We start from the raw sequence: 55,683 nt of genomic DNA on the forward strand, positions 1-55,683 counted from the left end.
GTCGCCGGGAGCGCCGGTCGAACTGCCCTGGGCCGGGAGCGAGGCCGAGTTGCCGTTCCAGCTGTCTTTCGAGGACGGCGGGCGCATGAGCGGGATCGCCCGGCGCGGCGCCAGCGGCGCGCTCGTCCTGCCTGGCGTGGACCGGCCCGGCTATCACACCTTGCAGCTGGGCCAGGCCGCCTGCACGCTGGCCGTCGCGCCGGACCGGTGCTTCGCGATCGATGACGCCTTGCATGGCGCGCCGGCCCGTCTCTGGTCCCTGGGGGTCCAGCTCTACGGCCTGCGCCGCGATGCCGCGGCATCCATCGCCGCGGGCAGCTCGGGATTCGGCGATTTCACCGCCTTGCGGCTGCTGGCCGAACAGGCGGCCGCGCGGGGCGCGTCCGCCATCGCCGTCAGTCCGGTGCACGCGATGTTCAGCGCCGATCCGGGACGCTACAGCCCCTATGCCCCTTCCAGCCGATTGTTCCTGAACGTCCTGTACGCCGATCCGGCCGCGTTGTTCGGGCCGCAGGCCCTGGCTGCCGTCTCGGCGCGGGGGCTGGGGGACGAGCTGTCGCGGCTGGCGGGGCTGTCGCTGGTCGACTGGCCTGCGGCCGGGCGGGCCAAGCTGGCCGTGCTGCGGGCCTTGTTCGACGATTTTCCGCGCAATGCGCCACCGCGCATGCACGAGGACTTCCAGGCATTCGAGCGGGAAGGCGGCGAACCGCTGCGTTCGCATGCGCGCTTCGAGGCCATCCACGCCTGGCGCGTGGAGCAGACCCGGGACCGGTCGGGCTGGCGCCAATGGCCGGCGGCGTTCCGCTCGCCCGCCAGCCCGGAGGTGGCGCGTTTTGCCGCGCAGCACGAGCACGAGGTGCGATTCCACGTCTTCCTGCAATGGCTCGCCGCGCGCGGGTTGGCCGAGGTGCAGGCCGCGGCGCGCCGGGCCGGCATGCCTGTCGGGCTGATCTCGGACCTGGCGGTCGGCACGGATCCCTCGGGCAGCCATGCCTGGGCGCGGCAGGAGGAGGTGCTGGCCCGGTTGTCGCCAGGGGCGCCGCCGGATCTCTTCAATCCGCGCGGCCAGGCGTGGGGGCTGACGGCGTTTTCCCCGCGCGCGCTGGCCGCCAACGGCTACCGCGCCTTCATCGAGCTGCTGCGGGCCAGCCTGGCGCACGCGGGCGGCGTGCGCATCGACCATGCGCTGGGCCTGTCGCGCATGTGGCTCGTGCCGGAAGGCGCATCGCCGGACGAGGGGGCCTATGTGCGCTATCCCTTCCAGGACATGATGCGCCTGATCGCGCTGGAGTCGTGGCGGCATCGCGCCATCGTGATCGGCGAGAACCTGGGCACGGTGCCCGAGGGCTTCAACGAGCAGATCGCGCGCGCCGGCATGCTGGGCATGGACGTTCTGTGGTTCAACCGGGAAGGGACCTGGCCCGGCGCGCCGTTCAGGGCGCCGGGCGGCTGGTCGCGGCAGGCGCTGGCCACCACGACGACGCACGATCTGCCGACGGTGGCGGGATGGTGGCAGGGTACCGACATCCGTTGGCGAGCCGAACTGGGCCTGTTGGCCGAGGGCCGCGGCATCGAGGCCGAGCAGGCGGAGCGGGGCCAGGACCGGGCCCGCCTGTGGGAAGACCTGGGCCGCGCCGGCACGGTGGGCGCCGGCGATCCGCTCCCGCCGGAGGCGCCGGTGACGGCGGTGCTCGATTTCGTGGCGCAAACGCCGGCCCCGCTGCTGGTCGTGCCGCTGGAGGACATGCTGGGCCTTCAGGAACAACCCAATCTGCCGGGCACCGTCGATACGCATCCGAACTGGCGGCGCCGCATGCCGCTACCGGTGGAATCGTTGTTCGAGGAGCCCGGCGCCGCCGGGCGCGCCGCCTTGCTGGCCAGGACGAGGGGGAGGGCATGAATGGATCCGTTTTCCCGGCGCGGGCCGCCGGGCAGGGCATCGTCGCCTGCGGCGTGCCGCGCGCCACGGCGCGCCTGCAGTTCCACGCGGGTTTTCCCTTCGAGGCAGCCGCCGCACAGGTCGGGTATTTCCGCGACCTCGGCATCAGCCATCTGTATGCCTCGCCCATCACGCGCGCCCGCCCGGGGTCCATGCACGGCTACGACACCGTGGACTACGGCTGCGTGAGCCCCGAACTGGGAGGGGAGGAGGGGCTGCGCAGGCTGGTGGCGCGGCTGCGCGAGCACGGCATGGGCCTGATCGTGGATATCGTGCCCAATCACATGGGCGTGGGAAAAGAGAATGCCTGGTGGTGGAGCGTGCTCAAGCTGGGGCGCGCCAGCCCCTATGCCGAGTTCTTCGACATCGACTGGGAACCGGCCGACCTGGCGCTGTGTGGCAAGGTGCTGGCCCCTTTCCTGGGCGAGCAGTACGGCCAGGTCCTGGCCGCCGGCCAGTTGTCGGTACGGCTGGACGAGGAGACGGGCGAGCCTGTCATCGCCTATTTCGACGCACGCTTTCCGATCGCCCCCGATTGCGCGGCCGAGATCGCGGCCCAGCCTCCGGAGGCCTATGACGCCACGCGGCCAGAGGGCCGGGCGCGCCTGCACGCGCTCTTGGAACGGCAACACTACCGGCTGGCGTGGTGGCGCACGGCGGCCGAGGAAATCAACTGGCGGCGCTTCTTCGAGGTCAGCGACCTGATCGGCGTGCGCGTGGAAAGGGAGGACACGCGCGAGGCCATCCATGCGTTGCCGTTTCGCCTGTACGCCGAGGGACTGATCGATGGCGTGCGCGTGGACCACATCGACGGACTGGCCGATCCCGAGGCCTATTGCCGCTACCTGCGCGAGAACCTCGCCGCGCTCGACGGCGGGCGGCCCGCCGGATGTCCGCGCGACGTGCCGTATATCGTGGTCGAGAAGATACTGGCGTCCGACGAACCCCTGCCGGCGAGCTGGCGCGTGCAGGGGACCACCGGCTACGACTTCATGAACGACGTGGGCGCGCTGCTGCACCACCCCGAAGGAGAGGCGCGCCTGACGGCGCAATGGGAGGCCGTGTCGGGCGAGGCGCGCGGCTTTCGCGCGCTGGTGCTGGACGTGCGGCGCCGGCTGGTCGCGCAGAGCTTCGCGGGCGAGTGCGACGCGCTGGTCCGCATACTGCACCGCATCGCGCGCACCGACCTCGCTACCCGGGATTGGGGGGCGCCCGCCATCCGCCGGGTGCTGACCGAACTGCTGGTGCATTTCCCCGTCTACCGCAGCTACGTCGGGGGCGAGACGCCCCTGGCGGCCGATGAGGTGGCCATGGGAATCGCCTGCAAGGGCGCGCGGCAGGTCCTGCGGCGTGCCGATCACGGGTTGCTGGAACTGCTGGCGCAATGGCTGGGACAGGCGCCGGACGCGCCGGCCACGCCTGCGCTGCGGGCCTGGCGCCGGGAAGCCCTGCGCAGGTTCCAGCAACTGACGGCGCCGCTGGCGGCCAAGTCGGTGGAGGATACCGGGTTCTACCGCTACGGACGGCTGCTGTCGCGCAACGAGGTCGGCTCCGATCCCGGCGTGTTCTCGCTGGATGCCGAAGGTTTCCACCGCAAGGTGCTGGCGCGCGCGGCCCGTTTCCCCGATGCCATGCTGGCCACCGCCACCCATGACCACAAGCGCGGCGAGGACGCCCGGGCGCGCCTGGCCGTGCTGAGCGAGTTCGGGGACGAGTGGCTGCGGCTGGTGGGCGCATGGATGCGCCGCCACGAGGCGCTCAAGGCGCGCGAGGGGCCGCGTCCGGCGCCGGCGGACGAATACATGCTGTATCAGACCCTGTTCGGCGCCTGGCCCCTGGATCTGGCCATCGCCGACGAGGCCGGCATCGCGGCGCTGGCGGAGCGGGTAGGGGAGTGGCAGACCAAGTCCCTGCGCGAGGCCAAGCTGCGCTCCAGCTGGGTGACGCCCGCCGACGAATACGAGCAGGCCTGCGACGCCTTCCTGCGCGCCGTGCTCGATCCCCGCCGCAACGGCCGCAGCCTGCTGGAACTGTCGGCCTTCGTGGCGCGCGCCGGCGCGGCGGGCGCCCTGAACGGCCTGGCCCAGACCTTGTTGCGGCTGTCCACGCCGGGCGTGCCCGATCTCTACCAGGGTACCGAGTTCTGGGATTTCAGCCTGGTCGATCCGGACAACCGCCGGCCGGTGGACTACGGCCGGCGCCGCGCCGCGTTGGCGTCCGATGCCGATTGCGCCTCGCTGGTGGCGAACTGGCGCGACGGGCACATCAAGTTCGAGCTGATCCGGCGCGCCCTGGCCTTGCGGCAGCGCGATCCGGACCTGTTCCGCCGCGGCGACTATCTGCCGCTTGCGGCGCATGGCGACGCCCGGGATGCGGTGCTGGCCTTCGCCCGCCGCCACGAGGACCGGTTCGCCGTGGCGATCGTGCCGCTGCACGCTTCGGCGCTGGTGCTGGCCTCCGGCCCGTCGCCGGTTCCGCACGTGCCCCCCGGGGCCTGGGGCGACACGTCCATCGACCTGTCGGGCCTCGTCAGGGACGGCGCCCTGCGCAACGTCCTGGACGGCCGCTCCTGCGCCGTGGCCGGCGGGACGGTGCGCGTGGCCGACGCCCTGGCCGCCTTTCCGGTCGCCCTGATGCACGCCTGATCCCGCGTTGGCTCCCGACCACCCGCCGGGCCGGTGGAACCTCTACACTTGCGCTGCTCCATGTGGGCAAAAATCAAAACAAAGCGAGGGAGTGTATCTATGGCGGGTTCATACTTTCCGGCCTGGCGCGAACAGCCGGGCAGCCTGGAGGGGGGGCGCGTCATCGCGCCCGACGAGCGTCTGCCGTGGCCGCAGATGCTGGCCATGGGGGTGCAGCACGTGGTCGCGATGTTCGGCTCGACGGTGCTCGCGCCGCTCCTGATGGGCTTCGATCCCAATCTGGCGATCTTCATGTCGGGCATCGGCACGCTGCTGTTCTTCCTGGTGGTCGGCGGCAGGGTGCCCAGCTACCTGGGGTCCAGCTTCGCCTTCATCGGGCTGGTGATCGCGGTCACGGGATACGGCGGGTCGGGGCTGAACGGCAACATCGCCGTGGCATTGGGCGGCATCATCGCCTGCGGCGTCGTCTACGCGCTGATCGGGCTGGTGGTGATGGCTTCCGGCGCGGGCTGGATCGAGCGTTTCATGCCTCCCGTGGTCACGGGCGCGGTGGTGGCCGTCATCGGCCTGAACCTGGCGCCCATCGCGGTCAAGGGCGTCACCGCCAATTCCTTCGACGCCTGGATGGCGCTGGCGACCGTGCTGTGCGTGGGCGTCGTCGCGGTCTTCACGCGCGGCATGCTGCAGCGCCTGCTGATCCTGGCCGGACTGCTGCTCGCCTATGTGCTCTACGCGTTGCTGACCAACGGCATGGGACTGGGCAAGCCCATCGATTTCGCGCCGGTCGCGCAGGCCGCGTGGTTCGGGCTGCCCCGCTTCACCGCCCCGGTGTTCAAGCTGGATGCGATGATCCTGATCGCGCCGGTGGCGGTGATCCTGGTGGCCGAGAACCTGGGGCACCTGAAGGCGGTGAGCGCCATGACCGGCTACAACATGGACCGCTACGTGGGCCGCGCCTTCGTCGGCGACGGCGTCGCCACCATGCTGTCGGGCAGCGTGGGCGGCACGGGCCTGACCACCTATGCCGAGAACATCGGCGTCATGGCCGTCACCCGCATCTATTCGACGCTGGTGTTCGTGATCGCCGCGCTGATCGCCGTCCTGCTCGGATTCTCGCCCAAGTTCGGCGCGGTCATCCTGACTATCCCGGGGCCGGTGCTGGGCGGCGTCTCCATCGTGGTGTTCGGGCTGATCGCCGTGGCCGGCGCGCGGATCTGGGTCGAGAACCGGGTCGATTTCTCCGACAACCGCAACCTCATCGTGGCCGCGGTCACGCTGGTACTGGGCACGGGCGATTTCACCCTGCATTTCGGCGGCTTCGCGCTGGGCGGAATCGGTACCGCCACCTTCGGCGCCATCCTGCTCAACGCCTTGCTGGCAGGGGCCGGCAAGCGCTGAACGCAAGCGCGGCCGGCATGCGCAAGGCATGACGGCCGCGCCGGCGTCCTGCCGGGCTCGACCTCAGGAGGCCGGCAGCCTGGCCTCCCAGCGGCCTCCCTGCTGGTAGAACTCGTAGCGGTGGGTACCCTCGCGGCGGTTGCCCTTGACGTCTGCGCTGGTCGTGACGTCGCAAGTCACGCTCTGGGAGCCCGAGGCGCTGCAGTTGTTCAGCGCCTTGACCTCCAGCGAGCGGGTCATGCTGGTCGCCGACGGGCTATCGAAGCCCTGCTGGTTGTTCATGGACTGGATTTCCCTTTGCATGGCGTTCTGCAGGGCCTGGGTGGCCTGGTCCCGCGTCGGCGCCTGCTGGGCGTATGCCACGGCGCAGCAGCCGGCAAGGCCGATGGCCAGGGCGAAGTGTTTCATCCCGGTACGGCCCAGGGAAGAAAAGCCGCCCCCATGGGGGGGCCGCGCCGCGTAGTCGGTATGCTTCATCGCGTGCTCCTCGTAGATCGAAAACACCACGCTTTTCAATCTAGACGGCTTCGCGGCCACGCTGTGTAAGGTTTTACGTGGAATCTTGTCCGTTGGTAATCGGCGCCACCTCTACCATGCGGCCACGGAGCCGTCGCTGCGCGGGTCCGCGCCGCCCTCGAGCGTACCGTCGGCCTGGCGCAGGATCGCACCGGCGTGGCCCATGGTCTCGTCATAGGGGCGCAGCATCTCGACCTCGTGTCCGCGTGCCCGCAGCGCGTCGGCCGTGGCCTGGTCGAAGCGCGACTCCAGTTTCAGGGTGTCCGAAGATTGCCCCCACGTACGGCCGAGCAGCCAGCGGGGTGCGTCCACCGCCGCCTGGGGATTCATGCCGAAGTGCACGATGCGGGTGAAGACGGCGCTTTGCGACTGGGGCTGGCCGTCGCCGCCCATGTTGCCGTAGACCAGCGTGCGCCCGTCGGCCAGGTGGGCCATGGCGGGATTCAGGGTGTGGAAGGGCTTGCGGCGGGGCATCAGCGGATTGCGCGATCGCGGGTCGAGCGAGAAGCTGCATCCCCGGTTCTGCCAGTTGACCCCCGACCCGGGCAGCACGACGCCGCTGCCGAACTCGTGATAGATGCTCTGGATGAAGCTCACCGCGACGCCCTGGGCGTCCACCGCGCCCATCCATATCGTATCGGCCGGCCCCTTGCCCTGGCCCCACGGGGCGGCCCGGTCCGCGGAGATCCTGGCGGCCATGGCGTCCAATTCCCGCGGGGCCAGCAGGGACTGGGGGTCGACATCCATGTGCGCCGGGTCGGTGATGTGGGCGTCGCGCACGCCGAAGGCCAGCTTGGTCGCCTCGACGCAAAGATGGACGTAGTCCGCGCCGGCGGGATCCAGTTCGCGGGGCAGGCGGCGGTCCAGCTGGCCCAGGATAAGCAGCGACACCAGGCCCTGGGTGGGAGGAGGGACGTTGTAGACCTTGCCGCGGCTGTGTTCCAGCACCAGCGCCGTCTTCCAGACCGGCTGGTGGGCGGCCAGGTCGGCCGCCACGAGCGGGCTGCCGGCGTCGGCAAGATCGCGAGCCATGGCTTGGGCCAGTTCGCCCCGGTAGAAGTCGTCCAGGCCGGCGCGCGCCAGATGTTCCAGGGTATCGGCCAGCCGCGGCTGGCGGAACAGGGCGCCGGCCGCGGGAGGCGCCCCGCCGGGAAGAAAGGTGTCGGCGAATCCCGGAACGCCCGAGAGTTCCTCGCGCTTGGCCTGGGTGCAGGCGGCCTGGCTGGCGGTGACCGGCATGCCGCGGCGGGCGTAGTCGACGGCGTCCGCCAGCAGGCGGGACAGCGGCAGGCGGCCGCCAAGTTCGCGCCGGGACCATTCGTGGGCGGCATTCCAGCCCGATACCGTGCCGGCCACCGTGTTGGCGGCCAGGCCGCCCCGGAACGGGATCGCGTCCAGGCCGCGCTCCCGGTACGAGGCGATGTCGGCGGCGGCCGCCGCCGCGCCGCAGGCTTCCAGCGCCACGGGCGGCTGGTCCGGGCGGCTGATCAGCCAGAAGCCATCCCCGCCGATGCTGTTCATGTGGGGATAGACGACCGCTATGGTGGCCGCCGCCGCGATCATCGCCTCGACGGCATTGCCGCCTTCGCGCATGACGGCCAGCGCGCTTTGCGAGGCCAGTGCGTGCGGAGCGACGGCCATGGCGCGGCTGCCGCGTATGGGGTTGGGGCTGAACGAGAGCGGCATCGACGCATTCCGTGGGCTGTGGAAAGCGTGATTGTGGCCCAGACCGCGGGCGCGTGGGGTATTTCCCCCGGCTCGGCGGGGGAAAGGCCGGCCGGGGTATGCTTGGCTACGGCAGCCACGAAAAGAACGCAGCCTTGTAAGGGAATTCCAGGAGCATCCGGCCCCACACCTATAATGTGCCGCCCTGCCGCGTAGGCGCGTGGGCGGCAATTGGGATATAAACACGCCCATGCCGGCCGCGGCCATGCGAGGCCGTACGAATTCAAGGACATCCGTGAGTGATCTGCTAGACCGCCGCCTGGCGTTGCTGGACCAGCCCGCGCATCGCGCCGTGCTGGCCCGCAGGCTTCATGGCATCGAACGAGAAAGCCTGCGCGTCGACCCCCGGGGTCACCTGGCGATGACCCCGCACCCGGCCGCGCTGGGCGCTGCGCTGACGCACCCGAGCATCACCACGGACTATTCGGAAGCCCTGATCGAACTGATCACCGGCACCCACGTCGGCCACGAGTCGCTGCTGGCCGAGCTGCGCGACATCCATCGCTTCGTCCATGGCGAACTGGGCGGCGAGCTGTTGTGGAACCAGTCCATGCCGTGCGGCCTGCCGCCCGAGAAGGACATTCCCATCGCGTGGTTCGGGACTTCCAACATCGGCATGCTCAAGCACGTGTACCGGCGCGGCCTGGCCTATCGCTACGGCAAGGCCATGCAGTGCATCGCCGGCATCCATTACAACTTCTCGTTCTCGGAAGATCTCTGGCCGCTGCTGGCCGACGCCGGCGAGCCCGCCGGGATCTCGGACAAGGATCGCCAGTCGGCCCGCTACGTCGGGTTGATACGCAACTTCAACCGCTACAGCTGGCTGCTGATGTACCTGTTCGGCGCCTCGCCGGCGCTGTCGGTCGATTTCCTGCAGGGCCGCCCGCACCAGCTCGAGCGGCTGGACGACCAGACGCTGTACCTGCCTCATGCCACCAGCCTGCGCATGAGCGACCTGGGCTACCAGAACAAGGCCCAGGCCGGCCTGAAGCCCTGCTACAACGATCTGTCGACCTACGTCGCGCGCCTGTACGAAGCGGTCAGCACGCCCTGGCCCGAGTACGAGAAGATAGGCACGGTGCGCGATGGGGAGTGGGTGCAGCTCAACACCAACATCCTGCAGATCGAGAACGAATACTATTCGAGCATCCGGCCCAAGCGCGTCGCCCGAAGCGGCGAGCGGCCCTTGCGCGCGCTGGCCGAACGCGGCGTGCAGTACGTGGAAGTGCGCTGCATGGATATCGATCCCTTCCTGCCCGTGGGCATGGACGAGACCACCAGCCGCTTCCTGGATGCCTTCCTGCTGTATTGCACGCTGCAGGAAAGCCCGCTGTTCGGCGACGGCGGACATTGCCGGCTCAGCGCCAACAACTTCCTGACCGTGGTCAAGCGGGGCCGCCAGCCCGGCCTGGTCCTGAACCGCGAGGGCAGCGAGATCGGCCTGCGCGCGTGGGCCGAAGAATTGCTGGATCGCATCGCCGCCTGTGCCGACCTGCTCGACCGGGTCCACGGCGAGACCGGTTACGCGGCCTCGGTGGCCGCGCAGCGCGCCAAGGTCGAAGCGCCCGAGCTGACGCCGTCGGCCCGCGTGCTCGAAGCCCTGCGCGCCAGCGGGATGACGTTCCAGGCCTTCATGCTGGAAACCAGCCGGCAGCATGCGGAGCACTTCCGCGCCCAGCCCTGCACCGGCGAGCAACTGGCGGGCTTTCGTGCCCTGGCCGAACAGTCCCTGGCCGAACAGCGCGAACTGGAGCGCGTGCAGACGGGCGATTTCGGCCAGTTCGTGGCGGCGTACCAGGCCGGCCTGCTGGGCAAGTAGCCGGGGAAGGTCCGGGCCCGGTCCGGTTTGGTGGTAGGCTTGACGACGGTTTTCCTCGCCAGGCCGTGTTTCCATGCAAATCGTCTTCACCGTGCTGATGCTGCTGCTGGCAGTGGCGATGTCGGGAGTGGTGTCCAGGCTGTCCCCGATACGGTTGCCGCTACCCCTGTTCCAGATCGCCATCGGCGCGCTGTTGGCGGCACCGGCCTTCGGCCTGAAGGTGAGATTCGATCCCGAGCTGTTCCTGCTGCTGTTCATTCCGCCGCTGCTGTTCGTCGATGGCTGGCGCATTCCCAAGCGCCAGCTGTACCAGCTGCGCGGCCCGATTCTCGCCCTGGCGCTGGGCCTGGTGATCTTCACCGTGGTCGGCGTGGGCTACTTCATCCACTGGCTGATACCCGCCATCTCGCTGCCCGTCGCCTTCGCGCTGGGCGCGGTGCTGTCCCCCACCGACGCCGTGGCGGTATCGGCCATCGTCGGCAAGAACCGGCTTCCTCCCAAGCTGCAGCACGTGCTGGAAGGAGAGAGCCTGATGAACGACGCCTCGGGCCTGGTGGCCTTCAAGTTCGCGATCGCGGCGGTCCTGACCGGGTCGTTCTCGCTGTGGCAGGCCAGCCTGAGCTTCCTCGTCATCGCCCTGGGCGGCCTGGCCGTGGGCGGCGCCCTGGCATGGTTGCTGAGCCTGGGCCGCAGGATGGTGGCGCGCTGGACCGACGACGAGCCGGCCATACAGGTCGTGCTGCTGATGCTGACGCCGTTCGCGGCCTACCTGGTGGCCGAGCATTTCGGCGTGTCCGGCATCCTGTCCGCCGTGGCGGCGGGCATCGCCATGACCTATACCGAATCGGGGCAGGGGTCGTCGGCCATGCGGCTGCAGAGCAACAGCGTCTGGTCCATGCTGGAATTCGTGTTCAATGGCATGACCTTCATCCTGTTGGGTCTGCAACTGCCCAGCGTCATCGGGCTGGCGCATGCCGACGCGAGGGAGGCAGGCAACGTGCCGGTCTGGCACCTGTTCGCCTATGTGGTGGCGATCACGGTGGCGCTGATCGCGCTGCGTTTCCTGTGGGTCTGGGTCACCTACCACCTGAAGAGCTTTCGCATGCTGTTGCAGGGCTCTCCCGTGCGCAAGGTCAACACCTGGGTGATCCTGACCACCTCGCTGTCCGGGGTGCGCGGCTCGATCACGATGGCGGGCGTGCTGACGGTGCCGCTGGAGATCTCCGCCGGGGTGCCGTTTCCCGGCCGCGATCTGCTGATCTTCCTGGCGACGGGGGTGATCCTGTGCTCGCTGCTGCTGGGCAGCTCATTGCTGCCGCTGGTGCTGCCCAAGGTGCCGACGCCGGTCGAGACCATGAAGGAAAAGGAAGAGCGCGAAGCGCGGCTGCGCCTGGCGCTGGCCGCGCAGGCCGGCCTGGAGCAGGCGCAGGCCCGCATGGAAAGGGAGCTGGCCGATGACGACGCGAAGGCCATGCTGGCCGACATCGCCGCCACGCTGGCCCAGATCTACCGCAACCGCATCGATGCCGAAAGCGACACGGCCGAGATCGCCCAACGGGCCAACCAGCACCGCAATTTCGAACGCGACCTGCGCATGGCCGCGATCTACGCCCAGCGCACCGAGCTGTACCGGCTGCGCGATGCGCGCCTGATCGACGACGACGTGTTCGCCGTGCTGCTGCGCGACGTGGACCTGGCCGAGAACTGGCTGTCCGGGCCGCTGGTCAGCAAGCACTGACGGCGGCAGGCCCTACAGCATCGGCGAAAACAGCCGCGCCGAGGCGTCGAACAGGCGGCGCACGAAGGGCGATTGCCTGTCCTTGGGGACGCGGGCCGCATGGCGCAGGTCGAGCTCGAACTGCCGGCCCAGCTGGCGGGCCATGTCCTCGCCGTAGACCAGGGCCGTGACCTCGAAGTTCAGGTCGAAGCTGCGGTTGTCGAAGTTGGCCGTGCCGATGAACGAATAGGTGTCGTCCACCAGCAGCGTCTTGGAGTGCAGCATGCGGTCCCGGTACTCCCAGATCTTGACGCCCGCCTCCAGCAGTTCGTCGAAGTACGAGCGCGAGGCCGCGGTCACCACCAGCGAGTCGCTGCGCCGGGGCACCAGCAGGCGCACGTCCACGCCTTTCAGGGCGGCGCTGGTCAGGCTCATCAATGCCGCTTCGCTGGGCACGAAATAGGCTGTCGTCAGCCACACGCGCTCGGTCGCCGCATGGATGGCCGCCACCTGGGTACGGTGGATGGACTGGCGCGGATCGTCGGGGCCGGAGACCAGGATCTGCAACTGGTGCGGGCCACCCGGCACCTCGGGCAGCAGCGTGTCGAGTTCGCAATCGTCGGTGCGCTGCCCGGTGGTGTAGGCCCAGTCCTCCAGGAACACCATCTGCAGCCAGCGCACGGCCCCGCCTTCCACGCGCAGGTGCACGTCGTGATAGGCGTCGGGACGCACGCGCTCGTCCTCGTCGTCGGTGACGTTCAGCCCGCCCGTGAAGCCTATCCTGCCGTCGCAGATCAGGATCTTGCGGTGATTGCGGTAGTTGGTCACGGGGCGCCAGCGGCGGCCGATGCGCACGTTATGGAAAAAGCCCACCTGCGCCCCGGCCTCGCGCAGCGGTGCCAGGAAGCGCCGGCCCAGGCGGTCGGAGCCCAGGGCGTCCACCAGCAGCCGCACCGTGATTCCCTGGCGTGCCTTCTCGATCAGCAGGTCGCGGATCGCGGTGCCGATGCGGTCGGGCTTGAAGATGTAGAACTCCAGATGGACGTGGTGGCGTGCGCCGGCGATGGCCTCCATGAACGCATCGTAGGTCTGTTCGCCTCCCACCAGCAGGCGCACGTCGGTGGCCGAGGACAGTGGGATGTCGCTGGTGGTGCGGGCCAGGGCCGCCATGCGCGCCACCGGCGGCGGGGTATCGTGGTCGTGCTCGCGCAGCAGGGCGCGTTCGGTCTGGCTGGCGATCAGCAGGCGGCTGCGCAGCCTTTTCAGGCGCCGCCGCTTCAGGCGCTGGGGGCCGAAGAAATAGTAGACGGCATAGCCGATGTAGGGCAGTTGGGCCAGCACCAATATCCACAGTACCGTCGACAGGGGCGGGCGCCTCTGGAGCACGATCCATACCGTGACGCTGGCGATGTAGAGCGCCCAGCCGACGGACCATGCATTGATCAGGTGGTGGTGCAGGTCGGCTTGGGCCATGTGCCGACCTACAGGGGAATGGTGTGCTGCTTGTGGCGCACCTTGGCTTCGAGGTAGCGGCGGTTGTTGGGGTTCAGGTAGACCCCGGTGGGGATGATGCTTTCGATGTCGATGCCGTGTTCCTCGAGCTGGCTGGCCTTGTCGGGATTGTTGGTCAGCAGCCGGATGCGCGCCACGCCCAGCGCCTGGAGCATCTGCGCCGCGGGCTCGAAGCTGCGGGCATCCTCGGGCAGGTTCAGGTGCCGGTTGGCCTCGAAGGTGTCCAGGCCCTTCTTTTGCAGGGCGTACGCCGAGAGCTTGGCGTACAGCCCGATGCCGCGTCCTTCCTGGCGCAGGTACAACAGGATCCCGCCCTCGCGCGAGAAGCACGACAGCGCCTCATGCAACTGCGGGCCGCAATCGCACAACTGCGATCCGAACACATCGCCCGTCAGGCACTCCGAATGCACGCGCACCAGCGGCGGCGTGCCGCCCGGCTTGAGCTGCGGGAACACGATGGCCACGTGCTCCTCCGTGAACCCGTTGAAAGTGATGAATTCCGGCGGAATCCCCCCCTCTTCAAGGGGAACGACAACCCGGTTCTTGATGGTCACCATACCGTTACTGTATTCCATGACAAGCGCCTTGCCCCGAGACATCGTCCGAGGACCCAGGATGCGGTGGATCCGGCTTTGCCGGTCCACCCGCATCGCCCCCTGGGGGGCGCGCGTAAGCGCGTAGGGGGGATCAGATGCTCATCCAGAGGATGATGACCGCTCCAAGGGCAATACGATACCAGCCGAACACCCGGTACGAATGGTTGGCGACGAAGCGCATCAGCGCCCGGACCACCACCAGCGCGGCGACGAAGGCCGCCAGGAAGCCGATGCCGATGGCGGTGACGTCATTGCTGGTCAGCGATTCATGGTTCTTCCAGGCGTCGTAGACCGAGGCTGCCAGCATCGTGGGCATGGCCAGGAAGAACGAGAATTCGGTGGCGGTGGTGCGCTTGAGGCCGGCGGCCATGCCGCCGATGATGGTGGCGCCCGAGCGCGAGGTGCCGGGGATCATGGCCAGGCACTGGGCCAGTCCCACCATCAGCGCCTGGAAACCGGTGATCTCGCTGATGTTCTGGGTCTTGACCTCGCCCTGGGGCTTGCGCTCGACGAACAGGATGATGATGCCGCCGATGATCAGGGTCGTCGCGACCACCCCGGGGGTGAACAGCACCGTCTTGATTTCTTTCAGGAAGGTCACGCCGACGATGGCCGCGGGCAGGAAGGCGATGATGATGTTGCGCGCGAACTTCAGCGAGAACCTGTCGCCGGTCAGGATGCCAGCCAGGATGTGGGCGACCTTCTCGCGGAAGATCCAGATGACCGCCAGGATGGCGCCGAACTGGATGACGACTTCGAATACCTTGGCATCCCCGGAGAAGAAGTGGATCCAGTCCCCCACCAGGATCAGGTGTCCGGTGCTGGAAACGGGCAGGAATTCGGTCAGGCCCTCGATGATGCCGAGGAAGAAGGCTTTGATCAGGTAAAGCGTGTTTTCGGTCATGAGTGTCGGCGTCCGCGGGCGGACGAGATGGATGGGCGCGGGTGGCGGCTGGAGAGCCCGGAGCCGGTCCGGCAAGGCACCCGCGAGGCCGGTGCCATTGTAGAACCGGCGGCGGGCAGGCCTGGAGGAGGGTGTTTCAGCCCCTTGCTTCCTTGAGCGGTTCCAGCAGGGACAGGAGCTGGGGGAAGACCTTGGGGGTGGCGGCGACGACTTCGCCGTTCTGCATCCAGCCCTGTTCGCCATCGAAGTCGCCGATCAGGCCGCCGGCCTCGAGGATCAGCAGGCTGCCCGCGGCCAGGTCCCAGGGCTTCAGGCCGCAGCCGTAGTAGCCGTCGAGCCGGCCCGCCGCGACGTTGGCCAGGTCCAGTACCGAAGACCCCTGGCGGCGCACGCCGGAGGTGGTGGCCGAGATCTGGCCGAAGGTCTTGGTCCACAGCGCCAGCCGCTTGCCGCTGGGGTCCGGCGCGAAGCTGGTGCCGATCAGGGTCTCGGGCATGCGGGTGCGGCGCGAGACGCGGATGCGCCGGTCGTTCAGGAAGGCGCCGGCGCCGCGGGTGGCGGTGAACAGCTCGTTGCGCGACGGATCGAAGACGCAGGCCTGGGTGACCTGGCCGCGCTGCATCAGCGCGATCGAGACCGCGTAGACCGGCATGCCGTGGATGAAGTTGGTCGTGCCGTCCAGCGGATCGATGATCCAGAGGTTTTCCTGCTGGCCGTTGGCGTCGGCGGCGCCCGGGGCCTCGCCGGACTCTTCGGCTAGAATTCCGTGGTCGGGGTAGGCCGTCTTCAAAATCTCAACAATGGCCGCTTCCGCAGCTTTGTCGACTTCGGTGACGAAATCGCCCGGTCCCTTCTGAGACACCTTGACCAGATCGAGGTCCAGGCTGGCGCGATTGATGATGGCGCCGGCGCGCCTGGCCGCCTTGACGGCGGTGTTGAGCATGGGATGCATAAGAGAGCCGATAGGGCTGGGAATTGGTGAAACCCCTCTAGTTTAAAGGACACATGCTTTCCCGAGTCAGTTTCGTCATGGTCGAACCCAGCCACCCCGGAAATGTGGGGTCCGCGGCACGGGCGATCAAGACCATGGGGTTCGCCCGCCTGGTGCTGGTCAACCCGCGAATTCCCGATACGCCGGCCCATCCGGAGGCGATCGCGCTGGCCAGCGGCGCCACCGACGTGCTGGCGGCCGCGCGCGTCTGCGACACCCTGGAAGAAGCCCTGGCGCCCGTGACCATGGCGTTCGCGATGACCGCCCGCCACCGCGACCTCGGCCCGCCGGCCTGCGACATGCGGCAGGCCGCCGAACTGGTGCGCGAGCACCTGGCCGGCTGCGCGGACGGGCAGGACGGGGTCCAGGCGGCGATCGTGCTGGGTACCGAGCGTTCGGGCCTGACCAACGAACAGGTGGGAATGTGCCACCGGATCTGCCACATTCCCGCCAACCCTGAATATTCGTCGCTCAATGTCGCGCAGGCCTTGCAACTGGCCGCCTACGAGCTGCGCTACGCGCTGCTGGGGGCCGAGGCGCTGGCGGTGGCCGGCCCGCGCGCCGAGCCGGCCTCGGGCGAAGCGGTGGAAGCGCTGCTGGCCCATTGGGAGCAGGCCCTGATCGCGGTCGGCTACCTGGATCCCCGGCATCCCAAGAAGCTGATGCCGCGCATGCGCCACCTTTTCGCCCGTTCCGGCCTGAGCCGCGAGGAAACGGACCTGTTGCGGGGCGTATGTACCGCAATGATCGCGCAATCCCGAAAGATTCCCCATGGCAGTTCTTAAGATTCCCGCCGTCTACATGCGCGGGGGAACCAGCAAGGGCGTGTTCTTCAATGCCCGGGACCTGCCCCGCGACCCCGAGCAGCGCGACCGCGTGCTGCTGCGGGTGCTGGGCAGCCCCGATCCGTATTCCCGCCAGACCGACGGCATGGGCGGGGCCAGCCCGTCCACCAGCAAGGTGGTGGTGGTGGACGCTTCCAGCCGCGACGATTGCGACGTGGAATACCGCTGCGGGCAGGTCGCCATCGACCGTCCGGTCATCGACTGGTCCACCAACGGCGGCAGCCTGGCCGTGGCCGTGGGGCCGTACGCCATCCAGCAGGGACTGGTCCCGGCCCGCGAGGGTACGACGGTGGTACGCATCTGGCAGCCGCATCCCGGACGATGGCTGGCGGCCCACGTCGAGGTCCGCGGCGGGGAAGTGCTGGAAGACGGCGTCTTCACCGAGGACGGCGTGCCCTTTCCCGCCGCCGAGGTGCGGCTGGATTTCATCGACGATGGCGCGGCCAGCCTGCTTCCCACGGGGCGCGTGCAGGACGTGCTGGAGGTCGAGGGCATGGCCCCCTTGCCGGTCAGCCTGGTCCGGACCGACGAGGCAACGATCTTCGCGCGCGCCTCGGACCTCGGGCTCCATGGCCGCGAGAAGCCCGATACCTTCAATCGCGACGCCAAGACGCTCGCCCGGCTGGAGTCGGTGCGGATAGCGGGGGCGGTGGCCATGGGGCTGATGTCCCGCGCGCGAGCCGAAAAACCCGGCGCCGCGCTGCCCAGGCTGGTCTGGGTGGCGCCGCCCATGTCGTACAAGGCGGCGGGGGGCGGCGACGTCTCGCGCGACAGTATCGACGTGCTCGCGCGGAGCATGGCGGAAGGGCGCATGCAGCGCGGCTTCGGCACCCGCGGCGCGATTTCGCTGGCGGTGGCCGCCGCGGTGCCCGGATCGGTGGTATCGCAGGTGGCGCGCACGCTGCCCGGCGTGGCGACCCGGATCGGCCACGCCAGCGGGGTACAGGCCGCCTGGGCGACCGTGGTCAGCAACGGGAACGGGTGGGGGCTGGAACGCGCCACGGTGTCCCGTACGGCGCGCTGCCTGATGAGCGGCTGGGTGCACGTGCCCGCCGGCCCGGGCCGCCTGTTCTGAGGCCCGGGGGAGCGCGCGCCGGTTCAGTCGTCCAGCGCGATGTCGTGGTAGACGGGGCCGTCCTGGTCGATCGCCAGCCAGCCGCCGCGCGGATCGGCCGCATCGTCCAGGTCCCAGTCCTGCAGCACCCAGCGCTCGCACCGCCGGCCGTTCAGCTCGAACACCTGCCGGCCGGGCCGGTGCGTGTGGCCATGGATCATGCGGGTGACGCCGTGGGCGCGCAGCGCGCCTTCCACGGCCTGCTGGTTCACGTCCATGATGTCGGCCGCCTTGCGGCTCTTCTCGGCCATGCTGCGCTCGCGCATCTGCCGGGCGATGGCCTGGCGGGCCGCCAGCGGCTGGGCCAGGAACTGCGCCTGCCATTGCGGATTGCGCACCATGGCGCGGAACTGCTGGTATTCCACGTCGTCGGTACAAAGGGCATCGCCGTGCGACAGCAGGAACTCGCCGCCGTCGGTGCGCAGCACGACCGGTTCGGGCAGCAGGCGGGTGCCGGTGGCCTCGGCCAGGCGCTTGCCCATCAGGAAATCGCGGTTGCCAGGTCCGAGATGGACCGGAATCTGCGCGGACGCGGCCCGCAGTCCGTCCAGGACGGACTGCAGCCACGGCGCGGGGGCGTCGATCTCGTCATCGCCCACCCAGGCGTCGAAGATGTCGCCCGGCAGCAGCAGGGCACAGGCGCCGTCGGCCGCGGCCTGCAGGAAGGCCAGGAAGGCTTCGCGCGTGGCGGGCCCGTCGGGGCCCAGGTGCATGTCGGATGCCAGCCAGACGGGGCCGGAGAAAGTCAGGACGGAATGGGAAGCGGATGTCCCGGGAAGAGGGGAGCCGGTCACGGAAACTCTCGATGGGGCCGGGCCGGCTGCCGGCCGGTTCGGGAAGCGGGCGCTTCGCCGCCGGCCCCGGCCCGTGGCGTTATTGGACGACTTCTGCCTTGGTGACGACCACGTCCTCGACGGGCACGTCCTGGTGGCCGGCGCGGCTGCCGGTCTTCACGCCCTTGATCTTGTCGACCACGTCGGCGCCCTCGACGACCTTGCCGAACACGGCGTAGCCCCAGCCCTGCGGCGTGGGCGAACTGAAGTTCAGGAAGTCGTTGTTGGCGACGTTGATGAAGAACTGCGCCGAAGCCGAGTGCGGGGCGTTGGTGCGCGCCATCGCGACGGTATAGCGGTCGTTCTTCAGGCCGTTGGCGGCCTCGTTCTCGATCGGGGCCTGGGTGGGCTTCTGCGACATGCCGGGCTCGAAGCCGCCGCCCTGGATCATGAAGCCGTTGATGACACGGTGGAAGATCGTGTTGTCGTAGTGGCCGCTCTTGACGTAGGAGACGAAGTTCTCGACGGTCTTGGGGGCTTTCTCGCCGTCCAGTTCCAGGCCGATCAGGCCGTGGTTGGTGTGCAGGTTGACGCGGGTAGTCATTTGTTCAGGACCTCAGCTTTTTGGATCACGATGGGTTGTAGCGGGACGCCTTCGTTCTGGCCCCGCGTGGCGGTGGGTACGGCCTTGATCTTGTCGACCACTTCCTTGCCCTGTACCACCTTGCCGAATACCGCGTAGCCCCAGCCTCGGGTCGTGGGCTCGCGATAGTTCAGGAAGTCGTTGTCGGCAACGTTGATGAAGAACTGCGCCGAGGCCGAGTGCGGGTCGGGCGTACGGGCCATGCTCACGGTATAGGCCGTGTTTTTCAAGCCATTTGAGGCTTCGTTACGTATGCCGGGGCGCGTGGGCTTTTCCTTCATGTCGGCGGTCATGCCGCCGCCCTGGATCATGAAGCCGTTGATGACGCGGTGGAAGATCGTGCCGTCGTAGTGGCCCTCGCGCACGTACTGCAGGAAATTGGCGACGGTGGCGGGCGCGCGCGCCTCGTCCAGTTCGAGCACGATGCGGCCCATGGAGGTCTGCAACGCGACCTGCGGCGCGGCAAGCGCGGCCGGCGAAGCCAGCGCGGCAGCCAGCGCCAGGCTGGAGAAAAGCAGTTTCATCGGGGTGTCCTGGGGGGAGGTTCGGAGGACGCCGGCGGCTCCAGGAGTTTCCGGGTCTCGGTTTCCTTCTGGCTCGCGCCGGCGTCGCGCGGATTCAGCTTGGTGGCCGTGCCGTATGAGCGCGCCGCCAGCATGATATACAAATCGCCCAGGTTCTCGCGCGCGACGGCGTAGTTCGGGTCGGTGCGGATGGCCAGCTCCAGGGCCACCTTGGCCTGGTCCAGCCGGCCGTCGGCCACCTCCAGCGCGGCCAGGTTGTTCCAGGGCTCGGGCAGCTCGGGGAAGCGTTCGGTCATGTCGCGATAGATGGCCTTGGCCTCGTCGCGGCGGCCCAGCAGGTTCAGCGCGCGGCCCTTCAGGAAGAGCAACTGCGCGTTGGTGGCGTCGGGCGACTTCTGCGTGTCGGCGGCCAGGTGCTGGTCGATCTCGGCCAGGGTCTGGGCGGCCTTGCCTTCGTCCAGCTGGCGCTCCAGCCGCTGCGCCAGGGCGCGGCTCGATTCGGGCAGGCGGGTGTCGACGCCGGGCTTGAGGGCCTCGAGCAGGTTGCTGAGCCAGGGGATGGCCTGATCGCCATCGGAGGACGGCGCCAGCACCGGCGGCGTGGCCGTGGTGGTCTGGGCGGGAAGCGGGGCGGGCGCCAGCGCGATGCCCAGCGCCAGGACGCCCGCCAGGGCCGCCGCGCGGCCCGCACCCCCGCGCAGGCGGAAGATAGGTACGTGGTTCGTGGTCAAACGATTCTGCCCGCAGATGAGGAGCGGCCAGGGCCGCTCCGTCCAGTTGATATAATCGCCATTCTAATAGCCCAAAGCGCAACGCGCGCCCCGATACCCTCTGCTCGGCCCAGGGCACAGCGGATCCGGCTTTGCCGGTCCGCCAGTGCCGCCCCCTCGAGGGGGCGCGCGAAGCGCGTAGGGGGTGGTCCTACCCATGCTCCATATCTACAATACGCTCGCTCGTGCCAAGCAACCTTTCCAACCGGTGGAACCGGGGTGCGTGCGCATGTATGTCTGCGGCATGACGGTATATGACTATTGCCACCTCGGCCATGCGCGCATGCTGATCAGCTTCGACGTGGTGCAGCGCTGGCTGCGCGCCAGCGGCTACCGGGTCACCTACGTCCGCAATATTACCGACATCGACGACAAGATCATCCGCAAGGCGGTCGAGACCGGCAAGCGCATTTCCGAGGTTACCGGCTTCTTCATCGATGCCATGCACGAGGACGAGAAGGCGCTGGGCGTGCAGCCGCCGGACTTCGAGCCGCGCGCGACCGAGCACGTGGGCAAGATGCTGGAGATCGTGCGCCTGCTCGAGGACAAGGGCCTGGCCTACCGTGCCGACGACGGCGACGTCAACTATGCCGTGCGCCAGTTTCCCGGCTACGGCAAGCTGTCCGGCAAGTCGCTGGACGACCTGCGGGCCGGCGAACGGGTGCAGGTGGACGCGTCCAAGCGCGATCCGCTGGATTTCGTCCTGTGGAAGGCCGCCAAGCCCTCCGAACCGCCCGAGTCCCGCTGGGAGTCGGACTACGGGCCGGGACGCCCGGGTTGGCACATCGAATGCTCGGCCATGAGCCGTGAATTGCTGGGCATGCCGCTCGACATCCATGGCGGCGGGCCCGACCTGAAGTTTCCCCACCACGAGAACGAGATCGCGCAGAGCGAAGGCGCCTACGGCGGCACGCTGGCCAACGCCTGGATGCACTGCGGTCCGCTCATGGTCGATGCCGAGAAGATGTCCAAGTCGCTGGGCAACTTCTTCACCGTGCGCGACACGCTCAAGCACTACGACGCCGAGGTGGTCCGCTATTTCGTCGTCCGCAGCCACTACCGCAGTCCGCAGAACTATGCCGCGGACAACCTGGCCGATGCCCGGGCCGCGCTGACGCGGCTCTACACCGCGCTGGGCAATGCCGAGCCCGACGCGCTGGGCGCCGACTGGGACGACCCCTCCGGGCAAGCCTTCCGGGCCGCCATGGACGACGATTTCAATACCCCGGAAGCCATCGCCGTGCTGTTCGACCTCGCAGCCGAGGTCAACAAGACGGCCTCACCCCGCGCCGCGGGCCAGCTCAAGGCCCTGGGCGGCCTGCTGGGATTGCTGCAGCAGGAGCCGCGCGCCTTCCTGCAGGGCAAGGCGGCCGACGAGGACGGCGGCGCGGCGGACATCGAGGCTCGCATCGCCCAACGGGCGCAGGCCAAGAAGGACAAGGACTTCGCGGCGGCCGACCGCATCCGCGCCGAACTGCTGGCCGACGGCATCGTCCTCGAGGACAAGCCGGGTGGCGTGACCGTCTGGCGTCGAGCCTGAGTGCCGCGAATCGCTGAACACCAGATGTTGAACATGAAGCTCCATGCCACGGCCGAGCCGGGAGGGTCCGTGCCCGCCGTCTCTTTCGCCGGCACCGACAAGCCCCCGTACTGGGACGCCGCGGTCGCGCACCTGCTCAAGCGCGACCGTATCCTCAAGAAACTGATCCCCCTGCATCCCGAGGTCCACCTCGCGACGCAGGGCGAGCCTTTCGTGACGCTGGCGCGCGCCATCATCGGCCAGCAGATCTCGACCAAGGCCGCCGATGCCGCCTGGGAGCGCTGCCTGGCCGCCTGCGGCCGCCGCGTCACCGCCGGGGTGGTCGGCAAGCTGGGCCTGGCCGGCCTGCGCGAGGCCGGCCTGTCGCAGCGCAAGGCCGAATACCTGCTGGACCTGGCCGCCCATTTCCAGCAGCGCCTGGTGCATCCCGACCAGTGGACGGAGATGGACGACGAGGCCGTGATCGCCGAATTGACCGCGATTCGTGGCATCGGTCGCTGGACAGCGGACATGTTCCTGATTTTTAATCTGCGGCGGCCGGATATTCTGCCGCTGGACGACCCGGGGCTGCTGCGCGCCATTTCGCTGCACTATTTCAGCGGCGAGCCCGTGTCGCGCTTCGAGGCCAGGGAAGTGGCCCAGGCCTGGAAGCCGTGGTGCACGGTGGCGACGTGGTATTTGTGGAAAAGTTTATAGCCCCCCCTACGCGCTGACGCGCGCCCCCCGGGGGGCGATGCGGGTGGACCGGCGGAGCCGGATCCACCGCATCCTGGGTCTGCACACCGGGTGGGTGGGGGGGTTGGAGTGATTGAGTTGGTGATGAACGAAGTTGGACGCCTGGGCGTCCGCTGCCCCTTGGGAGGGCCTGATGCGCAACGCATTTCTTGAATTCGAACAACCGCTGGCCGAGCTCGAGGGCAAGATCGAGGAACTGCGCTTCGTGCAGGCCGATTCCGCCGTCGATATCTCCGAGGAGATCAGCCGGCTGCAGCAGAAAAGCCAGGCGCTGGCCAAGGATATCTATTCCAAGCTGACGCCGTGGCAGACCGCCCTGGTGGCGCGTCATCCGCAGCGCCCCTACACGCTGGACTACGTGCGGGACATCTTCACCGATTTCCATGAATTGCATGGCGACCGCATGTTCGCCGACGACCGTTCCATCGTGGGCGGCATGGCGCGGTTCAACGGCATGCCGTGCATGGTCATCGGCCACCAGAAGGGGCGGGACACGAAGGAGCGCGCGGCACGCAACTTCGGCATGCCGCGGCCCGAGGGCTATCGCAAGGCCCTGAGGCTGATGCGCCTGGCCGAGAAGTTCGGCCTGCCGGTCTTCACCTTCGTCGACACCCCGGGGGCCTATCCCGGCATCGACGCCGAGGCCCGCGGACAGTCCGAGGCCATCGGCCACAACCTGTATGCGATGGCCGAACTGCAGGTTCCCATCATCACGACCATCATCGGCGAAGGCGGTTCCGGCGGGGCGCTGGCCATCGCGGTGGCCGATTGCGTGCTGATGCTGCAATACGCCACCTACTCGGTCATCTCGCCCGAAGGCTGCGCGTCCATCCTGTGGCGCAGCCAGGAGAAGGCCTCCGAAGCCGCCGAAGTGCTGGGCATCACGGCGCATCGCCTGAAGGCGCTGGGCCTGGTCGACAAGATCGTCAGCGAACCCGTCGGCGGCGCCCATCGCGATCCCAAGCACATGGCCCAACTGCTGCGGCGCGCCCTGTCCGACGCGCTGCGCCAGTTCCAGGGCGTCAAGGCCGGCGACCTGGTCACCACGCGTCTCGAGCGGGTCATGGCCTATGGCCGCTTCAAGGAAACCGTCCAGTCCTGACGCCGGCGCGGACGTAGCGGCCCTGCATGCGTCCGAGCTGCTGGGCCGGGCGCTGGATGCCATGCCGCCGTTGGAAGGGCGGTTCGCCGTGGCCTTGAGCGCCGGCCCCGATTCGGCCGCGCTGGCCGTGAAGGCCGCCGAATGGGCCGCGCGGCGGGGCCTGGCAATGCGGCTGTTCCACGTCCACCACGGCCTGCATCCCGACGCGGATGCCTGGGCCGGACTGGCGGCCGATCTGGCGGTTCGCCTGGGCCTGCCGCTGGACGTGCGCCGGGTGCGGGTGGATCCCGCCGATCCAGCCGGCACCGAGGCCGCGGCGCGCGAGGCCCGCTACCGCGCCCTGGCCGCCATGGCGACCGAAACCGGCATCGACACCATCCTGCTTGCCCATCACCTGGATGACCAGGCCGAGACCGTGCTGCTGCGCCTGCTGCGCGGCGCGGGCACCGACGGCATGGGAGCGATGGCGGGGGAAACCCGCAAGGATGGGATTCGTTACCTTCGTCCCTGGCTTGCGGTGCCCAGAAGTCGGATACTTGCGTTCATGCACGCCTATTCGGCGCGCACCGGTTTCGAGGCTGTCCGGGACCCCAGCAACCTCGATGCCCGCTACGCCCGGGGCATCCTGCGCGCGGAAATCCTGCCCGCCATCGAGCGCCACTGGCCGGGGTATCGCAATACCCTGGACCGCCACGCGCGCCGGTCCGCCGAGACGGCGGCCTTGCTGAGGGAAGTGGCGCAGTCCGACCTGGACGCGATCCAGGAACAGCGTCCCCCCTACGGCAGCGCGCTGCGCCTGTCGGGACTGAACCGGCTGGGGCCCGCGCGCAGGGCGATGGTGCTGCGGCTTTGGCTGGCCGGCCACGACGTGGCCGCGCCGCCGGAAGCCCGCTTGCGGGAAATGGCCAGGCAATTGCAGGACGCGGCGCACGACAGGCAGTTGTTGCTGCGCCATGGCGACAGGCAGGTGCGCCGTTATCGGGATCATGTCATCGTGGAGAGCAGGGAGCGCGCGCCGCTGGCGGTACAGGCGGCCAGTGTGGAATTCAGATGGGCCGGCGAACCCGCCATCCGGCTCGAGGCCATGGGCGGCACGCTGGTGTTCGCGGTCGAGGAGTCGGGCATCGCCCCGGACTGGCTGCGCAACACGGCCTTGACCATGCGCTGGCGCCGGGGCCGCGAACGGCTGAAGGTGACGGCGCAAAGCCCCAGCCGCAGCCTGAAGAATCTCTACCAGGAGCGGGGCATTCCCACCTGGGAACGCGAGCGACTGCCGCTCTTGTACCGCGGCGAGATCATGGCCTACGCCGCGGGGCTGGGCGCCGACGCGCGGCTGCCGCAGGCCTCGCCGGGCATCCGCCTGGAATGGGTGCCCGACCATCCCGGCGCCACCGTGACGTCCTGACGGCGGGCCGAGGTCCGCGCGCCCAGGGGGACGGGGTGGCAACATCCCGCCGTTTTGCGGAATTGGCGCAGCTGGGCTACCATTTATGGTTAGCCTTTTTCCTGGCCAAACCGGCTTGGCAGGCCATTCCGCGGCAGCCCAGGCACAAGCATGCGTTAAGCGACACAAGACAATGGCACTAATCGTTCACAAGTATGGCGGTACGTCGATGGGCTCGGTCGAGCGCATCAAGAACGTGGCTCGGCGCGTGGCCAAATGGCACGCGGCCGGGCACCAGATCGTGGTGGTCCCCTCGGCCATGTCGGGCGAGACCAACCGGCTCATCGGCCTGGCCAAGGAAATCCAGGAACAGCCCGATCCGCGCGAGCTCGACATGATCGCCTCGACCGGCGAGCAGGTCAGCGTGGGTCTCCTGGCCATGGCGCTGAAGGCGCAGGGCGTGGACGCCCGCAGCTACGCCGGCTGGCAGGTGCCCGTGCGCACCGACTCGGCCTATACCAAGGCGCGCATCTCGTCGATCGACGATGCCCGCATCCGCGCCGACCTCGATGCCGGCCGCGTGGTCATCGTCACCGGTTTCCAGGGCGTGGACGACGCCGGCAACATCACCACCCTGGGCCGGGGCGGCTCGGACACGTCGGCCGTGGCCGTCGCGGCCGCGCTCCAGGCCGCGGAATGCCTGATCTACACCGACGTCGACGGCGTCTACACCACCGACCCGCGCGTCGTGCCCGAGGCCCGGCGCCTGAACGTCGTGTCGTTCGAGGAAATGCTGGAGATGGCCTCGCTGGGCTCCAAGGTCCTGCAGATCCGCTCGGTCGAGTTCGCGGGCAAGTACCGCGTGCCCACCCGCGTGCTGTCGTCGCTGACCGATCCGATGATTTCGCTCGACGAAGAAATGAAGTCGGGCACCCTGATTACTTTTGAGGAAGACGAGAAAATGGAAGCCGCCGTTGTATCCGGCATCGCATTCAGCCGGGACGAAGCCAAGATCACGGTCGTGGCCGTGCCGGACAAGCCCGGCATCGCCTTCTCCATCCTTGGCCCGATCGCCGACGCCAACATCGACGTCGACATGATCGTCCAGAACCAGTCCGTCGCCGGCACCACCGACTTCTCCTTCACCGTCAACCGCGGCGAGTTCAAGAAGGCGCTGGACGTGCTGAACGGCAAGGTGGTCCAGGCCATCGGCGCGCGCGAAGTCGTGTCCGACGACAAGGTCTGCAAGGTTTCCATCGTCGGCATCGGCATGCGTTCGCACGCCGGCATCGCCAGCCTGATGTTCCGGACCCTGTCGGAAGAGGGCATCAACATCCAGATGATCAGCACCAGCGAGATCAAGACCTCGGTGGTCATCGAGGACAAGTACATGGAACTGGCCGTGCGCGCGCTGCACAAGGCGTTCGGCCTGGACCAGGGCGCCGCGCAGTAAAAGCGGGGCCGCGGGGCACCCGGCCGCGAGGGGAAACTGCAAATTTTTCGGCCGCCAGCGGCTGGATCCCCCCTCGGACCGTGGTACACTGCCGGCTCTTTCGGAAGCGTGCCCGAGTGGCCGAAGGGGCTCCCCTGCTAAGGGAGTATGCGGCTAAAACTGCATCGTGGGTTCGAATCCCACCGCTTCCGCCAGTTATCGATTTTTGGTGATTCGCCAAAGTTCGTAGAAGTCCAGAAACCCGCATCAGCTAAGGCGATGCGGGTTTTTTCTTGCCCGGAACGGTTCGCCAGAGTTCGCCTACAGCCGGGGTATTTGGGGGTATTTCTGGGGGTATCATCAAGATACCCCGTCTTCACAGATACCCCCAATGCCGCTCACAGATACCGCCGTGCGACAGGCGAAGCCCCAGGACAAGCCCCGGAAGATGGCGGACGGAGGAGGGCTGTACTTGCTGGTCAACCAGGTAGGCAAGTACTGGCGCTGGAAATACCGTTACCAGGGCAAGGAAAAGGTGCTGGCGCTGGGCGTCTATCCCGACGTTTCTTTGGCTCAGGCCCGCGAGCGGCACCAAAAAGGGCGGAAGATCCTGGCTTCGGGAGCTGATCCAGTGGCGGCGCGCAAGCAGCAGGCCAGCGCGCCCGAGGCCCTGACGTTTGAGCAGGCCGCCCGGGAATGGTGGGCGCATTGAGCCTGCACGCTATACGACCGGACGCTGCCCCTGGTCCTGGGGGAAGTCGACGTGCCGGGTGTCGACCTGCAGTATGTCCATGACCTGGACCCCCGCTCGATCTTCGATCGCATGGCCAACCTGGAGTTCGATGCGGGGGAAATGTCGCTGTCCGAATACGCCTGCGGCCTGGCGCGCGGCGACGACCGGTTCGTCGGCATACCGGTTTCCCGTCGCGCATGTTCCGCCATGGCTACGTGTGCGTGAACCGCGGCGCGGGCATCGCGAGCCCGCGCGATCTGGCCGGGAAGCGGATAGGCGTGCCGCTTTACACGATGACCGCGGCGGTCTACATCCGCGGCGTGCTGCAAGAGGAATACGGCGTCGATTTTTCGAACGTCCAGTGGGTGCAGGGGGCGGTGAACGGCACCGGCAGCCACGGCGATCCGCAGGCGCCGCCCCTGCTCAAGCCGGTCGACATCGTCCGGAACGACGACGGACGGTCGCTGAGCGATTTGCTGGACGAGGGGGCCATCGACGCGTACCTCGGTTCCCGCCTGCCCGCGTCCCTGGACCGGGGCAACGTCGAGCGGCTCTTCCCGGACTTCAGGGCCGTGGAGCGCGAATACCTGTCGCGCACGGGCATTTTCCCCATCATGCACCTGGTAGTGATTCGCAGGGACGTGCTGCAGCGCCATCCCTTCGTGGCCCGCAGCCTGTTCGACGCCTTCGAGTCGGCCAGGCGCGCGGCCTGGCGGCGGCTGGAAGATACCGGGACGCTGGCCTGCATGCTGCCGTGGATGCGGCAGGATGTGGAAGAGATGAAGCGTCTGTTTCCAGGCGGAGATCCCTGGGTCTACGGCGTCGAGCCGAACCGGCCGGCGCTGGAGACGCTGCTGCGCTACCTGTTGCGCCAGGACATGATCGCGCGGCCCATGACGGTGGAGGAGTTGTTTCCCGTACCGTTGTGACGGTACGAGAAGAACAACAGTATCGAGGGTGAGAGTCGGGGCGTTGCGTCTCTACCGCTCCGAGGCCCAAGGCTGTTTCCAATTTCGGCAAAGCCAGATGCCTCCACCTTCAAGACGGATGGGGAGAAGGGAGAGTGGAGTACGGCAGGGGGGTGATATCGCAGCTCCGCTAGCGATATCGAACGCTCCTCCATGCAGCGGGCAATAAACCACGCTCCCCATTTGCGCGCCTTCGCTGAGCAATGCGTTGCCATGCGTGCAACGATCATGGGCAGCGAAGTACGCGTGCCCTACCTGGAAGATCACCAGGCGCGAAAGCCCCGGTACGGCGACCGATGCGGGGCGTCCTTCGCGCACGTCGGACATGCGGCAGAGGTAGATCTGCTTCGCGTTCGAACCGTCCCTGTCTTCCGGAACGGTTGAACAGGGCGTCGCGTGCGGCACGGCTCAGTCTGTCTTGATGTCGTTGTCCGTCACTACCTTCTGCCATTTTGCAAGTTCGCTCTTCAGATAAGAGGCGAACTCCTCCGGGCTGCCTCCCAGAGTCTGAAGTTCTCCGCCGGGAGATAGTTGCTTGACGACGGCGGGGTCTTTCAGCGCGCTGTTGACGGCACGATTGAGTGTGTCGACGATATGCTTGGGGGTGCGCGCGGGAGCCATCAAACCACTCCAGGCTGAAGACTCGAAGCCGGAGATGCCTTGTTCCGCGACTGTCGGAACGCCGCCGATGGCGGCGATCTTGGTGGAGCTGCCGACCGCCAGCGCGCGTAGCCGTCCCGCCTGGATCTGTGGCAGAACGTCCAGGACCGAGCCAAACGACGCCTGGACTTCTCCACCGATCACCGCGACGACTGCAGGGGCGCTGCCGCGATAGGGCACCCCCACCATTTGCATACCCGTTGCTCCCTTCAATAGCTCCATCCCCAGGTGCACGGAACTGCCGACCCCGTTATGCGCATAGTTCATAGGGGCCTTGCGTGAGGCGGCAACCAGGTCTGCAAGATTCCGCGCGCTCGAAGATGCCGGTACGACGAGTACGTTCGGTGCGGAAACGAGCAGAGAAATCGGCGAGAAGTCCGCGATAGGGTCGTACGTCAGATTGGGCGTCAACGCGGGGGAAATGGCATTGGGTCCTACGGCGGCCAGCAGCAGTGTGTAGCCGTCGGCCGGAGCTTTGGCCACTTGGGTGGCACCAATGATGCCGTTCGCCCCGACTTTGTTCTCGACGATGAAGCCTTGTTTGAGCGACGCCCGAAGCGCTTCCGCGATGACTCTCGCGACGTGATCGTAGTACCCGCCGGCGGGATAGGGCACCACGATTTTCACGGGACGATCAGGGTAGGGGGATTGGGCATGGGCAGCACCGGCCGTGAAGGCTGCGCTGAGGGCTAGTGCTATGGCGGCTTTGCGTGGCATGGAGGTCTCCTTGGCTTTATGCCGGCCACTGTATGAAGTTTCAATATTCTTGTCAATAAATTCGAAATTATTTGTCTGATTCGATTTGTAATGATAGGATGCAAAAAACTAAAGTGATTTCGAAATTGCTCTTGGCCGAAACCCTGAAGGGAAGCTAAGGGCGCGGAGAGGCCAAGCATGGCAAGTTCTAAAACCAGCATTGCGACTACCCTCACTACCCGTCTGCGGGAAGCGATCCTGACCGGCGAGGTGCTCCCCGAGTCGCGGCTCCATCTGGAGTCGCTGGGGGAGCAGTACGGCGTCAGTCTCAGCCCTGTTCGAGAGGCGTTGCTTCGCCTGATGGCGGAGGGTTTTGTCGTTGCCGAAGACCAGCGCGGTTTTCGTGTCGTCGAAGCGTCGATCAAGAAGCTGGCCGAAGTCACGGCACTTAGGGCCCATATGGAGCCGTTTGCCTTACGCCATGCGATCGAGCTGGGCGATCTGGCCTGGGAAGAAAAGCTTGTCGCGGTTTTTCATCGCCTCACCCGGATCGAGCAACGCGACGGTTTCGTCCCGTTCCTGGACGAGTGGGAGCGGACGCACCGTGAATTCCATCTTTGCCTGGTCTCGGGCTGCGACATGCCGATGGTGACGCAGTTTTGCTCCGTGCTGCATGACCAGTCCGATCGGTTCCGGAGATTGTTCCTCAAGGAGCGGCCGCCCCAGCGGAACGTGGCTCAGGAGCATGCCGCAATCGTCGATGCCGTCCTGGCCCGGGATGCAGACCGCGCTTGCGAGTTGCTGCGCGCGCACAGCCTGCAGACGGGACAGGCTGTCCAGGCATTCATGCGCGAGTCGAGTTGAATCCTATAACAACACACGGCAAATCAGTCATCGGAGGTGCAGCATGCAGTATCGCGAGTGGACAAAAGGAGATCTGACCCGCGTTCCCTATTGGGTCTATGGAGACGATGCGATCTATCGACAGGAACAAGAACGCATTTACCAAGGCGATACATGGAGCTTTCTCGGCCTAGAGGCAGAGTTGCCCGAGTCGGGGGACTACAAGACGACGTTTGTCGGCGACATGCCGGTGATCGTATGCCGTGATGAGGGCGGCGTCATCCGAGCGTTCGAAAACCGTTGTTCGCACCGGGGCTCGCTGCTGGCCCTGCAAAACAAGGGCAAGGCCCGCAAGTTCACGTGTGTCTACCACGCATGGACGCATGATTTGCAGGGCAATCTCAAGACGGTGGCCTTCCGCCGCGGCGTGAATGGCGCCGGCGGTATGCCGGACAGTTTCGATACGGCCGACCACGGGCCGCGAAAACTGCGTGTCGAAGTGTACTGTGGTCTGATCTTCGGAACCTTGAGTGAGAAGACTCCGCCTGTTGAAGAATATCTGGGTGACGAAGTCGCCAGCCGGGTGAAGCGGGTTCTGCACAAGCCGCTGCGAATCTACGGCCAGTACACCCAGGCGCTTCCCAACAATTGGAAGCTCTACTTCGAGAACGCGAAAGATACGTACCACTCCAGCTTGCTGCATACCTTTTTCGCAACGTTCAAGGTCTCTCGGCTCTCGCAGGGAGGAGGGGTGATCGTGGCCGAAAGCGGCGGGCACCATGTCAGCTATTCCCTGAGCCATAGCGGGGGCCAGGACGACGAGTTCAAGAAGGAAGGGTTGCGCAGCAATCAGGAAGAGAACTTTCTTCTTAACGACAAGAGCGTTCTCAACATCGTTGACGAATTCGGCGACGGTTGCCACGTACAGATTCTGTCGATATTTCCGGGGTTCGTGTTGCAGGCGATTCACAACAGCTTGGCCGTTCGGCAAATCGTTCCGAAGGGCCCGGACCGCACAGACCTCGTGTGGACGCTCATAGGTTTCACGGATGACGACGAGGCCCTGCAGAAGCTGCGCATGAAGCACTCCAACCTCGTGGGGCCGGCTGGTTACGTCTCGATGGAGGACGGTGCTGTGGGTGGATTCGTCCAACGAGGAATCGCTGGATCCAACGACGCCGAGTCTGTGGTTCTTATGGGGGGAGAAGGGGCCGAGTCTTCGTCTTCCCGTGCTTCCGAGACCTCTATCCGGGGTTTCTGGAAAGAGTACCGTAACCATATGGGACTGTGAGATGGAAGAGAACAAAGAACATCTGGTGTCCGCGCTGGCGGCTTTGATGGAAGACTACGGCAGAGCCATAGATAGGGACGAGCTGGAGCGCTGGCCTGATTTCTTCGAAGAACAGTGCAATTACAAGATCACCTCGATCGATAACGAGCAAAGCGGCTATCCGTTTGGCGTGCTATGTGCCGACTCCAGAGGAATGCTGGCGGATCGGGTCAAGTCGCTGCGCGAGGCGAATGTCTACGAGGGGCAACGCTACCGGCACGTCATGGGGCGTCCGGTGGTGTTGTCGGTTGACGGCCCGCTGATTCATGCCGAAACCAGCTTTCTGGTGGTGCGGACAATGCGGACCGGTGAAATGTCCATGTTCGCGGCAGGCGTCTATCGCGATGTGGTCTCGCTTAGAGCCTCCAAGCCGGCTTTCGCGGAGCGCATCGTGGTCTGTGACAGCTCGCGTATCGACACATTGCTGGCATTGCCTTTGTGAGTTTCTCAATGGCGCTGAAAAGAATCGCGGTTACGTTGGGAGATCCATCGGGGATCGGACCGGAAATCGCATTGAAGGCATCCGACGACCCGCGTATCCGCAACAGCCTGAGTCTGGTTCTGTTTGGCGACAAACGGGCGTTGGACGCGCACGCGAAGCTTTGCGGACTGCGGGCCGACTACCGCCTGCTGCGGTCAATGGCGGACATTGCCAGCCTGGACCAGGGGCTGGCCCTGATGGACGTCCCGAGCTTGGACGAAAGCTTTCGAATCGGCGAGGTGTCGGCCGCGTCGGGTGCGGCAACCATCGCGGCGCTGGATGCAGCGGTCGATGCGGCGAAAGCAGGAGTGGTCGATGCAGTGGTCGGTTCGCCGATCCATGAGACCGCCATCAAACAAGCAGGCATTGCGTTCGACGGACATCCGTCGTACCTGGCGCGCCGTACGGGGACGCCGGTCGATGAAGTCGGATTGATGCTCTGCTGGGAAAGAACCAGAGTCGCTCACGTGACCCTGCACCTCAGTGTCAGGGACGCCTTGACTGCCATTACGCAAGACCGGGTAGAGAAGGTCATTCGTACGACTGCACAGGCTCTGGGCCGGCTGGGTATCGCCCGGCCGCGGATAGGCGTATCGGGCGTCAATCCGCATGCTGGCGAGTCTGGCCTGTTCGGCCGCGAGGAGATCGAAATCATCGCGCCAGCGATTGGCAAGCTGCGTGACGATGGCATGGATCTTATCGGACCTATCGGGGCCGATACGCTCTTGCCCAGGAAGGACTGCGATGCGTTCGTCGTCATGCTGCACGACCAGGGACATGTCGCTGCAAGGGTGGCGGCGCCTAACATGGCTGCCGCGATGTCGATCGGCACCCCGGTCGTGTTTTCCTCGGTAGGACATGGAACGGCGATGGACATCGCGGGCAAGGGAGTTGCGAATCCGGAAGCCTTGGTCCAAGCATTGCTCCATGTTTCGAATACATTTCCCACTGGAGACGGAGAATGATAGGTCTTGGTCTGGCATCCTCCCACGCGCCGGCGATGTTCTGCCCACCTGAGCTGTGGCCGAAGGTCTATGGCGCGATTCCCGACTACATGAAGGATTCGCAGCCGCATACTGCGAAGCTCGAAACGCCGGAGGTCATTCGCAGCTACGTGAATCGGATCGATGCAGCCTTCGAGGTCCTGCGGAAACAGCTGGAAGCGTATCGACCCGACGCGGTGATTTTCGTCGGCGACGATCAGGAGGACATGTTCGACGCACGGTGCAATCCGGCGATGTGCCTGTTTACCGGCGATGAGGTGTGGGGTTCCGAAGCGCCGTTCTATGTCGATCAACCGCCTCGAGCGTCGCGGATCCATGTGCCGGTGCACAAGGAATTGTCGAACCATTTGCTCGAAGAGCTTCTGAACGATGGTTTCGATATGGCCAGCTCCTCGGTCATGAATCCCATGGGGCCGCATTCGGAGCGGGGCACCTCGCACATGATCGTCTATCCGGCCAAGCGCCTGCTTCCCAGGTTGGACGTGCCGATCATCCCCCTGTACCTGAATTGCTACTTTCCGCCCTTGCCAACCGCCGCCCGGTGTTGGCAGCTCGGCGAGGCGCTTGCGCGCATCCTGGCCACGCGCAAAGAACGCGTCGCCATTTATGCGTCCGGAGGGTTGTCGCATGATCCGGTCGGTCCAAGAGCCGGATGGATCGATACGCCCATGGACAAATGGATTCTTGATCGCATCGCAACCAACAGGGGCCGAGACCTCCAGCATCTCTTTACGATGGACTCGGCCACCATGCGTGGCGGCTCCGGCGAGATCCGCGCATGGATCGTTGCCGCTGCCGCGTGCCAATGGAAAGGCGAGATAGTCGATTACATTCCCGCCCATCATGCGAAGACTGGGTTGGGGTTTGCGTATTGGCCGCAACAACCCAAGGAGTAAGACATGTTGCCTGCACGAATCGACGTCGGGAGCGTGAGCAAGCGGATGGGCTCCTATTCCGACGAAAGCCGGAGTATTGAAAGTCGTACCAAGATATATGAAGAGTTGGTAGGTTTTCTCCCGCCCCGTATCGAAGCGCGTTTCCATGTGACCGGGGCGATCGATCCGACGATGCTGCGCTTGCAGGAAGAGGCGCGAGAGCATGGGATGTATCCGAAGTGCTTCGATGTAAAGACGGCGCAGCTCTTGTTGTTCGGGATGTTGCTCATGGATCTCAGCGATGCCGCCGTTCTGCACGGTATCGCTGCCCGCAAGGCGGGAGCGAGCTGGGACGAAATGCAAGCGGTCGTGAACCTGTGCTATTTGTTCCGCGGCTTGTCTGCCGCCAATCGAGGTGCGGAGATCCTCGCTCGCATCTGCGAACAGGAGGAGGGGACTGGCCGTGACTAATTCCGAGAATCCTGAAATTGGCCTGAGGTTGCGAGTTGGCCAGATCGATACGAACTACCACGACCAGGGCGAAGGCCATCCGGTACTGTTGATTCACGGTTCAGGGCCGGGCGTTACGGCCTGGGCGAATTGGCGCCTGAATATCGGTCCCCTGGCCGAGCGTGCGCGCGTCCTGGCGCCCGACATGGTAGGGTTCGGATACACCGAAGCGCCGCCGTCTGTTTCATACGATCTGGATACCTGGGTCGATCATCTGATCGGCTTCCTGGATGCCCTCTCTCTTCCCCAGGTCGACTTGGTTGGCAACTCGTTCGGCGGAGGTGTTTCACTGGCGGTTGCGAGTCGCCATCCCGACCGGGTTCGCCGCCTGGTGCTGATGGGGAGCGTGGGGACGTCGTTCCCGCTCACGCCCGGCCTTGACGCCGTGTGGGGCTATGAGCCATCGCTTCAGAATATGAAGGGATTGCTGGATGTGTTCGCCTATGACCGCAAGTTGGTGTCCGATGAGTTGGCTGAGTTGCGCTATCGGGCGAGTATCCGTCCCGGGGTGCAGGAACGGTTCGGCCGCATGTTCTCGCCCGGCCCTCGGCAGCGTTACATAGAGGCGCTAGCGACACCAGAGGAGCAGCTGCGAACCCTGCAGCATGAGACGCTTGTCGTCCATGGGCGTGAAGATCAGGTAATTCCTCTGCAGAATTCAATCAAATTAGCGTCGCTTCTTCCGCGCGCTCAACTGCATGTGTTCCCTCATTGCGGGCACTGGACACAAATCGAATGGACGGCGACGTTCAACCGTCTTGTCGGTGATTTCCTCGCCGCTCCTTGAGCAGCGTATGGAAAGCCAGGCGCCTTGCTCGCTTGAACGGGACTCTTGCTAACGCCCGGTGACGGCCCTGGCCAGCATGAATACGCCCAATCCCACGAAAACGATGGCGATGATGCGATTCGCCGCCACCAGGCCTGCACTTCCCGGCGCAAGCCGTCGCCCTGTGCGCGCGAGCACCGAGTAGCCCATCAGCGCCGAAAACGAGAAAGCCAGCAGTATCGAGGTAAGAGCGGCGAACTGCGGCAGCAAGGGGCGATTGGCCTGGATGAATTGCGGCAGCAGGGCCAGGAAGAACAGGATGGCCTTGGGGTTGGATAGCGCGACGAACATGCCTTGGGTGAAGAGGCTGGCGGGCGACGGCATGCTTTCGCGGCTCGCGGTTTGCAGGGGCGCGGAGGCGGTGCGCCATTTCTTGATGCCGAGATGGACGAGGTAGGCCGCGCCGGCCAATTGCAGGGCGGCATAGCCGATGCTGGACGCGACCAGCACGCCGCCTATGCCGACCAAGGCGGCAAGGGCCAGCGTGCTTCGTGGTGGAGCCCAAACCGGGCGCGGGCGGCGAGGTGGCGGCCAAACACATCATGGGAACTCCCGCCGATGGGTACAACCTGCTGGTGACCGGATCCTCGATCACGATCCGCGCGGCCTCCAATGAGAAGAATGCGGATGGCCTGCGCGATCTGCAGCCGATCGCGCAGATCACGACGACGCCCTACGTGATCGTCGCGAAAGCGGGGAAGTTCAAGACCTTCAAGAATCTGATCGACCAGGCCAAACCGAGCGGCAGCAAGATCGACTTCGCCTCTGCCGGCGTGGGCACGGGCATGCACTACCTGGGCGAGCTGATCAACATCAGCGCGGGTACGCACATGGTGCACGTTCCCTACAGCACGGGTTCCAGGCAGTTGCAGGCAGTGATGGCGGGAGATGTGGACATCGCCATCATTTCCCTGGTGACGGCTTGGCCGTACATCAGTGCGGGGACGATGGAAGCGCTTGCCGTGAGCTCCGCCGAACGCAGCGCCGTGGCCACCGGCGTGCCTACGCTGCATGAACTGGGGCTGCGCGACGTGCCCGCCATCGGCGCGTGGATCGCCGTGTTCGGTCCCAAGAACATGGATCCCGCGGTTACGAAGAGCCTGGCGGATGAAATCACCGCGATCGCCAAATCTCCGGCCACCCAGGAAACGGTCAAGGGCTGGGCCGCGGAACTGCCCGATACCAGCACCGCCGCGCTGACCGACGTGGTGCGCTCGGAAACGGAATTCTGGAAGAAACTGATCAAGGAGCGGAATCTGCCGGTGGCGGATTGACGTTCCGGCCGGCCTGGATGAGCGAAGGATTCGATCGATGAAACACAAGTTGTCGTCCCTGTCGGGCGATATCGTGCAGCCCGAGCAATTGCTGGAACGCGCCAACGCGAACCGGCTGTTTATCGACGTCAGGCTGGGCGAGCCCGAGGACGAGTTCAGGGACTACCGCGATTGCCACATTCTCGGCGCCGTGTACGGACAGATACGCGAGGTCTTCGCGGCGCAGCCTGCGCCGGATTCCGGCAATCTGCCCTTGCCGGAGCGCGAGCAGCTCGAGCACCGGCTCAGGGCCTGGGGCGTGGATGCCGAGACCGAGGTCGTGGTGTACGGGCCGTCGGTGGCGCTGGCCGCGCGCGGCTGGTGGGTGCTGCGCTGGGCGGGGCTCAAGAACGTCAAGGTGCTCGACGGCGGCTTGGAAGCGTGGATCAATCATGGCGGGCCGGTGGCCCAGGGCGAAACCCATCGCGTCGCGACCGCCGCGTCGGAGCAGCTCAGGCTGCAGCCGGGGAACATGCCGCAGATCCTCGTCGACGAGGTGGAGCAACTGGGCTCCGGCACCTTGCTCATCGATGCGCGCGACGAGAATTCATTTCTTGCGGGCAGCATCCCCCGCGCCAGGAACCTGCCTTCCGCCGAGCAGTGGACGCCGGCGGGCGTGCTGCGCACCGTGAGCGAAATCGAGTCGCTGTACGAGGACGCCGGCGTGAAAGCCGGCCGCGATGTCGTCGTGTACTGCGGCGGCGGGGTGTTGTCGGCGCTATCCGTCTTGACGCTTAACGCGCTGGGAGTCGAGCCGCGCCTGTACGTGGGTTCGTGGTCCGAATGGAACAAGAGTCCCGAGCGCATGGCGCGCAGCGCCGCTGAAAGGGGGCAAGCATGACGCAGCATTCCAGGCACCGCGCCGTCGACCATTTCGACGTGGTGGTTTGCGGCGGCGGTCCGGTCGGGCTGTCCATGGCTTTCCCTATGAGCGGCTGCTGAACCCCTACCGGCTGATGGCGATTTAGCAGCGCGAGAGGGTGGGGGTATTTATGGGGGTAGTTGCCAAAAACAAAACCAGCTAGAGCAAGCATTCATGCGGATCATAGGCCATCTTTTGAATGACACCGCTCGCCAGATCAGATGTGCCAAGAAACCCCTTGAGAAATCAAGGGGTTTTTTGTTGTCGTCCGCTTCTCCGCATGGCGTGGCCGATCGCGGCAGTTGCGCCGCCGCGGCACGTTACCTGCGCCATTCAGGACTAACCCTATTCGCGTAAGTCTCAGTTTTATGTAAGGTATTTTTATATCAAGATACTTTATAAATATCGCCGCCATCGGCGCCAATAAGGGGGACCGCACTATGCATGCATCGGGTGGATATCTGGCTGTTGGGTGGGGCGCCGGAGGTTTGGCGGCGGTTCTGGCGGTTGCCGGCTGCGGTGGGTCGGGCGCGGTGCCTGAGCCTCAGGCGCTGACCGGAGAGGCAGCCTGCGCGGCAGTCAAGGATTTCAGCAGCGCAGAGCACAAGGGTGTCATCACCAGCGCCACCTGGGTACCGGCCGCCACGGAGAAGTCCGCTCCGACCGCGGCAACCTTCCTGCCGGCCCACTGTGTGGTCCAGGGTTCCCTGGAACCCCGGACAGGCGTGGACGGAAAGCGCTACGCGACGAAGTTCGAACTTCGTCTGCCGCTCGAGTGGAATCGGCGCTTCTTCTTTCAAGGCGGCAGCGGGCTCGAGGGCACGCTGGCTCCCGCGTATGGACCGACGGGCGGAGCGAAGACGGCCCTGGAGCAGGGTTTCGCGGTGGTTTCCCAGAACGGCGGCCACGACAATGCCGACCTGCCGGCGCCCGAGGCCTTCGGCTTCGATCCCCAGGCGAGGGTGGATTTCGGCTACGGGGCCATCATCAAGACGTCCAAGGCCGCCAAAAGCCTGATCGCGGACTACTATGGCGACGCGATCGAGCGCTCGTATTTCGATGGATGCTCCACCGGGGGGCGGCAGGGCATGGCTTTTGCGCAGCGTTTTCCGGACGAGTTCGATGGCATCGTCGCGGGCGCTCCGGTATTCGACTTCGGCCGGGTCGTGGCGGCCCGGATCTGGGGTTGGCAGAAGGCCGCCGCGGTGGTGTCCCGGGATATCAATGGCATGCCGCGCTTCCACGAGGCGATGCCGCAGGCCGATCGCCAGTTGTTCCAGCGCGAGCTGCTGGCTGCCTGCGACGCGCAGGATGGCGCGGTCGACGGCATGATCAGCAATGTGGCCGCCTGCACGTTCCGCCCGAAAGCGCTGCTTTGCACCGGAGAGAAGACCCCGGAATGCCTGTCGGCCGAACAGGTGGGTATCTGGGAAGCCGTCCTGGACGGGCCGGTCGACTCCGGTGGCGCCGCGTTCAAGGTGCCGGGCTATCGAGCCCCAGGCGAGGTCCCGGTCCGCGGCTATCGCATCGACGCCGCCTGGATGACGTCTTCCGGTCAGGCTGCGCGCATCACGGGGCAGGGGCCGATTCTGGATATCCAGTGGAAACTGAATATCGACCCGACGCCGATCCTGTTCATGACCCCGCCCCAGCCGGGATTCCGGCCCCTGGATGATGTCGATTGGGATACCTGGGGCAATTCGATGACCGTCAATGCGCCGTGGCTGATGTCGGACCCGGATCTGGGGCGCTATCGCGACCGGGGAGGCAAGATGATCTTCTATCACGGCACGGGGGACAGCGGACCGAACGCCGTCGACACCATCGACTACTACGAATCCGTCGTGGCACTCAATTCGAGCCGCGAGCAAACGGGCCGGTTCGCCAGGCTTTTCCTTGTGCCGGGCATGGGCCATTGCAGGGGAGGTCCCAGCACCGACACCTTCGACCGGCTGGCACCCATCATGGATTGGGTCGAGCGTGGCAAGGCACCGGATGCCATCGTTGCGCAGGCAACACCGGGCAACGCCGATCTCGCCGCGGTGACGCCCGCGATTCCGGCCAGCCGGACGCGTCCGCTTTGCCCGTATCCCGCGTACCCGCGCTACAAGGGAACCGGGTCGATAGACGACGCCGCCAGCTTCACGTGCACGCTGCCCGTAGCCGATCCGGCGTAAACCGTGCACGAGCCGGCGAGGCGGCCTTCGCGCCCGCCCCGCCGCGCCGGCCATGGTTTTTCCTCAGATCCCCATTTCCGCGAACACCTCCAGCATCACCCGCTGCCCGTCCAGAGCCGCGGGCACGCCGCAATAGATGGCGGCCTGCAGGAAGACCTCGTTGATCTCTTCCTTGGTCAGGCCGTTGTTGATCGCGCCGCGCACGTGCAGCCGCAGCTCGTGCGGACGGTTCAGTGCCGTGATCATGGCCAGGTTCAGGAAGCTGCGAGTGCGCCGGTCGAGCCCGGGCCGGTTCCAGACGTCGCCCCAGCAATGCTGCGTGACCAGCTGCTGCAGTTCCATGCGCAGCGGGTCCTCGGCGGCCTTGGCCAGCGAGGCGTCCACGTATTCGCGGCCGAGCACCTCGCGGCGGGTGGCCAGGCCCTGTTCGAACAAGGCTTCGTTGTAGCTGCCGCCAAGCGCGGTACGGTTGGATCGGGTCATGCTCGTCTCCTGGATCGGTACTGCGCGAGCATAACCCTTCCTTCAACCGCGGGCCGGGATCAGGGGCATCAGCAGGTAGCTGTCCCGTTCGCCACCGGTGTGGACGGTGGTCCGGCCGTCGAAGATCCCGGCCGGCCGGTCCTGCGGATGGTCGTGGCGCAAGCGCCCCGGCGGGTCGACGATGAAGTCATGGCCCTGCAGCGTCAGCACCAGGCGCCAGCCACGCGGGAAGACCATGCTGGTGGGCCAGATCTCGATATCCAGCGGATAGGCCTGGCCCGGCTCGAGTTCCTGGATTTCATCGTGCGTATGCCAGGGCCGGTAGGGCAGGCTGCGGGCGGGATCCGTCTTCCTGCGCGAGGCGCGCAGCCAGCCCAGCGCCATGGGTACCCGTTCGTGCGCGCCGATGAAGCTGGCTTCCTTGCCCTCCGGGTCGAACACGCGCAGCACGGCGAAGATGTCCATGTCGGCGGTCGATGACGACGCCCACAGGCGCAGGCTCGCGGGGCCGGTGAATTCGACGTCCTCTTCGAACGGCGCGGTCGAGAAGTGCAAGCCTTCGCCCATCGCGTCGAACACCGCCCGGCCGCCTGCCCCGGGCGCCTGCGGCGCCAGCATCAGCGCGTCCGCGTCCAGATGCAAGCGCGTCCATCGTGTCCGGGCCAGCGGCCATTCGTGTTCCTGGCGCAGCTCGGCGGTGCCGTCGGGACGGCGGATGGCCAGCTGGACACGAGGCTCGCGGTCCCAGCCGTTGTCCGCGCCGCGCAGATAGTGGTCGAAGAAACGTTTTTGCAGGGCGACGTAGCGGGGCAGGTAGAAGCTCTCGTAGTGGGTGCCGATGTGGGCGAACAGCCATTTGTCCCGCGATCCGGCACGCAGGAAACCTTCGAAGTTGCCGCGCAGGTGCATGCCCGGTCCGCCCCAGTTCGCGGCCGACAGGATGGGTACCTGGATCGCGGACAAGTCGGCTTCGCGGGCCTGGTTCCAGGCGTCGTCCAGTGGATGCTCCAGGCGGTCGCGCGGGTGGTCCGCGCGGCTGCCCCGCAGGATGGCTTCGGGCAGGTCGGGGCCGGTGGTGCGTTCGCCGGTCAGGCGGTCGCGGTGGGTGCTGGCGCCGCTGCCGTACTGATTGGCCAGCACCTGGCGCGGCCACCAGGCCTCGGTGAAGCTGTTGCTCAGGATGCCGCCGTGATAGCTGCCGTCGCGGTACAGGTCGCTGGATCCTTCCCAAGGCACGATGGCGGCAAGGTGCGGGGGCCGCAAGGCGGCCACCTGCCACTGCTTGATCGCGAGATAGGACACGCCGATCAGGCCTACCTTGCCATTGGACCATGGCTGGCCGCCCGCCCACTCTATCCATTCATAGAGATCGCGCGTCTCGATGGGCCCGAATGGATCGAGGTAGCCCTCGGAGCGGCCCGTGCCGCGCGAATCGACCTGGATCACGACGAAGCCGTCGGGCACCCAGCGCTCGGGGTCGACGACTTCCCAGCGCAGGTAGCGTCCGGTCGTGCCCTCGGTGTCCAGACCCGGGTAGATTTTCTTCAGGACCTGCCATTGGGGCTGGTAGGCATCCGCGAAATGGACGTCCTTGCCGTAGGCGCCCATGGCCATGACCACCGGGTGGCGGCCGGCGGCCTCGGGCCGGAAGACATTGGCGCGCAGCACGGTGCCGTCGGACATCGCCAGCGCGACGTCGCGTTCGAAGATCATGCCGTTCTCGGTGGTGGTGCGGGTCGGGATCATGGTGCGGGGAATCTCTTCATTGCATGGGTACGTGGGCAAGCTTGACGATGCGCGCGAACTTGTCCATCTCGGCCTGGAAGAAGCGGGTGAATTCCTGCGGCGACGATTGCGCGGGCGGACTGTCCCAGGCTTCCATCTTTTCCTTCACCTCGGGCACGCGCATGGCCTTGTCGATCTCGGCGTACAGGCGCTGCACGATGGGGGGCGGCGTTTTTCCGGGCGCGAAGATGCCGACCCAGCCGCCGTTGTAGTCCATGTCGGGCACACCGCTTTCCGCCATGGTCGGGACGTCGGGAAACGCGGCGATGCGCTGGCGGCTGGTGACCGCCAGCGGGCGGACCTGCCCGGCCTTGACCGCGATGATGGCCGCGGCCGTGCTCAGGAAGCATGCGCTGACGTCGCCGGCGATCACGGCGTTCAGCGCGGGCGCGCCTCCTTTGTAGGGCACGTGCAGCATGTGCGTGCCGGCCGTCGCGTTCAGCAGCTCGCCCACCAGGTGCAGCGTGTTGCCGGTGCCTGGCGAGCCGAAGGTGATGCGGCTTTCGGGCTTGCGCGCCATGTCGAGGAACTCGGCGAAGGTCTTGCCGGGGAACTTGGGATTGACCACCAGCGTCAACGCCGGGGCCACCGTCAGCAGGCTCACCGGCGTGAAGTCCTGCACCGTGTCGTATGGAAGCTTGCTGTAGATGCTGGGGTTGATCGCCTGCGAACCGGTGGTCAGCAGCAGCGTGTAGCCGTCCGGGGCGGCATGGGCGGCTGCCTCGGCGGCGATGATGCCGTTGGCGCCGGCGCGGTTCTCGATCACCACGCTCTGGCCCGTCTGCTTGCCGACCTGGTTGCCGATCAGGCGCGCCAGCAGGTCGGGGCTGCCGCCGGCCGCGAAGGCCACCAGGAGCCTGATGGGACGCGAGGGAAAATCGCCCTGGGCGCGGGCCGGCAGCGCAGCCGCCAGCGGCAGCGCGCCCAGCAGGGCGAGGGCTTGTCTGCGATGAGGCATGAGGGTCTTCTCCTGGGATCGGCGGCGGGGGCGCTGCCGGTTCGTTTGTCGGTCAGTTCGCCTGGGCGCCGGTTTCCTTCACGACCTTGGCCCACTTGGCCAGTTCGTCGTGCAGGTACTTCCTGGCCTGCGGCAGCGTGCCGCCCAGCGGCTCGAAGCCGGTGGCGGCCAGCCTGGCCTGGAACTCGGGGTCGCGCTGGATGCGCGCGACCTCGTCGTTCAGGCGCTGGAGCACCGCATCGGGCGTCCTGGCCGGCGCGAATACGCCCACCCAGGTCACGTCCTCGAAACCGGGGAAGCCCGACTCGGCCACGGTGGGCACCTCGGGCAGCGCCGCCGAGCGCTTGCTGCCGGTCACGACCAGGCCGCGCACCTTGCCGGCCTTGACCAGTTCCACCGCTGCGGGCAGGGCCACGCTGGCGAGCTGCGTCTGCCCGGCCGCGGCCGCCGTCAGCGCGGGGCCGGCGCCCTGGTAGGGAATGTGGGTGACGGGCGTGCGGGCCAGTACCTTGAACAGGTATTCGGCGGTCAGGTGCGGCGTGGTGCCGGCGCCGGCCGTGCCGTAGTTGTAGTCGCCGGACTTCGCCGCGGCGATGACCTCCTGCAGCGTCCTGGCCTTCAGGTTGGGCGCGGTCACGATCAGGTTGGGGCTCGAGGCCACCAGCGCCGCCAGCGTCAGGTCCTTCTCGGCATCGAAGCCCAGGTTGCGCTGCATGGCCGGATTGACGGCATAGGAACTGGTGTTGATGAGCAGGGTGTAGCCGTCGGAATCGGCGCGCGCCACGGCGGCCGAAGCCACCGAGCCTCCGGCTCCCGGCCGGTTCTCCACCACGATGCTCTGGCCCAGGGCTTCGCCCAGGCGATGTCCGAGCAGACGGGCGATGATGTCGGCCGGGCCGGCGGGCGCGAACGCGACGACGAAGCGGACAGGCTTGGCGGGCCAGGCCGGTTCGGCCAGTGCCAGGGCAGGGGATGCGAGGCCGCAGGCGGCCAGCGCCGCCGCGGCCATGCTCAGGGATTTCATGTTGTCTCCTCCGTGCGCGGTGCGCTGTTCAGATCGTGTCGAGGACGTACCGGGCCATCTCCTGTCGCGTGCCGATCCAGACGTCATCGGCCTTGGCCACGCGGCCCATGATCTCGTCGTAGACCCAGGCTCCCGAGGGACGGCCCATGACGTGCGTGTGGGCCGTGACGTCCAGCATCAGGGGCGCGGTCTCGCGTTCCCGGAAGGCGGCAAAGCAGTCCTCGAAGGTCTCGAGCATGTGCCGCGGCCCCTGGCCGTAGCGGATGCAGGTGGGCAGGTCATTGACGTCCATGGTGAGTGGGATGGCGACGATGCGGTGCTGCCCGAAGTCCATGACGTAGGGCCGGTCGTCGTCGTTCATGTCGCCGTGGTGCAGATAGCCGGCCTCGGCCAGCAGCCGCGAACTGATGAGGCTGCCCGTGCCGCGCGGGCTGATCCAGCCGGTGGGGGCCGTGCCGGAGGTGCCGGCCAGCAGGTCGTGGTTGCGGCGCAGGTTCGCGCGTTCGGCGGCCTCGTCCAGGTAGACCGGAATCACGTCCATGCCCCACGAGTGATTGACGATCTCGTGGCCGAGCTCGGCGATGCGGCGCACGGTGTCGGGGTCGCGTTCGCAGATGACGCCGTTGACCATCACGCTGGTCTTGATGCCGTGCTTTTCGGCGATGCCGATCAGGCGGTGGATGCCGCGGTTGACGCCGAACGATGCCCACGAGTGCGCATTGGTGTCGAAGTAGCCCGGCTTGAGCACGTTGCCCATGGGGCCGATGCCCGGCGCCTGGCCATCCGACCAGGCCTCGAACGCGATGTTGAAGATCACGGCGATGCGCTTGCCGCCCGGCCAGCGGAAATCGTCGGGCAGTCGGGTAATGCGCGGGGTGGCTGCGCTTGCTGCGATGTCGGTCATGCTTCGTCCTTCACGGTATTGGCCAGGGTGCCCAGGCCTTCGATCTCGATCTCGATGCGGTCGCCGGGTTGCATCCATACCGGTGGCTTGCGCGCATACCCTACGCCGGCGGGCGTGCCCATCGCGATGACGTCGCCGGGCTCCAGCGTCAGCGCCTCGGTCAGCAGGCACAGGGTCTCGGCCACCGGGAACAGCATGTTCGAGGTGTTGTCGCTTTGCATGACGCGGCCGTTCAGGCGCGATTCGATCTTCAGGCCCGATGCGCCGGGGGGCAGGGCGTCGGCCGGGACCAGCCACGGTCCGAAGGCGCCCGTGCCGTCGAAGTTCTTGCCTATGGTCCATTGCGCGGTACGGCGCTGGTAGTCGCGCAGGGTCGCATCGTTGAAGCATGCGTATCCGGCGACGGCCGACAGGGCGTCGTCCGGCGTCAGGTGCCGCGCCCGCTTGCCGATCACCACCGCCAGTTCCGCCTCGAAGTCCAGCTTGTCCGATACCCGTGGGCGCAGCAGCGGCGCGCCGTGGGCGATGAGCGAGGTGGCGCCGCGCATGAAGAAGCTCGGATACGAGGGCTTGGCGTTGCCGCCTTCGGCGGCGTGGTCCGCGTAGTTCAGGCCCAGGCAGATGATCTTGCCGGGCTGGGGTACGGGGGGCAGCAGGCGGACCTCGGCCAGCGGGACGCGTTTGGCGCCCGCCAGGGCGCAGTCGGCGGCTGCCCGCATGGCTTGCGGGCCTTGCGAGGCCAGCGCCGCCAGCGCGCCTCCGGGCTTGAACGGATGGCCGGAATCGGCGATTTCGGCGACGCTGCCGTCCGCGACCACGCCGATGCGGACGGTGTCCTGGCCTGGGAGTGTGAAGGAAACAAAAGGATGAGCCATTGTCGATAAAACTCCGTATGGAGAAAAATATCGACAAAATTCTATCGAGCTAAAATAATGTCGGTAACCTGAGGAAAACCCCCGCATGTTAGATGCCGATATCGCTCCCAGCATGACCGTGCAGATCTACGAACGCCTGCGCGCCGATCTGCTCGACGGTCTGTGGCCCCCCGGGCAGAAGCTGCCGATGCATCGACTGCGGCAGCACTACGCCATAGGCGCGAGCCCGTTGCGCGAGGCGCTCAGCCGCCTCGTCGCCGAGGGCCTGGCCGTGCACAACGACCAGCGTGGATTCGCGGCCGCATCGGTATCGGCCGACGAACTGGAGGACATCCTGCGCAACCGTGTGGCGCTGGAGTCGCTGGCGCTCGAGCAGGGGCTGGCCCGGCGCAGTCCGCAATGGGAGGAAGCGCTGCTGCTCGCCTTCCACCGCCTGTCGCGCACGCCGCGCTCGGTGGACGAGGACAGCTATGAAGAAAACCCGGTGTGGGAACGGCAGCATCGCGCGTTCCACTTCGCCCTGTTGTCCGCGTGCGGGTCGCCCACGCTGATGGGATTCTGCGAGCAGCTCTACGACCGCGCCTACCGCTATCGGCAATTGGCGGCGCGCAAGGCCTACAAGCGGCGCAACGAACTGGACGAGCACCGGGCCATCTTCGAGGCCGTGATGGCGGGGAACCTGGAAGCGGCCAAGGAGTTGCTGGCCCGGCACTACGAGCGGACGGCCGCGTTGTCGGGCCAGCAGGGTTAGGGCCTAGCCTTCGGCACGGCCCTCGCGGGCCGCGTCGATGGCGCGCAGCGCTTCCAGCGCATTCAGCGGCAGGCCGACGGCCTGGGGCAGCCCGGGGACTTCCGGTTCGCGGGGATTGATGCGGATGACCGGCGCCCGCCTGTCGAAGGCCAGTTGCTGGCTGAAGTGGCGCACGGTGGGGACGGCCTGCCCGGCGCCTATCTCCACCACCACCGGCCGCGACGACAGCCGCAGCCGCGCCTCCAGGCGGCGGGCCTGGGCCTGGGCACGGTCATCGATCCAGTCCGCGTCGCCGAACATCAGCACGTTAGGGCGGGCGCAGCCGCCGCAGCGCGGACAGGCGGGCGGTTCGCCGCGCAGCAGACAATGTTCCTCGTCGACGTCCGGGATGAAATCGGTAGCCGGCCAGATGGCTTCGCAGCAGGGGACCAGGCATTGCAGGAAATGCAGCGAGCCGTGGCATTCGGTGATGTCGCCGTCGTCGAATCCGGCGCGCTGGAACTGGCCGTCGACGTTGCTGGTGAAGACCACGCAGCCCCGGGGCAGTTCGCGGGCCCAGTCGCGCAGCAGCGCGAAGCCCGCGTGCGGCGCGGTGGTGCGGTACAGCGCCAGCCTGTGGCCATAGAAACCCCAGGCAAGCCGCGGATCCCGCCTGAAGGCCCGCGGCGAGGCGATGCTGGTGAAATCGAGGCCGTGGCGCCCCAGGGCCGGGTAGGCCCGCCAGAAGCCGTGCTGGCCGCGGAAGTCGGGCAGGCCCGAGTCGATGCCCATGCCCGCGCCGGCGGCGATGACGAGGCAGTCGGCCTCGTCGATGAGCCGGGCGGCCTGTTCGATATCAGGCTGGCGGATGGGGAATGGCATGGGGCCGTGTCCCCCTCAGGCCGCGATGGCTTCCTCGGCCGGCAGGTCGGCGCGCGAACGCCACGTCACGATGTCCTCGATCGTCAGCAGCGGCCAGCCGTGTTCGCGGGCATAGGCCAGCGCCGCGTCGCCGCGCATCATGCTGCCGTCCTCGTGCATCAGTTCGCACAGCAGCGCGGCGGGGGCGAGGCCGGCCAGCGCAGCCAGGTCCACCGATCCCTCGGTGTGGCCGCGGCGGCCCAGCACGCCGCGCGGATCGGCGCGCAGCGGGAACATGTGGCCGGGGCTGACCAGGGCCGCCGGATCGCCGGTCAGCGCGGCGCGCACCGTGGTGATCCGGTCCGCCGCGGAGACGCCCGTGCTGACGCCCTCGCGGGCCTCGATGCTGACCGTGAACGCGGTGCCGTTGCGGCTGCGGTTGCGGGAGGTCATCTGCGGCAGCCCGAGCGCATCCACGCTCTCGGGCGTCAGGCACAGGCAGACGATGCCGCTGCAATCGCGGATCATGCGCGCCATGATGGGTTCGGTGATGGATTCGGCGGCGATGATGAGGTCCGCCTCGTTCTCGCGATCCTCGTCGTCCAGCAGCACGACAGGCTGGCCGAGTTTCAGCGCGGCCAGGGCCGCGAGCAGCCGTTGTTCGGCGGTGGTGGCTTCGAAGTACTGTTGCAGGGACTGCATGAAAACGCTCCGTAGGAAACAGGAAGCGTTCAGGGCATGGCGCTGGTGGGCGCCGTAGGAGGCGCGCCGCCCATGGCTGCGCGGACGCAGGCCGGGACGCGGCGCGTGTTCCCGTCTTCTTTCATCCGGACTATGACCGTCGGCTCCGGCATGGGACCGGATCTGCTGACCTTGCCGGAGGGCCGGCAAGCGCTCGCGGGCTCGGTGTGCGAGGACACCCTACCGCCGGTGGGGATTTCCACCCCGCCCTGAAGACGCACCGCCCAGACAGGCGGCAGGGCTATCGTAGCAGATGTGCCGCCGGGCCTTGGCGAACGCCCTCACGGCGCCTCGGGTATTCTTGCCGTTCGAGGAGACCTGTCTTTGCCCATGCCCAACGATAACGATATGCGGCCGCCCCAGATCGGCGGACGGCAGTCCCTGTTGATCTTTGCCTGTTTCGCCGCCGCCTATTTCTTTTCCTACGGCCTGCGCTCGGTCAATGCCGCGCTGGCGCCGTTCATCACGCAGGACCTGTCGCTCAGCAAATCGCAGCTCGGCTGGCTGTCGTCGGCGTTCTTCGTTTCCCTGGCGGCCATGCAGGCGCCGCTGGGCGTCTGGCTGGACCGCTACGGTGCTCGGCGGGTCGAGGCCTGCCTGCTGGCCATCGCCGCCCTGGGTTCCTTCGTCATGGTCTGGGCAGGCAGCTTCGCGGTCACCTCGGCGGGCCGCATTCTCATCGGCGCCGGCGTGGCGGCCAGCCTGATGGCGCCGTTCTCGTATTTCCGGCGCTGCTATCCGGTGGAGCGGCAGGCGCAACTGGGCTTGTGGCTGCTGGTCGCCGGCACCGGCGGCGCGGTGTTCTTCACGTCGCCCGCGGCCACGCTGGCCGGGCATTTCGGCTGGCGCAGCGTTCATCTGTTGTCAGGCCTGTCGCTGGCGGTGGTCGCGGTCCTGCTGTGGCGCGTGGTGCCTGATCATGACGTGAGCGTGCTGGGGACCGGTCGTCCGGGCGCGGCGCAGGTCTCGCTGTGGGGGCTGCTCAGGCACCCCGAGATCCTGCGCGTGATGCCGCTGTCGGCCATCGGGCAGGGCGGCATCATCGCCCTGCAGACGCTGTGGGCCGGACCATGGATGACGGACGTCCTGGGCATGAGCCCCGCCGGCAGCGCCTCGATGCTGCTGGTCATGATGCTGGTGATGACGCTGGGCTACGTCGTCATGGGTTTCGCCAGTCCGCCGCTGCAGCGGCGCTTCGGCCTGCTGAACATCGCGCTGGCGGGCTATCTGTGCTGTTTCGTCGTGATCTTCCTACTGGCCTTCGCCGGCGGGTCGCTGGCCTGGCTGCTCTGGCTGGTGATGGCGGCGGGCGTTGCGCCCATCATGCTGATGCAGCCCTATCTGTCCACGCAGTTTCCCCGCGAGGCGGCGGGGCGGCTGGTGACGCTCTACAACATGTTCGTGTTCGTCGGCGCCTTCGTGATCCAGTGGGGCATAGGCGTGGTCGTCGACGGATTGACGCAGGTCGGCCTGGGGCGGGGCGCGGCGTTCGCGGTGGCGTTCGCCGCACTGGGGGTATTGCAGATGGCGTCGCTGGGATGGTTCGTCCGCGGGCGCAAGGCCGGCTGAGCCTCGCGGTAGAAAATGCCGCTATGCGGCGGCGCTGCCCCCCGAGGGGGCGCTTTTTTGCCTTGGGGCGGCCCGGCGGCAAAAAATGCCCCCACGCTTGCCGCTATGCGGCGGCGCTGCCCCCCGGGGGGGCGCTTTTTGCCTTGGGGCGGCCCGGCGGCAAAAAAATGCCCGCTTGCGCGGGCAGATGGAGATGTCGGTCAGGAGGGCAAATCAGTTGCGCCGCTTGTCGTCCCCGGGATGGCGGCGTCCTTCCAGGTTCGGGGCGTTGCCGCCTTCTCCCAGCATGCCCAGGGCCTCGGTCTTGAGCGCATGCACGCATTGCGCCAGAAAGCCATGGACGGCGGACAACTGATCGCGCTCGTAGCGGGCGCCGATGTGCGCGACGTCCTCGGCCACCGCGCGCATATGGCGTTCGATCTCCGCGCACTTCTCGCGCACCGGCCGAATGACGACGATGCGCCGGTCCAACGGCTGCTTGTCGCGGACCACGAAGCCGGTGGCTTCCAGTCGGTCGATCACCGCCGTCGTCCCGCCCGAGCTGATGCCTGCCAGGCAGGCCAGCTGGCCGGTCGTGATGGGCTCGAACTCGATGACGAGTTCGAGCGCCTTCACGTCGACCATGCCCAGCCCCAGTCGTTCGGCCAATGCTGTCTGGTATAGCGAGGTGTAGACCGTCAGGCGGCGGCCGAGCATCGTGACGATGCTGTTGAGCATCTCCTGGCTGTCGCTGTCCGTTTCCTCGGGTTCCCGGGGTATCGATCCGTGGACCGAATGGCTCGAGGAACTCATTACGTTCTCCCAGTGAAGCATGGCCTCTCCTTTCAATGCTTGCCCAAGCCGCCCAGCAGCCCGCCCAGCAATCCGGTGACCGGGTTCAGCAGGCCACCGTTGCCTTCGCCACCTCCCGTGCCGCCACCCAGGCCGGTGCCTTGTCCGACACCCGCGGTCAGGCTGTTGACGGCGCCGGTCAGGTTGGTCAGGACGTTGCCCACGGGGTTGGTGTTCTCGGGCGTGGCATGCACCAGGCCTCCCACGCTGGAGACGGTCTGTCCCAGGCCGTTCACCAGGCCGCCCAGGCCGGTGCCGACGGCAGGCACGTTGCCGCCGAGGTTGGTGCCGACGCCGCTCAGGCTGCTGCCCAGCGAGGTCAGGAGGCCGTTGACCGGTTCGCCCAGGCCGGTGGCCGCGCCCACCGTCTGCGTCGTGCCGGACACCAGGTTCGCGACCGGAGTGACGACCGGGTCCAGAGCCGTGCCGACATTGCCCAGGGTTTCCTTGGCGTTGAGCGGCACGAGGTTGTCGACCGCGCTTCCCGTATTGGCCAGCGAGGGATGGAGGATCGGCTTGGCGTCGCTGCCGATGCCGCCCAGCAGGCCGCTGGTGATCGGGGCGAGGAGTCCGTTGCTGCCGCCCAGCAGGCCTTCGAGATTGCCGGACAGGATGGGTTGCAGCAGTCCGCCGCCTTCGCCGCCCGTGCCGCCGGTCAGGCCGCCAAGCAGGTTGGTGACCGGAGCCAGCACGCCGCCTTCGCCGCCAGTGGCGCCGTTCAGCAGGTTGGTGACCGGGGCCAGCACGCCGCCTTCGCCGCCGGTGACGCCGCCGAGCAGACCGGTGACCGGAGCCAGCACGCCACCTTCGCCGCCGGTGGCGCCGTTCAGCAGGTTGGTGACCGGAGCCAGCACACCGCCTTCGCCGCCCGCGACGCCGCCGAGCAGGCCGGTGACGGGTGAGAGCAGGCCGCCGTCGGCGCCGGCGGCCGAGGGCGACGTGGCGCTGCCGGCCTTGTCGACCAGTCCGCCTTCGATGCTCAGGCCCAGGCCGGCGGTCAGGCTGTCCACCGATCCGGTCAGGTTGGCCAGCACGTTGCCGACGGGGTTCTTGTTGGCATCGGAAGCATGCACCACGCCGCCGGCGCTGGCGACCGTCGCTCCCAGCCCGGATACCAGGCCGCTCACGCCGGTGCCGGCAACCGGAAGCTTGCCACCCAGGCTCTCACCCAGGTTGGAGACGGCGCCGCCCACGGAGACGAGAAGATCATTCACCGGCGCGCCCAGGCCGGTCTTGTCGCCGACCTGTTGCGTGAGCTGCGTGGCGGTGCCGACGATGGGGCTGACCGCCGGATCCAGGCCGGCGCCTACTTGGCCCAGCGTCTGGCCCAGCTTCAGGTCCACCAGGTTGTCCACGGCGCTGCCCGTGTTGGTCAGGGCCGGCTGCAGCACGGGGTTCTGAACGGTGCCACCTTCGCCCAGGCCGTTGAGCAATTGCGAGACCGGGCTCAGCAGGCCATCGTCGGAGGCCAGCGTGCCGGTCAGGGTGGAGACCGTGCCGCTCAGGTTGTTGAGCACATTGCCCAGGGGGTTGGGATTGCCTTCGGTTGCGTTCACCAGGCCACCGGCGCTGGCGACCGTGTCGCCCAGGCCCGCGACCACGCCGCCCAGGCCCAGCTTGACGGGCAGGCCGGTGTCGTCCAGCGATTGGCCCAGGTCCTTCACCGAGCCGCCTACCGAGGTCAGCAGGTTGTCCACGGGGGCGCCCAGGCCGGTCGCGGCTCCCACTTGTTGCGTCAGGCCCGTCACCGTGTTGCCTACGGGGGCGACCACGCCGTCGAGCTTGGTGCCGACGTTGTGCAGCGTGCCGGCCAGTCCAGTGTCGACCACGTTGTCGACCGCCTGGCCGACATTGCCCAGCGTGGGCGCCAGGACGCCCGTGACGGGCGTGCCGCCAGGATTGCCAGGATCTCCGGGGTTGCCGGGATCACCCGGGTTGCCAGGATTGCCGGGGTTGCCCGGATTGCCCGGATTACCCGGGTCACCGGGGTTGCCGGGGTTGTTGGGATTGTTGGGGTTGTTCGGATCACCCGGATTGTTGGGGTTGTTGGGATTGGTGGGGTCGGAACCTCCTCCCAATCCGGAGGTGATCGCACCGGATCCGGAGCAACCGGCCAATGTCGAGAGTGCGAGTACCAAGGCGGCTACCAGGACGCGAGGGCCCGGCTTCGTTTGTTCTTTATGCATGGTTATTCCCCTTTATCGCTGAAGCGGCGACACTGCCTGCTGCGCCTATCGAGCAAAAGCTGTGCCAATGTGCAACCGCAAGCGGACGGAGAAGCGGGGCGATCGCCTCGGAACACCCGGAAAACCTTGCAAACAGGGGATAAATCGAAAACTCAGGGAATTCGTGCGGCTGAGACGATGGGCCGAAATTCCCTGGGAAGCGGGGCGAAAAGACGGGGGAGGCGGGGGTTCGTTACGTAGCAGGGAACCCCCTGTTACGTAACGAAGACGAGCGCGGGTCAGTCGAACCGCAGCGAGTAGTTGGCGTTCAGTCGCAGCGGCCGGTTGCCGCTGTTGACCGGCTTGTCGCCGACGGGCTTGGCCAGGTTCACGTCGAACGCGTAGTGGCGCTGGTCGGTGACCCGCAGGCCCAGGGCCAGCGACGTCAGCGTGTCCGTGGCCAGCGTGAAGTTCTTGTTGTTCAGGCTGACGTGGGCATAGTCGGCCAGCACGTAGGGCGTGACGCTCTGCAGGTAGGGCAGGCCCACCGCGAAGCGCCGGTTCAGCTCGATCGAGGCGCCGTAGCCCTTGTCCCCGCCCAGTTCGCCCGCGGGATAGCCGCGCCCGAAGCGCTGTCCGCCGAACGTGAGCTGTTCGGACGTGGGCAGCGAGTCGGAACTGTACTGGCCCAGCGCGGCCAGCGAGATTCCGAACTGATGAGGCAGCGTGAAGTTCTGGTTGGCCGCCAGCGTATAGCGAGTGAAGCCCAGGTCATAGCTGCTGTTGGCGCTTTGCTCGGCGCCCAGTCCGTCCACGCCTTTGTAGATCCCGGCCGTGATGCGCCGCGATTGCGTATCGCTGGCCTGGGCGTAGGCCAGCTCGGCGCGCAGCACGCGCAGGTGGTTGCTGAGCGTGACCTGGTTGCCGGTGATGCGGCTGCTGTACGTGTCGTTGTTGCGCGAGGCGTAGAAGCCCGCCGTTCCTGTCAGCGATTCCCGATTGGCCAGCAGGAAGGGATAGCTCACGCTGAGCCCGGCCCGCTGGTTGCGGACCCGGCGGTCGATGTTCTGCGCGTTCAGGCTGTCGTTCTCGGGGTTGGCTGCGTAGCTGTAGGCCTCCGCGCGTACGGTCATGCCGTCGCTGCCCACCGGCACGGCGACATTGGCCGCGTAGTACTCCAGGTGATCGCTGCCGCGCGGCACCGCCGTGGTGACCTGGATCTGTTCGGCCAGCGGCGTCAGGCTGTTGGCCGTCGCGGTCAGCATGGCGTGGACGCCGGTACCCAGGTTGCCGATGCCGGTGTCCAGCCGGAACGCCTTGTAGCCGACGTTCACGACCAGTTCCGTGGAGCCGTCGGCGCGCTTGGGAAGCGAGAGTTCCGGCTTGACCGTGGCGCCGGCCACCGTGGTCATCAGGTTCAGGTAGCGCTCGAGCGTCGCTCGCGTCAGGGGCCGCTCGGCCTCGATGCGCGCGGCGTAGTCGCGGATCTTGGCCGCGGCGTTGCCGGCGTCGCCCTCGATGCGGGTGCTGCCCACATAGCCTTCGACCACGGTCACCTTGACCAGCCCGTCGCGGAAGTCCTGCGACTGGATCAAGGCGAAGGACAGCGCGTACCCGGCGTCGCGATAGAGCTGGGTGATGGCATCGGTACGCTGGATCAGCTCGGCGACGGTGATCTCCTTGCCCGCCAGCGGCTCCAGCAGGTCGACCACCTTCTGGAAGTCGACCGCCGTGACGCCGGATACGTCGAACTGCCTGGGCACCAGCCTGTGCGCCAGCAAGGCCTGGATGGCCTCGTTCTGCGCGGGCGCCGGAACGGATACCGACGGGGCCGGCGCCGGAGCCGGGACCGACACCGGAGGCAGCGATTCCGCCGGGTTTCCCCGAAGGGGGCTATCGGCAGCCGGTGCCGCTAACGGATATATGGCAACCGCGGCCAGCAAGGCCAGATTAAGTGTGCGGAGTTCGGGTTTTCCCGATGAAAACGAGGTCATTGGGGAATATGAAGCAAATATGCGTAAACGATCGTCATCGCGCGAAGTGTGCCATATGAATACCCCCTTAGGGTGCGTTCAACAAGGGTAGGACGGTGTTTTTCATAGTGGGACGTTTGTAGGACGTTACCGGCAGATACTAAAACTCTTTTAATCGGACGTCTTTCGATCGGAATAAATAATCGCAAGCTTGCGATTATCTGGCCATTAACGAAGATGCCGGGAAAGATTAGCGATTTCCTGGCGCTTGCCTTCATCCGATTAATAGGGATTCTTGGGAAAGCAGATATTGACAAGCTCGGAACGATGCCTGTAGGGTGTGCGTAACCGAGCGTTACATAAAGAGAATCTATGCAGCCTGGGGATATTCTCTCTCTACGTTTTGACGCTAGCTTGGTCGCGCTGTCCTTTGTGATTTCGGCATTGGGCGCGTACGTGGCGTTATTGGCTGCCAGCCGTATCCGAACGCTGGATGGCGGCGTGCACGTAGGGTATGTCATCGTGGCCGGCATAGCCCTCGGCGGAGTGGGTATATGGAGCATGCATTTCATCGGCATGCTCGCCCAGGTTATTCCGCTGGGCGTGGCGTACGGACTCTGGCTCAACCTGCTCAGCCTGCTCGTCGCCGTGGTGTTTGCCGGCGCCGCGCTCTGGTACGTGGGCAGCGCGCGGTTTTCTCTGGACCGCTGCCTGACGGCCGGCATGCTGGGGGGATTCGGTGTGGCCGGCATGCATTACATCGGCATGGGCTCCATGCGCATGGACGCCTTCTTCGACTGGAACATCGGCTTGGTGCTGCTCTCCGTGGCGATCGCCATGGCCGCCGCGACCGCGGCCATCTGGCTGGCCTTCAACCTGACC

At 66.9% G+C, this 55,683-nt stretch carries 51 protein-coding genes, 1 tRNA gene and 1 riboswitch (2 of these 53 running past the window's edge); of the genes, 29 read left to right on the top strand and 23 right to left on the bottom strand.

Annotated elements, in window-relative coordinates; all coding sequences use genetic code 11:
• From malQ to N5K27_RS01320, 3 genes are all read left to right on the top strand, one after another.
• On the top strand, window positions 1-1,900 hold the 3' portion of the coding sequence (gene malQ / locus N5K27_RS01310; RefSeq protein ID WP_279814002.1) for a 4-alpha-glucanotransferase. The gene continues 221 nt to the left of window position 1, outside the view; the window shows 1,900 of its 2,121 coding nt (coding positions 222-2,121); its start codon lies beyond the left edge, outside the window; the stop codon is at window positions 1,898-1,900.
• Complete coding sequence (treY, locus tag N5K27_RS01315) at window positions 1,897-4,584, top strand: malto-oligosyltrehalose synthase (RefSeq protein WP_279814005.1); 2,688 nt, start codon at window positions 1,897-1,899, stop codon at window positions 4,582-4,584. The genes malQ and treY overlap by 4 nt, the downstream gene beginning before the upstream one ends.
• 99 nt (window positions 4,585-4,683) lie before the next feature.
• Window positions 4,684-5,982 carry a solute carrier family 23 protein gene (locus tag N5K27_RS01320; RefSeq protein ID WP_087839278.1) on the top strand — a complete coding sequence of 433 codons (1,299 nt, stop codon included), beginning with the start codon at window positions 4,684-4,686 and terminating at the stop codon, window positions 5,980-5,982.
• Between the two features lie 63 nt (window positions 5,983-6,045).
• Here the strand turns inward: N5K27_RS01320 and N5K27_RS01325 are convergent, their stop codons facing one another.
• Both N5K27_RS01325 and N5K27_RS01330 read right to left on the bottom strand, forming a co-directional pair.
• Entirely contained in the window at window positions 6,046-6,459 is a 414-nt protein-coding gene (locus N5K27_RS01325; RefSeq protein WP_140416867.1) for a hypothetical protein, read from the bottom strand.
• A gap of 111 nt (window positions 6,460-6,570) precedes the next feature.
• The gene (locus N5K27_RS01330) at window positions 6,571-8,139 is read right to left on the bottom strand and encodes a gamma-glutamyltransferase family protein (protein WP_279814235.1); all 1,569 of its coding nucleotides are present in this window, start codon (window positions 8,137-8,139) and stop codon (window positions 6,571-6,573) included.
• 289 nt (window positions 8,140-8,428) lie between these two features.
• Between N5K27_RS01330 and gshA the strand changes: the two genes are divergently transcribed.
• Both gshA and N5K27_RS01340 read left to right on the top strand, forming a co-directional pair.
• Entirely contained in the window at window positions 8,429-10,042 is a 1,614-nt protein-coding gene (gshA, locus tag N5K27_RS01335; protein WP_207958650.1) for a glutamate--cysteine ligase, read from the top strand.
• Window positions 10,043-10,115: 73 nt separating this feature from the next.
• On the top strand, window positions 10,116-11,780 hold the full coding sequence (locus N5K27_RS01340; protein ID WP_279814010.1) for a Na+/H+ antiporter: 1,665 nt from the start codon (window positions 10,116-10,118) through the stop codon (window positions 11,778-11,780).
• 12 nt (window positions 11,781-11,792) lie between these two features.
• On the opposite strand, the gene cls is transcribed toward N5K27_RS01340, so the two are convergent.
• The 4 genes from cls to N5K27_RS01360 all read right to left on the bottom strand — a co-directional run bounded on the left by cls (window position 11,793) and on the right by N5K27_RS01360 (window position 15,723).
• The gene (cls, locus tag N5K27_RS01345) at window positions 11,793-13,232 is read right to left on the bottom strand and encodes a cardiolipin synthase (protein ID WP_087839282.1); all 1,440 of its coding nucleotides are present in this window, start codon (window positions 13,230-13,232) and stop codon (window positions 11,793-11,795) included.
• An 8-nt stretch (window positions 13,233-13,240) separates the two neighbouring features.
• Entirely contained in the window at window positions 13,241-13,828 is a 588-nt protein-coding gene (ribA, locus tag N5K27_RS01350; protein WP_087839283.1) for a GTP cyclohydrolase II, read from the bottom strand.
• Window positions 13,829-13,958: 130 nt separating this feature from the next.
• Complete coding sequence (locus tag N5K27_RS01355; RefSeq protein WP_132979961.1) at window positions 13,959-14,771, bottom strand: undecaprenyl-diphosphate phosphatase; 813 nt, start codon at window positions 14,769-14,771, stop codon at window positions 13,959-13,961.
• A 136-nt stretch (window positions 14,772-14,907) separates the two neighbouring features.
• Window positions 14,908-15,723: an inositol monophosphatase family protein gene (locus N5K27_RS01360; protein ID WP_087839285.1), complete on the bottom strand. Its 816-nt coding sequence runs from the start codon at window positions 15,721-15,723 to the stop codon at window positions 14,908-14,910.
• Window positions 15,724-15,776: 53 nt separating this feature from the next.
• Here N5K27_RS01360 and N5K27_RS01365 point away from each other — a divergent pair, with 53 nt between their 5' ends.
• Window positions 15,777-16,547 carry an RNA methyltransferase gene (locus N5K27_RS01365; protein WP_279814015.1) on the top strand — a complete coding sequence of 257 codons (771 nt, stop codon included), beginning with the start codon at window positions 15,777-15,779 and terminating at the stop codon, window positions 16,545-16,547.
• Complete coding sequence (locus N5K27_RS01370; protein ID WP_087839287.1) at window positions 16,534-17,682, top strand: PrpF domain-containing protein; 1,149 nt, start codon at window positions 16,534-16,536, stop codon at window positions 17,680-17,682. Before N5K27_RS01365 ends, N5K27_RS01370 begins: the two co-directional genes overlap by 14 nt.
• A 23-nt stretch (window positions 17,683-17,705) precedes the next feature.
• On the opposite strand, the gene N5K27_RS01375 is transcribed toward N5K27_RS01370, so the two are convergent.
• The 4 genes from N5K27_RS01375 to N5K27_RS01390 all read right to left on the bottom strand — a co-directional run bounded on the left by N5K27_RS01375 (window position 17,706) and on the right by N5K27_RS01390 (window position 20,392).
• Entirely contained in the window at window positions 17,706-18,470 is a 765-nt protein-coding gene (locus tag N5K27_RS01375; protein WP_279814240.1) for a UDP-2,3-diacylglucosamine diphosphatase, read from the bottom strand.
• A gap of 124 nt (window positions 18,471-18,594) precedes the next feature.
• The gene (locus tag N5K27_RS01380; protein ID WP_087839289.1) at window positions 18,595-19,098 is read right to left on the bottom strand and encodes a peptidylprolyl isomerase; all 504 of its coding nucleotides are present in this window, start codon (window positions 19,096-19,098) and stop codon (window positions 18,595-18,597) included.
• Window positions 19,095-19,661, bottom strand: coding sequence for a peptidylprolyl isomerase (locus tag N5K27_RS01385; RefSeq protein WP_087839290.1), 567 nt, complete (start codon window positions 19,659-19,661; stop codon window positions 19,095-19,097). The genes N5K27_RS01380 and N5K27_RS01385 overlap by 4 nt, the downstream gene beginning before the upstream one ends.
• Entirely contained in the window at window positions 19,658-20,392 is a 735-nt protein-coding gene (locus tag N5K27_RS01390; RefSeq protein ID WP_279814023.1) for a tetratricopeptide repeat protein, read from the bottom strand. The genes N5K27_RS01385 and N5K27_RS01390 overlap by 4 nt, the downstream gene beginning before the upstream one ends.
• Window positions 20,393-20,588: 196 nt before the next feature.
• Between N5K27_RS01390 and cysS the strand changes: the two genes are divergently transcribed.
• The 9 genes from cysS to N5K27_RS01435 all read left to right on the top strand — a co-directional run bounded on the left by cysS (window position 20,589) and on the right by N5K27_RS01435 (window position 28,286).
• Window positions 20,589-21,971, top strand: coding sequence for a cysteine--tRNA ligase (cysS, locus tag N5K27_RS01395; protein ID WP_132979962.1), 1,383 nt, complete (start codon window positions 20,589-20,591; stop codon window positions 21,969-21,971).
• A 33-nt stretch (window positions 21,972-22,004) separates the two neighbouring features.
• Window positions 22,005-22,667: a DNA-3-methyladenine glycosylase gene (locus N5K27_RS01400; RefSeq protein WP_087839523.1), complete on the top strand. Its 663-nt coding sequence runs from the start codon at window positions 22,005-22,007 to the stop codon at window positions 22,665-22,667.
• A gap of 172 nt (window positions 22,668-22,839) precedes the next feature.
• Window positions 22,840-23,808, top strand: coding sequence for an acetyl-CoA carboxylase carboxyltransferase subunit alpha (locus N5K27_RS01405; protein WP_087839293.1), 969 nt, complete (start codon window positions 22,840-22,842; stop codon window positions 23,806-23,808).
• The gene (gene tilS, locus N5K27_RS01410; RefSeq protein WP_087839294.1) at window positions 23,777-25,213 is read left to right on the top strand and encodes a tRNA lysidine(34) synthetase TilS; all 1,437 of its coding nucleotides are present in this window, start codon (window positions 23,777-23,779) and stop codon (window positions 25,211-25,213) included. The genes N5K27_RS01405 and tilS overlap by 32 nt, the downstream gene beginning before the upstream one ends.
• A gap of 172 nt (window positions 25,214-25,385) precedes the next feature.
• Window positions 25,386-26,645, top strand: coding sequence for an aspartate kinase (locus N5K27_RS01415; RefSeq protein WP_087839295.1), 1,260 nt, complete (start codon window positions 25,386-25,388; stop codon window positions 26,643-26,645).
• A 102-nt stretch (window positions 26,646-26,747) separates the two neighbouring features.
• Window positions 26,748-26,839 (top strand) — tRNA-Ser (locus tag N5K27_RS01420).
• 176 nt (window positions 26,840-27,015) lie between these two features.
• Window positions 27,016-27,336, top strand: a complete 321-nt coding sequence (locus tag N5K27_RS01425; protein ID WP_132979964.1) for an Arm DNA-binding domain-containing protein — start codon at window positions 27,016-27,018, stop codon at window positions 27,334-27,336.
• Window positions 27,337-27,387: 51 nt separating this feature from the next.
• Window positions 27,388-27,582 (top strand): hypothetical protein, encoded by a 195-nt coding sequence (locus tag N5K27_RS01430; protein WP_087839297.1) that lies wholly within the window; start codon window positions 27,388-27,390, stop codon window positions 27,580-27,582.
• Window positions 27,555-28,286 carry an ABC transporter substrate-binding protein gene (locus N5K27_RS01435; protein WP_140416868.1) on the top strand — a complete coding sequence of 244 codons (732 nt, stop codon included), beginning with the start codon at window positions 27,555-27,557 and terminating at the stop codon, window positions 28,284-28,286. Before N5K27_RS01430 ends, N5K27_RS01435 begins: the two co-directional genes overlap by 28 nt.
• 447 nt (window positions 28,287-28,733) lie before the next feature.
• Here the strand turns inward: N5K27_RS01435 and N5K27_RS01440 are convergent, their stop codons facing one another.
• On the bottom strand, window positions 28,734-29,702 hold the full coding sequence (locus tag N5K27_RS01440) for a tripartite tricarboxylate transporter substrate binding protein (protein WP_087839300.1): 969 nt from the start codon (window positions 29,700-29,702) through the stop codon (window positions 28,734-28,736).
• A 177-nt stretch (window positions 29,703-29,879) separates the two neighbouring features.
• On the opposite strand from N5K27_RS01440, the gene N5K27_RS01445 reads away from it, so the two are divergent.
• The 7 genes from N5K27_RS01445 to N5K27_RS01475 all read left to right on the top strand — a co-directional run bounded on the left by N5K27_RS01445 (window position 29,880) and on the right by N5K27_RS01475 (window position 35,511).
• Window positions 29,880-30,545 carry an FCD domain-containing protein gene (locus tag N5K27_RS01445; RefSeq protein WP_087839301.1) on the top strand — a complete coding sequence of 222 codons (666 nt, stop codon included), beginning with the start codon at window positions 29,880-29,882 and terminating at the stop codon, window positions 30,543-30,545.
• Between the two features lie 43 nt (window positions 30,546-30,588).
• Window positions 30,589-31,815, top strand: a complete 1,227-nt coding sequence (locus N5K27_RS01450) for a Rieske 2Fe-2S domain-containing protein (protein WP_087839302.1) — start codon at window positions 30,589-30,591, stop codon at window positions 31,813-31,815.
• A 1-nt stretch (window position 31,816) separates the two neighbouring features.
• Window positions 31,817-32,296: an aromatic-ring-hydroxylating dioxygenase subunit beta gene (locus N5K27_RS01455; protein ID WP_243724548.1), complete on the top strand. Its 480-nt coding sequence runs from the start codon at window positions 31,817-31,819 to the stop codon at window positions 32,294-32,296.
• A gap of 71 nt (window positions 32,297-32,367) precedes the next feature.
• A complete protein-coding gene (locus N5K27_RS01460) occupies window positions 32,368-33,300 on the top strand; it encodes a 4-hydroxythreonine-4-phosphate dehydrogenase PdxA (RefSeq protein WP_165963188.1) in 933 nt (310 codons plus the stop codon).
• Window positions 33,297-34,235 carry a hypothetical protein gene (locus tag N5K27_RS01465; RefSeq protein ID WP_087839304.1) on the top strand — a complete coding sequence of 313 codons (939 nt, stop codon included), beginning with the start codon at window positions 33,297-33,299 and terminating at the stop codon, window positions 34,233-34,235. The genes N5K27_RS01460 and N5K27_RS01465 overlap by 4 nt, the downstream gene beginning before the upstream one ends.
• 3 nt (window positions 34,236-34,238) lie before the next feature.
• On the top strand, window positions 34,239-34,685 hold the full coding sequence (locus tag N5K27_RS01470) for a carboxymuconolactone decarboxylase family protein (protein ID WP_207958651.1): 447 nt from the start codon (window positions 34,239-34,241) through the stop codon (window positions 34,683-34,685).
• Window positions 34,678-35,511, top strand: coding sequence for an alpha/beta fold hydrolase (locus N5K27_RS01475; RefSeq protein WP_207958652.1), 834 nt, complete (start codon window positions 34,678-34,680; stop codon window positions 35,509-35,511). Before N5K27_RS01470 ends, N5K27_RS01475 begins: the two co-directional genes overlap by 8 nt.
• Before the next feature lie 48 nt (window positions 35,512-35,559).
• Here the strand turns inward: N5K27_RS01475 and N5K27_RS01480 are convergent, their stop codons facing one another.
• Window positions 35,560-36,033, bottom strand: a complete 474-nt coding sequence (locus N5K27_RS01480) for a LysE family transporter (protein WP_087839305.1) — start codon at window positions 36,031-36,033, stop codon at window positions 35,560-35,562.
• An 11-nt stretch (window positions 36,034-36,044) separates the two neighbouring features.
• On the opposite strand from N5K27_RS01480, the gene N5K27_RS01485 reads away from it, so the two are divergent.
• From N5K27_RS01485 to N5K27_RS01495, 3 genes are all read left to right on the top strand, one after another.
• On the top strand, window positions 36,045-36,824 hold the full coding sequence (locus N5K27_RS01485; RefSeq protein WP_279814246.1) for a tripartite tricarboxylate transporter substrate binding protein: 780 nt from the start codon (window positions 36,045-36,047) through the stop codon (window positions 36,822-36,824).
• Between the two features lie 37 nt (window positions 36,825-36,861).
• On the top strand, window positions 36,862-37,704 hold the full coding sequence (locus N5K27_RS01490) for a rhodanese-like domain-containing protein (protein WP_132979966.1): 843 nt from the start codon (window positions 36,862-36,864) through the stop codon (window positions 37,702-37,704).
• Window positions 37,705-38,213: 509 nt separating this feature from the next.
• Window positions 38,214-39,902: a tannase/feruloyl esterase family alpha/beta hydrolase gene (locus tag N5K27_RS01495; protein WP_279814060.1), complete on the top strand. Its 1,689-nt coding sequence runs from the start codon at window positions 38,214-38,216 to the stop codon at window positions 39,900-39,902.
• 63 nt (window positions 39,903-39,965) lie between these two features.
• Here N5K27_RS01495 and N5K27_RS01500 read toward each other — a convergent pair whose 3' ends face one another.
• From N5K27_RS01500 to N5K27_RS01525, 6 genes are read right to left on the bottom strand one after another with little or no spacing between them, the layout of a single operon-like run.
• A complete protein-coding gene (locus N5K27_RS01500; RefSeq protein WP_087839309.1) occupies window positions 39,966-40,385 on the bottom strand; it encodes a carboxymuconolactone decarboxylase family protein in 420 nt (139 codons plus the stop codon).
• 42 nt (window positions 40,386-40,427) lie between these two features.
• Complete coding sequence (locus tag N5K27_RS01505; protein WP_243724549.1) at window positions 40,428-42,131, bottom strand: CocE/NonD family hydrolase; 1,704 nt, start codon at window positions 42,129-42,131, stop codon at window positions 40,428-40,430.
• 16 nt (window positions 42,132-42,147) lie between these two features.
• Entirely contained in the window at window positions 42,148-43,128 is a 981-nt protein-coding gene (locus tag N5K27_RS01510; protein WP_087839310.1) for a tripartite tricarboxylate transporter substrate binding protein, read from the bottom strand.
• Window positions 43,129-43,180: 52 nt separating this feature from the next.
• Window positions 43,181-44,152 carry a tripartite tricarboxylate transporter substrate binding protein gene (locus N5K27_RS01515; RefSeq protein ID WP_279814067.1) on the bottom strand — a complete coding sequence of 324 codons (972 nt, stop codon included), beginning with the start codon at window positions 44,150-44,152 and terminating at the stop codon, window positions 43,181-43,183.
• Window positions 44,153-44,180: 28 nt separating this feature from the next.
• Window positions 44,181-45,056, bottom strand: coding sequence for a polysaccharide deacetylase family protein (locus N5K27_RS01520; protein ID WP_165963193.1), 876 nt, complete (start codon window positions 45,054-45,056; stop codon window positions 44,181-44,183).
• A complete protein-coding gene (locus N5K27_RS01525; RefSeq protein WP_132979971.1) occupies window positions 45,053-45,931 on the bottom strand; it encodes a fumarylacetoacetate hydrolase family protein in 879 nt (292 codons plus the stop codon). Before N5K27_RS01525 ends, N5K27_RS01520 begins: the two co-directional genes overlap by 4 nt.
• Before the next feature lie 85 nt (window positions 45,932-46,016).
• Here N5K27_RS01525 and N5K27_RS01530 point away from each other — a divergent pair, with 85 nt between their 5' ends.
• Entirely contained in the window at window positions 46,017-46,682 is a 666-nt protein-coding gene (locus N5K27_RS01530) for an FCD domain-containing protein (protein ID WP_279814072.1), read from the top strand.
• Window positions 46,683-46,685: 3 nt separating this feature from the next.
• Here the strand turns inward: N5K27_RS01530 and N5K27_RS01535 are convergent, their stop codons facing one another.
• Together N5K27_RS01535 and ribB are read right to left on the bottom strand one after the other, a co-directional pair.
• Window positions 46,686-47,543, bottom strand: a complete 858-nt coding sequence (locus tag N5K27_RS01535; protein ID WP_279814076.1) for a Sir2 family NAD-dependent protein deacetylase — start codon at window positions 47,541-47,543, stop codon at window positions 46,686-46,688.
• A 15-nt stretch (window positions 47,544-47,558) separates the two neighbouring features.
• The gene (gene ribB, locus N5K27_RS01540; RefSeq protein WP_087839315.1) at window positions 47,559-48,224 is read right to left on the bottom strand and encodes a 3,4-dihydroxy-2-butanone-4-phosphate synthase; all 666 of its coding nucleotides are present in this window, start codon (window positions 48,222-48,224) and stop codon (window positions 47,559-47,561) included.
• Between the two features lie 109 nt (window positions 48,225-48,333).
• Window positions 48,334-48,484: riboswitch (FMN riboswitch) on the bottom strand.
• Between the two features lie 109 nt (window positions 48,485-48,593).
• Here ribB and N5K27_RS01545 point away from each other — a divergent pair.
• Entirely contained in the window at window positions 48,594-49,832 is a 1,239-nt protein-coding gene (locus N5K27_RS01545) for an MFS transporter (protein WP_279814081.1), read from the top strand.
• Between the two features lie 213 nt (window positions 49,833-50,045).
• On the opposite strand, the gene N5K27_RS01550 is transcribed toward N5K27_RS01545, so the two are convergent.
• The 3 genes from N5K27_RS01550 to N5K27_RS01560 form a co-directional block, all read right to left on the bottom strand.
• Entirely contained in the window at window positions 50,046-50,624 is a 579-nt protein-coding gene (locus tag N5K27_RS01550) for a MarR family transcriptional regulator (protein WP_279814084.1), read from the bottom strand.
• 32 nt (window positions 50,625-50,656) lie between these two features.
• Window positions 50,657-52,849: a collagen-like triple helix repeat-containing protein gene (locus N5K27_RS01555; RefSeq protein ID WP_279814087.1), complete on the bottom strand. Its 2,193-nt coding sequence runs from the start codon at window positions 52,847-52,849 to the stop codon at window positions 50,657-50,659.
• 278 nt (window positions 52,850-53,127) lie between these two features.
• On the bottom strand, window positions 53,128-54,684 hold the full coding sequence (locus N5K27_RS01560) for a ShlB/FhaC/HecB family hemolysin secretion/activation protein (RefSeq protein ID WP_243724552.1): 1,557 nt from the start codon (window positions 54,682-54,684) through the stop codon (window positions 53,128-53,130).
• A gap of 531 nt (window positions 54,685-55,215) precedes the next feature.
• Between N5K27_RS01560 and N5K27_RS01565 the strand changes: the two genes are divergently transcribed.
• Window positions 55,216-55,683: the 5' portion of an MHYT domain-containing protein gene (locus tag N5K27_RS01565; RefSeq protein WP_279814093.1), read on the top strand. The gene runs 288 nt beyond the window's last position; 468 of the gene's 756 nt are visible here — the first part of the coding sequence; its start codon is at window positions 55,216-55,218; the stop codon falls past the right edge of the window.

The organism is Pigmentiphaga sp. GD03639 (assembly GCF_029845405.1).
Lineage (GTDB): Bacteria > Pseudomonadota > Gammaproteobacteria > Burkholderiales > Burkholderiaceae_B > Pigmentiphaga > Pigmentiphaga daeguensis.

Coding starts and splice junctions, on each gene's coding strand:
- treY (WP_279814005.1), top strand. CDS start 1,897: ATGAATGGATCCGTTTTCCCGGCGCGGGCCGCCGGGCAGGGCATCGTC.
- N5K27_RS01320 (WP_087839278.1), top strand. CDS start 4,684: ATGGCGGGTTCATACTTTCCGGCCTGGCGCGAACAGCCGGGCAGCCTG.
- N5K27_RS01325 (WP_140416867.1), bottom strand. CDS start 6,459: ATGAAGCATACCGACTACGCGGCGCGGCCCCCCCATGGGGGCGGCTTT.
- N5K27_RS01330 (WP_279814235.1), bottom strand. CDS start 8,139: ATGGCCGTCGCTCCGCACGCACTGGCCTCGCAAAGCGCGCTGGCCGTC.
- gshA (WP_207958650.1), top strand. CDS start 8,429: ATGCGAGGCCGTACGAATTCAAGGACATCCGTGAGTGATCTGCTAGAC.
- N5K27_RS01340 (WP_279814010.1), top strand. CDS start 10,116: ATGCAAATCGTCTTCACCGTGCTGATGCTGCTGCTGGCAGTGGCGATG.
- cls (WP_087839282.1), bottom strand. CDS start 13,232: ATGGCCCAAGCCGACCTGCACCACCACCTGATCAATGCATGGTCCGTC.
- ribA (WP_087839283.1), bottom strand. CDS start 13,828: ATGGTGACCATCAAGAACCGGGTTGTCGTTCCCCTTGAAGAGGGGGGG.
- N5K27_RS01355 (WP_132979961.1), bottom strand. CDS start 14,771: ATGACCGAAAACACGCTTTACCTGATCAAAGCCTTCTTCCTCGGCATC.
- N5K27_RS01360 (WP_087839285.1), bottom strand. CDS start 15,723: ATGCATCCCATGCTCAACACCGCCGTCAAGGCGGCCAGGCGCGCCGGC.
- N5K27_RS01365 (WP_279814015.1), top strand. CDS start 15,777: ATGCTTTCCCGAGTCAGTTTCGTCATGGTCGAACCCAGCCACCCCGGA.
- N5K27_RS01370 (WP_087839287.1), top strand. CDS start 16,534: ATGGCAGTTCTTAAGATTCCCGCCGTCTACATGCGCGGGGGAACCAGC.
- N5K27_RS01380 (WP_087839289.1), bottom strand. CDS start 19,098: ATGACTACCCGCGTCAACCTGCACACCAACCACGGCCTGATCGGCCTG.
- N5K27_RS01385 (WP_087839290.1), bottom strand. CDS start 19,661: ATGAAACTGCTTTTCTCCAGCCTGGCGCTGGCTGCCGCGCTGGCTTCG.
- cysS (WP_132979962.1), top strand. CDS start 20,589: ATGCTCCATATCTACAATACGCTCGCTCGTGCCAAGCAACCTTTCCAA.
- N5K27_RS01400 (WP_087839523.1), top strand. CDS start 22,005: ATGAAGCTCCATGCCACGGCCGAGCCGGGAGGGTCCGTGCCCGCCGTC.
- N5K27_RS01405 (WP_087839293.1), top strand. CDS start 22,840: ATGCGCAACGCATTTCTTGAATTCGAACAACCGCTGGCCGAGCTCGAG.
- tilS (WP_087839294.1), top strand. CDS start 23,777: ATGGCCGCTTCAAGGAAACCGTCCAGTCCTGACGCCGGCGCGGACGTA.
- N5K27_RS01415 (WP_087839295.1), top strand. CDS start 25,386: ATGGCACTAATCGTTCACAAGTATGGCGGTACGTCGATGGGCTCGGTC.
- N5K27_RS01425 (WP_132979964.1), top strand. CDS start 27,016: ATGCCGCTCACAGATACCGCCGTGCGACAGGCGAAGCCCCAGGACAAG.
- N5K27_RS01435 (WP_140416868.1), top strand. CDS start 27,555: ATGTTCCGCCATGGCTACGTGTGCGTGAACCGCGGCGCGGGCATCGCG.
- N5K27_RS01440 (WP_087839300.1), bottom strand. CDS start 29,702: ATGCCACGCAAAGCCGCCATAGCACTAGCCCTCAGCGCAGCCTTCACG.
- N5K27_RS01445 (WP_087839301.1), top strand. CDS start 29,880: ATGGCAAGTTCTAAAACCAGCATTGCGACTACCCTCACTACCCGTCTG.
- N5K27_RS01450 (WP_087839302.1), top strand. CDS start 30,589: ATGCAGTATCGCGAGTGGACAAAAGGAGATCTGACCCGCGTTCCCTAT.
- N5K27_RS01455 (WP_243724548.1), top strand. CDS start 31,817: ATGGAAGAGAACAAAGAACATCTGGTGTCCGCGCTGGCGGCTTTGATG.
- N5K27_RS01465 (WP_087839304.1), top strand. CDS start 33,297: ATGATAGGTCTTGGTCTGGCATCCTCCCACGCGCCGGCGATGTTCTGC.
- N5K27_RS01470 (WP_207958651.1), top strand. CDS start 34,239: ATGTTGCCTGCACGAATCGACGTCGGGAGCGTGAGCAAGCGGATGGGC.
- N5K27_RS01490 (WP_132979966.1), top strand. CDS start 36,862: ATGAAACACAAGTTGTCGTCCCTGTCGGGCGATATCGTGCAGCCCGAG.
- N5K27_RS01500 (WP_087839309.1), bottom strand. CDS start 40,385: ATGACCCGATCCAACCGTACCGCGCTTGGCGGCAGCTACAACGAAGCC.
- N5K27_RS01505 (WP_243724549.1), bottom strand. CDS start 42,131: ATGATCCCGACCCGCACCACCACCGAGAACGGCATGATCTTCGAACGC.
- N5K27_RS01510 (WP_087839310.1), bottom strand. CDS start 43,128: ATGCCTCATCGCAGACAAGCCCTCGCCCTGCTGGGCGCGCTGCCGCTG.
- N5K27_RS01515 (WP_279814067.1), bottom strand. CDS start 44,152: ATGAAATCCCTGAGCATGGCCGCGGCGGCGCTGGCCGCCTGCGGCCTC.
- N5K27_RS01520 (WP_165963193.1), bottom strand. CDS start 45,056: ATGACCGACATCGCAGCAAGCGCAGCCACCCCGCGCATTACCCGACTG.
- N5K27_RS01525 (WP_132979971.1), bottom strand. CDS start 45,931: ATGGCTCATCCTTTTGTTTCCTTCACACTCCCAGGCCAGGACACCGTC.
- N5K27_RS01530 (WP_279814072.1), top strand. CDS start 46,017: ATGTTAGATGCCGATATCGCTCCCAGCATGACCGTGCAGATCTACGAA.
- N5K27_RS01535 (WP_279814076.1), bottom strand. CDS start 47,543: ATGCCATTCCCCATCCGCCAGCCTGATATCGAACAGGCCGCCCGGCTC.
- ribB (WP_087839315.1), bottom strand. CDS start 48,224: ATGCAGTCCCTGCAACAGTACTTCGAAGCCACCACCGCCGAACAACGG.
- N5K27_RS01545 (WP_279814081.1), top strand. CDS start 48,594: ATGCCCAACGATAACGATATGCGGCCGCCCCAGATCGGCGGACGGCAG.
- N5K27_RS01550 (WP_279814084.1), bottom strand. CDS start 50,624: ATGAGTTCCTCGAGCCATTCGGTCCACGGATCGATACCCCGGGAACCC.
- N5K27_RS01555 (WP_279814087.1), bottom strand. CDS start 52,849: ATGCATAAAGAACAAACGAAGCCGGGCCCTCGCGTCCTGGTAGCCGCC.